The sequence below is a fragment of the Bacillus sp. JJ1474 genome (assembly GCF_036965225.1).
In the GTDB taxonomy this organism is placed as follows: Bacteria; Bacillota; Bacilli; order Bacillales; family Cytobacillaceae; genus Cytobacillus.
Map to the genome: position 1 here is coordinate 1 of NZ_JBALPC010000009.1, position 50500 is coordinate 50500.

General features: G+C 38.9%; 44 protein-coding genes, 1 tRNA gene, 1 riboswitch and 1 other annotated feature. Of the genes, 2 read left to right on the forward strand and 43 right to left on the reverse strand.

Going from position 1 to position 50500, the window contains the following annotated elements:
* Positions 1-94: 94 nt before the first annotated feature.
* The 6 genes from hemL to hemA form a co-directional block, all read right to left on the reverse strand.
* Positions 95-1384: a glutamate-1-semialdehyde 2,1-aminomutase gene (gene hemL / locus V7164_RS01600; protein WP_335347003.1), complete on the reverse strand. Its 1290-nt coding sequence runs from the start codon at positions 1382-1384 to the stop codon at positions 95-97.
* A gap of 512 nt (positions 1385-1896) precedes the next feature.
* The gene (gene hemB / locus V7164_RS01605; RefSeq protein ID WP_335347004.1) at positions 1897-2874 is read right to left on the reverse strand and encodes a porphobilinogen synthase; all 978 of its coding nucleotides are present in this window, start codon (positions 2872-2874) and stop codon (positions 1897-1899) included.
* A gap of 25 nt (positions 2875-2899) precedes the next feature.
* Entirely contained in the window at positions 2900-3694 is a 795-nt protein-coding gene (locus tag V7164_RS01610) for a uroporphyrinogen-III synthase (protein WP_335353297.1), read from the reverse strand.
* On the reverse strand, positions 3691-4623 hold the full coding sequence (gene hemC / locus V7164_RS01615; RefSeq protein ID WP_335353298.1) for a hydroxymethylbilane synthase: 933 nt from the start codon (positions 4621-4623) through the stop codon (positions 3691-3693). Before hemC ends, V7164_RS01610 begins: the two co-directional genes overlap by 4 nt.
* A gap of 14 nt (positions 4624-4637) precedes the next feature.
* The gene (locus V7164_RS01620) at positions 4638-5471 is read right to left on the reverse strand and encodes a cytochrome c biogenesis protein (protein WP_335344293.1); all 834 of its coding nucleotides are present in this window, start codon (positions 5469-5471) and stop codon (positions 4638-4640) included.
* A 12-nt stretch (positions 5472-5483) separates the two neighbouring features.
* Positions 5484-6830 (reverse strand): glutamyl-tRNA reductase, encoded by a 1347-nt coding sequence (gene hemA / locus V7164_RS01625; protein ID WP_335353299.1) that lies wholly within the window; start codon positions 6828-6830, stop codon positions 5484-5486.
* A 236-nt stretch (positions 6831-7066) separates the two neighbouring features.
* On the opposite strand from hemA, the gene V7164_RS01630 reads away from it, so the two are divergent.
* Positions 7067-7552: a LiaI-LiaF-like domain-containing protein gene (locus V7164_RS01630; RefSeq protein ID WP_335344291.1), complete on the forward strand. Its 486-nt coding sequence runs from the start codon at positions 7067-7069 to the stop codon at positions 7550-7552.
* 33 nt (positions 7553-7585) lie between these two features.
* Here the strand turns inward: V7164_RS01630 and V7164_RS01635 are convergent, their stop codons facing one another.
* The 29 genes from V7164_RS01635 to V7164_RS01775 form a co-directional block, all read right to left on the reverse strand.
* Positions 7586-8323, reverse strand: a complete 738-nt coding sequence (locus tag V7164_RS01635; RefSeq protein ID WP_335344290.1) for an amino acid ABC transporter ATP-binding protein — start codon at positions 8321-8323, stop codon at positions 7586-7588.
* 15 nt (positions 8324-8338) lie between these two features.
* The gene (locus V7164_RS01640) at positions 8339-8986 is read right to left on the reverse strand and encodes an amino acid ABC transporter permease (RefSeq protein ID WP_335344289.1); all 648 of its coding nucleotides are present in this window, start codon (positions 8984-8986) and stop codon (positions 8339-8341) included.
* A gap of 60 nt (positions 8987-9046) precedes the next feature.
* Positions 9047-9829 (reverse strand): transporter substrate-binding domain-containing protein, encoded by a 783-nt coding sequence (locus tag V7164_RS01645; RefSeq protein WP_335344288.1) that lies wholly within the window; start codon positions 9827-9829, stop codon positions 9047-9049.
* A gap of 218 nt (positions 9830-10047) precedes the next feature.
* Positions 10048-10629, reverse strand: coding sequence for a ribosome biogenesis GTP-binding protein YihA/YsxC (gene yihA, locus V7164_RS01650; protein WP_335344287.1), 582 nt, complete (start codon positions 10627-10629; stop codon positions 10048-10050).
* Positions 10626-12953 carry an endopeptidase La gene (lon, locus tag V7164_RS01655; RefSeq protein WP_335344286.1) on the reverse strand — a complete coding sequence of 776 codons (2328 nt, stop codon included), beginning with the start codon at positions 12951-12953 and terminating at the stop codon, positions 10626-10628. Before lon ends, yihA begins: the two co-directional genes overlap by 4 nt.
* A gap of 539 nt (positions 12954-13492) precedes the next feature.
* Complete coding sequence (gene lonB, locus V7164_RS01660; protein WP_335344284.1) at positions 13493-15160, reverse strand: ATP-dependent protease LonB; 1668 nt, start codon at positions 15158-15160, stop codon at positions 13493-13495.
* A gap of 217 nt (positions 15161-15377) precedes the next feature.
* Entirely contained in the window at positions 15378-16640 is a 1263-nt protein-coding gene (gene clpX / locus V7164_RS01665) for an ATP-dependent protease ATP-binding subunit ClpX (protein WP_335344283.1), read from the reverse strand.
* Between the two features lie 399 nt (positions 16641-17039).
* Positions 17040-18323, reverse strand: coding sequence for a trigger factor (tig, locus tag V7164_RS01670; protein ID WP_335344282.1), 1284 nt, complete (start codon positions 18321-18323; stop codon positions 17040-17042).
* Positions 18324-18484: 161 nt separating this feature from the next.
* Positions 18485-19513, reverse strand: a complete 1029-nt coding sequence (locus tag V7164_RS01675) for a tetratricopeptide repeat protein (RefSeq protein ID WP_335344281.1) — start codon at positions 19511-19513, stop codon at positions 18485-18487.
* A 92-nt stretch (positions 19514-19605) separates the two neighbouring features.
* Positions 19606-20199, reverse strand: a complete 594-nt coding sequence (leuD, locus tag V7164_RS01680) for a 3-isopropylmalate dehydratase small subunit (RefSeq protein WP_335353300.1) — start codon at positions 20197-20199, stop codon at positions 19606-19608.
* 25 nt (positions 20200-20224) lie between these two features.
* On the reverse strand, positions 20225-21637 hold the full coding sequence (leuC, locus tag V7164_RS01685) for a 3-isopropylmalate dehydratase large subunit (RefSeq protein WP_335344280.1): 1413 nt from the start codon (positions 21635-21637) through the stop codon (positions 20225-20227).
* A 76-nt stretch (positions 21638-21713) separates the two neighbouring features.
* Positions 21714-22826 carry a 3-isopropylmalate dehydrogenase gene (leuB, locus tag V7164_RS01690; RefSeq protein ID WP_335344279.1) on the reverse strand — a complete coding sequence of 371 codons (1113 nt, stop codon included), beginning with the start codon at positions 22824-22826 and terminating at the stop codon, positions 21714-21716.
* Between the two features lie 63 nt (positions 22827-22889).
* Positions 22890-24428: a 2-isopropylmalate synthase gene (locus V7164_RS01695; protein ID WP_335344278.1), complete on the reverse strand. Its 1539-nt coding sequence runs from the start codon at positions 24426-24428 to the stop codon at positions 22890-22892.
* Positions 24415-25437, reverse strand: a complete 1023-nt coding sequence (ilvC, locus tag V7164_RS01700; RefSeq protein ID WP_335344277.1) for a ketol-acid reductoisomerase — start codon at positions 25435-25437, stop codon at positions 24415-24417. The genes V7164_RS01695 and ilvC overlap by 14 nt, the downstream gene beginning before the upstream one ends.
* A 96-nt stretch (positions 25438-25533) precedes the next feature.
* A complete protein-coding gene (gene ilvN, locus V7164_RS01705) occupies positions 25534-26052 on the reverse strand; it encodes an acetolactate synthase small subunit (RefSeq protein ID WP_335344276.1) in 519 nt (172 codons plus the stop codon).
* Positions 26049-27770, reverse strand: coding sequence for an acetolactate synthase large subunit (ilvB, locus tag V7164_RS01710; RefSeq protein WP_335344275.1), 1722 nt, complete (start codon positions 27768-27770; stop codon positions 26049-26051). The genes ilvN and ilvB overlap by 4 nt, the downstream gene beginning before the upstream one ends.
* Before the next feature lie 82 nt (positions 27771-27852).
* Positions 27853-28107 (reverse strand) — a binding site (T-box leader).
* Between the two features lie 487 nt (positions 28108-28594).
* A tRNA-Arg gene (locus tag V7164_RS01715) sits at positions 28595-28671 on the reverse strand.
* 140 nt (positions 28672-28811) lie between these two features.
* Positions 28812-29321 (reverse strand): metallophosphoesterase family protein, encoded by a 510-nt coding sequence (locus V7164_RS01720; protein WP_335345215.1) that lies wholly within the window; start codon positions 29319-29321, stop codon positions 28812-28814.
* Between the two features lie 3 nt (positions 29322-29324).
* Entirely contained in the window at positions 29325-29930 is a 606-nt protein-coding gene (locus V7164_RS01725; protein ID WP_335345216.1) for an XTP/dITP diphosphatase, read from the reverse strand.
* 1 nt (position 29931) lies between these two features.
* Complete coding sequence (gene rph / locus V7164_RS01730) at positions 29932-30702, reverse strand: ribonuclease PH (RefSeq protein ID WP_335345217.1); 771 nt, start codon at positions 30700-30702, stop codon at positions 29932-29934.
* Between the two features lie 98 nt (positions 30703-30800).
* A complete protein-coding gene (locus tag V7164_RS01735) occupies positions 30801-31871 on the reverse strand; it encodes a GerMN domain-containing protein (protein ID WP_335345218.1) in 1071 nt (356 codons plus the stop codon).
* Positions 31872-32015: 144 nt separating this feature from the next.
* On the reverse strand, positions 32016-34151 hold the full coding sequence (recQ, locus tag V7164_RS01740; RefSeq protein WP_335345219.1) for a DNA helicase RecQ: 2136 nt from the start codon (positions 34149-34151) through the stop codon (positions 32016-32018).
* Between the two features lie 303 nt (positions 34152-34454).
* Positions 34455-35249 (reverse strand): glutamate racemase, encoded by a 795-nt coding sequence (racE, locus tag V7164_RS01745; RefSeq protein WP_335345220.1) that lies wholly within the window; start codon positions 35247-35249, stop codon positions 34455-34457.
* Between the two features lie 10 nt (positions 35250-35259).
* The gene (locus tag V7164_RS01750) at positions 35260-35718 is read right to left on the reverse strand and encodes a MarR family winged helix-turn-helix transcriptional regulator (RefSeq protein WP_335345221.1); all 459 of its coding nucleotides are present in this window, start codon (positions 35716-35718) and stop codon (positions 35260-35262) included.
* 186 nt (positions 35719-35904) lie between these two features.
* Positions 35905-36129, reverse strand: coding sequence for a helix-turn-helix domain-containing protein (locus tag V7164_RS01755; protein ID WP_057771856.1), 225 nt, complete (start codon positions 36127-36129; stop codon positions 35905-35907).
* Between the two features lie 142 nt (positions 36130-36271).
* Positions 36272-36739, reverse strand: coding sequence for an acyl-CoA thioesterase (locus V7164_RS01760; RefSeq protein ID WP_335345222.1), 468 nt, complete (start codon positions 36737-36739; stop codon positions 36272-36274).
* Between the two features lie 121 nt (positions 36740-36860).
* Complete coding sequence (gene sdhB / locus V7164_RS01765; protein ID WP_335345223.1) at positions 36861-37622, reverse strand: succinate dehydrogenase iron-sulfur subunit; 762 nt, start codon at positions 37620-37622, stop codon at positions 36861-36863.
* 19 nt (positions 37623-37641) lie between these two features.
* Entirely contained in the window at positions 37642-39393 is a 1752-nt protein-coding gene (sdhA, locus tag V7164_RS01770) for a succinate dehydrogenase flavoprotein subunit (RefSeq protein ID WP_335345224.1), read from the reverse strand.
* A gap of 67 nt (positions 39394-39460) precedes the next feature.
* On the reverse strand, positions 39461-40069 hold the full coding sequence (locus V7164_RS01775; RefSeq protein WP_335345225.1) for a succinate dehydrogenase cytochrome b558 subunit: 609 nt from the start codon (positions 40067-40069) through the stop codon (positions 39461-39463).
* A gap of 374 nt (positions 40070-40443) precedes the next feature.
* Here V7164_RS01775 and V7164_RS01780 point away from each other — a divergent pair, with 374 nt between their 5' ends.
* Positions 40444-40899 (forward strand): YslB family protein, encoded by a 456-nt coding sequence (locus tag V7164_RS01780; RefSeq protein ID WP_335345226.1) that lies wholly within the window; start codon positions 40444-40446, stop codon positions 40897-40899.
* Positions 40900-40949: 50 nt separating this feature from the next.
* Here the strand turns inward: V7164_RS01780 and V7164_RS01785 are convergent, their stop codons facing one another.
* The 8 genes from V7164_RS01785 to V7164_RS01820 form a co-directional block, all read right to left on the reverse strand.
* The gene (locus tag V7164_RS01785) at positions 40950-42179 is read right to left on the reverse strand and encodes an aspartate kinase (protein WP_335345227.1); all 1230 of its coding nucleotides are present in this window, start codon (positions 42177-42179) and stop codon (positions 40950-40952) included.
* Positions 42180-42347: 168 nt separating this feature from the next.
* A riboswitch (Lysine riboswitch) is annotated at positions 42348-42528 on the reverse strand.
* 64 nt (positions 42529-42592) lie between these two features.
* Entirely contained in the window at positions 42593-44365 is a 1773-nt protein-coding gene (gene uvrC, locus V7164_RS01790) for an excinuclease ABC subunit UvrC (protein ID WP_335345228.1), read from the reverse strand.
* A gap of 71 nt (positions 44366-44436) precedes the next feature.
* Entirely contained in the window at positions 44437-44751 is a 315-nt protein-coding gene (trxA, locus tag V7164_RS01795; protein WP_335345229.1) for a thioredoxin, read from the reverse strand.
* 193 nt (positions 44752-44944) lie between these two features.
* Positions 44945-45922, reverse strand: a complete 978-nt coding sequence (locus V7164_RS01800) for an electron transfer flavoprotein subunit alpha/FixB family protein (protein WP_335345230.1) — start codon at positions 45920-45922, stop codon at positions 44945-44947.
* Positions 45923-45962: 40 nt separating this feature from the next.
* Positions 45963-46736, reverse strand: coding sequence for an electron transfer flavoprotein subunit beta/FixA family protein (locus tag V7164_RS01805; RefSeq protein WP_335345231.1), 774 nt, complete (start codon positions 46734-46736; stop codon positions 45963-45965).
* Positions 46737-47036: 300 nt separating this feature from the next.
* Complete coding sequence (locus V7164_RS01810) at positions 47037-47810, reverse strand: enoyl-CoA hydratase (protein WP_335345232.1); 774 nt, start codon at positions 47808-47810, stop codon at positions 47037-47039.
* Positions 47811-47845: 35 nt separating this feature from the next.
* Positions 47846-48433 carry a TetR/AcrR family transcriptional regulator gene (locus V7164_RS01815; protein ID WP_335345233.1) on the reverse strand — a complete coding sequence of 196 codons (588 nt, stop codon included), beginning with the start codon at positions 48431-48433 and terminating at the stop codon, positions 47846-47848.
* A gap of 232 nt (positions 48434-48665) precedes the next feature.
* The gene (locus V7164_RS01820) at positions 48666-50369 is read right to left on the reverse strand and encodes an AMP-binding protein (protein ID WP_335345240.1); all 1704 of its coding nucleotides are present in this window, start codon (positions 50367-50369) and stop codon (positions 48666-48668) included.
* Between the last annotated feature and the right edge of the window lie 131 nt (positions 50370-50500).

Below are 50500 nucleotides of genomic sequence, written 5' to 3' on the forward strand. Positions count from 1 at the left end.
CGCCACGTCCTGTGGCAACGTCTGTGTGACCCACATCCTGTGGGCCGCAACTAACAATCAGTGGGATAATGCCCCCACTGATTGAAGTTTCACTTTATCCTTTGAGCTTTGAAAATGCAATTTCTGCTGCTTGGAGTGTTTTTTCGATATCTTCATCACTATGTTCAGTGGATAAGAAGAGACCTTCAAATTGGGAAGGAGGAAGGAATACTCCTTGATTAGCCATTTCCCGATAATAGGATGCAAAATAATCCAGGTTCGAGGATTTGGCTTTATCGTAGTTAATGACATCTTCATTTGTAAAGAAGAAACCAATCATCGAGCCAGCACGATTGAAAGTATGAGGGATTTCATATTTTTCTGCTGCAGCTTTTATACCAGCTTCTAATAAATCCCCTTTACGCTGGAATTCTTTATATGAATCTGGAGTAAGCTGACTCAATGTTTCATAGCCAGCCGTCATGGCTAATGGATTTCCAGACAAGGTTCCTGCCTGATAAATAGGACCGCTTGGTGCAATTTGCTCCATAATTTCAGCCTTTCCGCCATATGCGCCAACAGGAAGTCCCCCGCCGATTACTTTGCCTAAACAAGTGATATCTGGAGTAACATTGTAATAGCCTTGAGCACAATTGTAATCAACACGGAAGCCTGTCATAACCTCGTCAAAGATTAAAAGTGCGCCATATTGAGATGTAATTTCTCTTAAACCCTCTAGGAAGCCAGGAAGAGGCGGAACAACTCCCATGTTCCCAGCTACAGGCTCGGCGATAATACAGGCAATATCTTCTCCAAATTGTTCAAAAGCGTATTTAACACTTTCTAAATCGTTATAAGGAACAGTAATCGTATTTTTGGCTACACTTTCTGGTACACCTGGGCTATCTGGAAGTCCAAGTGTAGCGACTCCAGATCCTGCTTTAATAAGCAAGGAATCGCCATGTCCGTGATAGCAGCCTTCAAATTTCAAAATTTTGTTTCGGCCCGTATAGCCTCGTGCGAGCCTTAAAGCACTCATTGTTGCTTCTGTACCAGAGGAGACCATACGTACGACTTCAATAGAAGGTACTCTCTCCTGAACAAGCTTGGCCAGATCATTTTCTTGAACGGTTGGTGCACCGAAGCTAGTTCCCATTTCAGCTACCTTCTTTATTGCCTCAACAACACGATCATTCGAATGCCCTAGAATTAAAGGCCCCCATGATAAAACATAGTCAATATATTCATTGCCATCGATATCATAAATTTTGGAACCCTTTCCTCTTTCCATAAAAATCGGATCCATTTTAACTGATTTGAAGGCACGCACAGGTGAGTTAACCCCACCAGGCATCAATCTGCTTGCTTCTTTAAAAGCTTGAATAGATTTTTCGTAAGAGCGCATTTAATCCCTCTTCTCGTTTTAATGTTTTTCTAAAGACGGTTTAAGTATAACTTTTAAGGCTGAAGGGTGTTTTAAAGTCCCTTTAATTACCTTCTGAACTATTTTTCAATGCTGAAAGGCGTTATTAAATCCCTTTAACTACCTTCTGACCTGTTTTCTGGCACTGAAGGGGGTTATAAAGCCTCTTTAACTACCTTCAGATCTGTTTTCTGGCACTGAAGGGCGTTATAAAGCCTCTTTAACTACCTTCAGAACGTTTTCTGGCACTGAAAGACGTTATAAAGTCACTTTAACTACCATCTGAACTGATTTTCAGTGCTGAAGGGCGTTTAAAAGCACTTTTAACGACCTTCTAACCTATTTTCCTGCACTCAAGGGTGTTTAAAAGCACTTTTAACGCCCTTCTGACCTGTTTTCCTGCACTAAATGGCGTTTAAAAGCCCTCTTAACGCCCTTCTGACCTTTTTCCTGCACTGAAGGGCTTTATTAAGCCAGCTCATCAGGTTTTACAACTACTGGTTCCGCAGCCATCTAGCCGCGTCTTTAGCGTGATACGTAATAATTAAATCACAGCCGGCACGCTTCATTCCAACTAGCATTTCCATGACAATTCGCTCTTCATCAATCCAGCCATTTTGTGAGGCTGCTTTCACCATGGAATATTCCCCGCTCACATTATAAATAACGAGTGGAAGATTAATATTATTTTTCACATCTCGGACGATATCGAGATACGGCATTCCAGGCTTCACAATGATAAAATCGGCGCCTTCCATTAAATCAGATTCTGCTTCACGTAAAGCTTCCATACGGTTTGCCGGATCCATTTGGTAAGCTTTACGATCGCCAAACTGAGGTGTACTGTCAGCTGCATCACGGAACGGACCATAGAAGGCTGAAGCATATTTAACGGCATAAGACATAATAGGTATATTTTCAAAGCCAGCTTCATCCAAGCCTGCACGAATTGCAGCGACAAATCCATCCATCATATTAGATGGAGCAATTATATCGGCACCTGCTTTTGCCTGACTGACAGCCGTTTGTACTAATAGGTCAAGTGAAGGATCATTTAATACTTGTCCATTCTCAATCACACCGCAATGCCCATGGCTTGTGTACTCACAAAGACAAGTATCGGCAATAACAATGACATCCGGGAACTTATCCTTAATAAATCTAGTGGCTTCTTGAACAATCCCATGATCATGATACGCTTGGTTGCCGCATTCATCTTTTTCAATGGGAATCCCGAAAAGGAGGACGGATTTAATTCCTAATGATACAACCTCATTCATTTCTTCTTCAAGATGATCTAATGATAAATTATAAATTCCAGGCATAGAGGAAATTTCTCTTTTAATATCCTGTCCTTCAGCAACAAAAATCGGATAAATTAAATCATCAGTACTTAAATGGTTTTCACGGACTAAAGCTCTCATGTTTGGACTTTGGCGAAGTCTTCTATGTCTCGTAAATTGGATATCCATTAGGCTCACTCCTATTTTTGAAAAATTACTTTTTCATATTTAAATATTCAATAATACTTTCTAGCATATGATCAGTTGTATAGATTGCCGGCTCACAGTGGACATTTAGTCCGTATGATATAATTCTATCCTTTGTAATCGGGCCAATACAGCTAATTATACTATTTTCTAGCCGATGAAAAAGCTGGCTTTCCTTCATCACTCTCATAAAATGATCAACAGTTGAGGGACTTGTAAAGGCAAGGATATCTATTATTCCGTCCGAAAATGCCTCTACTATTTTCACTCTGCTTTCATCAGGAAAGAAAGTGTCATACATGATAATCTCGTCAACATTTGCGCCCTTTTCCGTTAAGGCCGTATAAATAATATTTCTAGCAAGTTTCCCTTTAGGGATTAAAATGTTCATCCCCGCCTTCACAAGCGGCAAGAAATCCTTAACAAACCCTTCCGCAACATACTCCCTTGGGATAAAATCCACCTTTATTCCCGCGTGCAGCAGGCAGGCTTCTGTTTTTTTTCCAATGGCTGCGATTTTGGGCAACTTCATTTTTTCAGGAGAGTCGATAAAAGAAAGAAAGGTCTCAACCGTGACATTGCTCGTAAAAACAATCCAATCATACGTATGTAACTGATGAAGAATCTTCATAATCTCATCAGAAATATCTACAGGCTTAAAGGCGATAAGAGGGATTTCAACAGGAATTCCTCCATAACCTTTAACTAAACTTGAAAAGGTTTTCGCCTGCTCCTTCCCTCTAGGAACGAGAACCGACATTCCCTTAAAAGGAAGGGCTATGCCCTCGCCTCCACCGGTCATTCGCGATCCAGCTCCTCTTTCACCTGATCGATTAAATCTTTAGCTCCCTGATTAATTAAGAGATTAGCCGCTTCAACTCCGACCTCCTCAGGGTCTAAGCCTTTCACTTGTTCTGTATAGATCACTTTTCCATCAGGAGAGCCGACTAGGCAGGTTAGCACAATTTCTTCTCCATTAAGCTCTGCAAAGCCAGCGATTGGCACCTGGCAGCCTCCCTCCATTTTGTGAAGGAATGCTCTCTCTGCTCGAACGGTTGCATCTGTTTTCTTGCATGTAAATTTATCTAATAAACCGCGAAGTTCTTCATCATCACTGCGGCATTCGATAGAAAGTGCCCCTTGCCCAATAGCAGGCAAACAAATATCTGGGTCTAACAATTCTGTCACGACATCACTTGCCCAACCTAGTCTCTTTAAACCCGCGGCAGCGAGAATAATCGCATCGTATTCATCTGTTTCTAGCTTGGCAAGTCTAGTATCAATATTTCCTCTAATCCATTTAATTTCTAAATCCGGACGGCGTGCAAGAAGCTGTGCCCCTCTGCGTAAACTGCTCGTTCCAATTACAGCCCCAGGTTTAAGATCTGAGAAACGTACATGGTCTTTTGAAATAAGCGCATCCCGGTGATCTTCTCTTTCAGGAATACTGCCGATTATTAGCCCTTCAGGCAGAACTGCCGGCATATCCTTCATACTGTGGACAGCCATATCAATTTCTTTATCCAGCATGGCCTGCTCGATTTCTTTCACAAACAAGCCCTTACCGCCGACCTTAGAAAGCGTCACATCTAATATGCGGTCGCCTTTTGTAACAATTTCCTTCACTTCGAAATCAAAGGATGGATCAATCGCCTTCAATTGATCGATTACCCAATTTGTTTGTGTTAATGCAAGTTTACTTCTGCGAGATCCTACGATAATTTTTCTCATGACAGCCTCCTAATTTACGAATACCAGAAATGGAAAGATGATAATGAACCGAATAGAAAGAAGTTAATTAAGACAATTAGAAAGGATGCAATATTCCATAATGCTAATTGCTTCCCGGCAAGCCCTTTGCCTACTTTTAAATAAAGATAAATACTGTATGCAGCGATAACTACAAAAGAACCGACCACTTTAGAATCGTACCAAATCATATCTGGTACCTTAATATAGGCCCACTGAATACCCAGGATTAAGCTTATCATCAACATGGGAACTCCAATTACATTTAATACATATGAGGTTTTGTCCAGCTTCGATAAATCTGCAACCCTTAATAGCCTTGGGCCCCATTTCTTTCTTTTCAACAGATCATACTGAATTAAATATAATACGGAAAATACAAAAGACAAGGAAAATGCCCCATATGACAAAATCGCAACAGTAATGTGTATAAATAGTAATTCAGAAATGAGCTTTTGAGCCATCACATTTGATTCATACTGAATAGGGGCAAATGTGTGAATGGCCATAATGATAAATCCAATTACATTTGTAAAAAAGACTATAAAGTCTACCCTAAGAAAACGGTTTAATGCTAATGACAAAGTAATGAGCACCCAGGCATAAAAATATAATCCTTCAAAAATTGTCAGTACGGGAAATCTGCCTGTTTTCATCATATATAAAAAGAGAAAGACCGTTTGCAAAAGCCAAACAAATGCAAGTAACCAGAAGGCAATTCGGTTTGCCTTCCGGTTATGATGTAAGAAATCAATAAAGTATAATAAGACACTCAAGGCATACAGAACGACAGTAGCTTCATGCAGCCGTGTCATATAAATATCGATCATACTCAAGTACTCCTACGATTGAAAGGAAGCCTGTGACATATGAGCGATAGAGTTTTGTGGTTCGGCTGTTTGTGTCATTTTCCGCTCAGAAACAAGTTCTTCTATATTGAAAATTTTCATAAATAAATCTAATGCCTTTTCAGCATCCTTACCTCCGGCCATTTCCTTCGCCTGTAAAATAGGATCCTTTAACAGCTGATTAATAATACTCTTTGTATGTTTATTCAGTACCTTTTTATCACGATCACTTAAATTCGGCATCTTTCTTTCAATACTTTCCATTGTTTCAGCCTGAATCGCTAATGCCTTTTCCCTTAAAGCAGAGATAACGGGAACGACACCAAGCAAATTCAGCCATTGTTTAAATTCAATAATTTCCTGCTCAATCATGAGCTGAATGGTTTCTGCTGCCTTCTTACGTTCCTGCAGATTTGCTTCAACAATTCCTTCAAGGTCATCTATATCATATAAGAAGACAGTATCTAATTCAGCGAGGGCAGGGTCCAAATCACGTGGCACAGCGATGTCTACCATGAATAATGGTTTTCCTTTTCGTAATTTTTCAACAGCTGTCATCATTTCCTTCGTGACAACGAATCCCTTTGCTCCAGTAGAACTAATAAGAATGTCCGCTTCAATTAAAGAGCATTGGAGCTCTTGAAGAGATTTCGCCTTGCCAGCATAACGGACTGCTATATCCTGCGCTTTTTCAAATGTACGATTGATAACGGTTACCTTGCTTGCACCGTTTGCATGCAGATTTTGGATAGCAAGCTCGCCCATTTTACCGGCTCCCAAAATAAGCACATGCTTATTCTCTAAAGAACCAAATATCTTTTTTGCCAACTCTACAGCAGCATAGCTAACTGAAACGGCATTAGCTCCGATTTCTGTTTCAGAATGAGCCCGTTTAGCTAACGTAACAGCTTGTTTAAATAATTGATTAAATACAGTTCCAATCGTATGATCATCCTGTGCCTGCAGAAAGCTTGTCCGAACCTGTCCTAAAATTTGGGTCTCTCCAAGAATCATGGAATTCAGCCCACAGGAGACATTGAATAAATGCTCGATAGCCCCTTCCTGCTCATAAATAAACAAATAAGGAGAAAATTCTTCTTTCTCTATCTTAAACCACTCTGATAAAAATTCTTTAATATAGTAACGGCCTGTGTGAATCTGATCAACAACCGCATAGATTTCAGTCCGATTACAAGTAGACACAATCACATTCTCAAGGATGCTTTTTTTATCCTTTAACGTTTTCATAGCATCTGGTAATTGAGAAGGGTTAAACGTCAATCTTTCCCGAATTTCAACAGGGGCCGTTTTATAATTTAGACCAACAACTACTATATGCATTTAAATTGACACCCCCAAATTAATTGCACAATAACTATTCTAATTGTAGCACTTATTTCCTTCATATTTATGCGAAAATGTGAACAGATCTTGAACTCCTATGGTAAAATATTCATTGAATTCAAATAGATCGTACACAAATTATGTTTATTTATTTTTTCGACAAAATACTCCCTTATGTACATTATCAAAAATTGGATATAGATTCAAGTGAACCTTATTGGAAGGGTGTAAATATGAAAAATCAGAGAATATTTCCTGGTATTATCCTAATTGGCTTTGGAGCATACTTCTTTCTTCAACAATCAAATATCACTTTTTTTCAGCCTTTTTTTACATGGCCTAGCCTTTTAATCATCATTGGGATCGCATTTTTATTTCAAGGCTATGGAGCGAAGGATTATCATGCCATCTTACCAGGTGTCATCCTGACAGGGTTTGGCTTGCATTTCCATGTCGTGAATCGTCTTGAAATTTGGCCGGATCATATCGGAACATTCATTTTAATTATTGCTTTAGGCTTTTTACTTCAGCACCAAAAAACTAGAACCGGGTTATTTCAAGGAATTTTATTTTTAGTTCTTGCTTCCTTGCTCCTATTTTACGACCGGATTATTCTATGGTTTGGTTTATTGGAAAACGGAGTTACAACCGCCTGGAAGTTTTGGCCAGCCATCTTTATTCTAGCGGGTATTTACTTTCTGTTTTTTAAAAAGAAATAGGAGGACAAGGTTATTATTCCCTGTCCTCCGTGTTTATAAAACCGAATCTAAGAAGTGTTTTGTACGGGTTTCCTTTGGATGAGAGAATAAGTCCTTCGGATGACCAACTTCGACAATACGGCCTTCATGCATATAGACGACCCAATCAGCAACCTCTCTAGCAAAGCCCATTTCGTGTGTGACGACCACCATTGTCATTCCCTCTTCAGCCAGCTCCTTCATTGTGGCAAGCACCTCGCCAACAAGCTCAGGATCTAAGGCAGATGTAGGCTCATCAAATAGCATGATTTCAGGTTTCATAGCTAATGCCCTTGCTATGGCTACCCGCTGCTTTTGTCCGCCAGACAGCTTGGATGGGTACACATTTTCCTTATCTGAAAGACCTACTTTTTTCAATAATGCCTTTCCTTCGGCCGTAGCTTGCTCTTTAGATAGCTTTTTTACATAAATGGGAGCCTCAATAACGTTTTCAAGTACTGTTTTATGCGGGAATAAATTAAAATGCTGAAATACCATCCCAACTCGTGCTCGGACCTTATTGAGATCATGTGTTTCTTTTTCAATTTGTTCGCCGTTAATTACGACTAACCCACTATCCTTAAATTCCAAAAAATTGATGCATCGAAGAAGTGTGCTTTTCCCTGAGCCGCTCGCGCCTATTAAACAAACCACTTCACTTTGCTTAACCGTCATATTAATATCCTTTAATACGTGCAAATCTCCAAATGATTTATTTAGCATGTCAACTTTTATCATGACCGTACCGCTCATATTATAACTCCTTTCTTAATCGCTGCTAGCCATTCTTTTTTCGATTAACCTGACAATAATGGAGAAGAATAGAACTAATACTAAGTAGTAAACAGCTACAATGAGTAAATAGCTCATATAGTCGTATTTAATTGAGCCTTGAGTAGTAGCTACATTAAATAGCTCGTACATTCCAATAAATGATGCAAGTGAGGAATCCTTTAGGGCAATAATAAATTGATTTCCTAGGGGCGGAAGTGCCCTGCGAATGGCTTGTGGAAGAATAATCCTTCTCATCGCTAAGGAAACCGTCATACCAAGAGAACGTCCTGCCTCCATTTGTCCATGATCGACTGACTGGATCGCCCCTCGGAAAATTTCAGCAATATAAGCACCGTTATGAAAGGCTAGTCCAAGAACAACAGCCCAGAAGTCTGGCATATTGATAGAGGTTAAACCAAAGTAGAAAATAAAGATTTGCACAACGAGCGGCGTTCCCCGTACGAGAAATATATAAGCATCCGCCACTAATTCTAATACCTTCACCTTTGAAATTTTTAAAAAGGCAAAAAAAAGGCCGATAAATATTGCGATAAAAATGGAAATAATCGTGAGTTGGAAGGTAAGTACCATTCCTTTTAAGAAAATGGGGTATGTTGCCATGAATTTTGTGAATAAATCCATAGGCTTTCCTCCTTTACTTTTATTAATAAATAGAGGATGACTAAGTCATCCTCTATTTGCTTATTCCTTCTCAGGGTCTTTCGTAATATCTTCACCGATGTACTTTTTACTGATTTCCGTCAATGTTCCGTTTTCATGTAATTTTTTCAACGCTTCATTAATTTTTTTCAGAAGCTCCTCGTTTTCTTTCGCAACAGCTATTGCTTGTTCACTTTTTCCTAGCAATTCTTTTCCAACAATATTCATTCCAGCACCAATTGCCTCTTTGCCCGTAATAAAATCAGTGATGACTGCATCATGCTTCCCTTTACTTAATGCTTCAAGCGCCACGACATCGCTATCGTAAAATTTAATATTATCTGTTACAGGCTGTGCGACATCTGCATAAGTAGTTCCTTTAGCTACAGCAATTTCTAATCCTTTTAAATCGTCAATTGTTTCAACTGTACTATCAGGACGGACATAGATTTGCGGTCCAGAATAGTAGTATGGAATCGAGAAATTTACGGCTTCTAACCGCTCTTCCGTGATTGTATGACTAGCAACCGCCGCATCAAAGCGGCCAGATTTAACCCCTTCAACGATGCCTCCGAACTTAAACTTTTTCTGTACAGGCTCTAACCCAAGTTCTTTTGCTACTGCTTCTCCTACCTCAATGTCAAAACCGCTCATCGTTCCATCCGCATTCGTCACACTAAATGGGTTAAATTCACCTGACGATGCATAAATAAACTTTCCTTTCTCGACAAGCTTAAAGCCCTCATTCTCTGCTTCCTTTGACCCACAGGCAGCAAGAACAATAATAGAAATGAATAAAAGTAATCCCTTTCCAAAATGCTTCACTATTAGAAAGTCCCCTTTCTTCTTCTCTCAAATTTTTTCTAATTACCTAAACATATGATACGAATTCTTTTAAGATTCATATTTTCTGCTAAATGTTTTCGTGATTGCTTCTAGCAGACTAAAAAATTAATACTTTTTCTATTACTATAATAAAGATTGATATATTTCATTCTTATAGCAAAAAAAATCCCGGTGCATTTCTGCATCGGGATTGAAGCTTATATATAGCTTAGAAGCACAGACCACGCTTCATCCTTCCCTTGTCCAGTTTCGGACGAAAAAAGGATTAAAGGATCATTCGGATCGAGGTCCAGTGTTTCTTTCGTTATTTTTATATGCTTTTGCCATTTCGATTTCGGAACTTTATCGGCCTTTGTAGCGATAATGACACATGGGATTTCGTAATGCTTTAGGAAATTATACATCATGATATCATCCTGACTTGGGGGATGACGCAAATCAACTATTTGCACAACAGCTTTTAGCTGCTCTCTTGATGTTAAATACGTTTCAATCATTTTGCCCCAGGCTTCTCGTTCTTTTTTAGAAACTTTAGCGTAGCCATAACCAGGTACATCGACAAAATGTAACATCTCATTAATCAGGAAAAAATTTAATGTTTGTGTTTTCCCAGGCTTTGATGAGGTTCTAGCTAACGCTTTTCTATTTAACATTTTGTTAATAAACGAAGATTTCCCAACATTTGACCTGCCTGCTAAAGCAAACTCGGGTAAAGCCTCACCCGGATATTGGTCAGGCTTTACCGCACTAATAACGATATCTGCTGAATTTACCTTCATGCTTCTGCACCCCCAGTCAATGCATGCATTAGCACTTCATCTACATGGGAGACTAGAACAAATTCCAACTCGTCTCGGACACTCTCAGGTATATCATCAATATCCTTTTCATTGTCCTTTGGAAGAATAATTTTCGTTAGACCCGCTCGATGAGCACTAAGTGTTTTTTCTTTAACGCCGCCTATTGGCAGGACACGCCCACGCAAAGTAATCTCCCCAGTCATACCAATTTCTTTGCGGATTCGCTTACCAGAAAGTGCAGACACTAAAGCAGTTGTAATCGTAATACCTGCAGATGGGCCATCCTTAGGGACGGCTCCCTCCGGAACGTGAATGTGAATATCATACTTTTCGTGAAAGTCCTCTTCAATCCCTAATTCACTTGCTTTAGAACGGACATAGCTAAAGGCCGCTTGAGCCGATTCCTTCATGACATCCCCAAGCTTCCCTGTGAGGACAAGCTTGCCTTTTCCTGGTGAAAGTGATACTTCAATTTGCAGTGTATCCCCGCCAACAGTTGTATAAGCAAGTCCTGTTGCCACACCCACTTGATCCTCAAGCTCAGCTTGCCCATATCGAAAAATCGGCTTTCCTAGGAAGTCTTCCACATTTTTTTCGGAAATAATAACCTTTTTCTTTTCACCTGAGACAATAATTTTCGCTGTTTTCCGGCATATCGTTGCCAGCTGTCTTTCAAGTCCTCGTACACCCGCTTCTCTTGTGTAATACCGAACGACCTTCTGAATTCCGTCCTCGCGGATTTGAAGCTGAGATTTTGTAAGACCATGCTCTTTTATTTGTTTCGGTAAAAGATGATCTTTTGCAATATGATTTTTCTCTAGTTCTGTATAGCCAGCAATTGTAATAATCTCCATCCGGTCTCTAAGCGGCCCAGGTATAGTCGCTAAATTATTCGCTGTTGCGATAAACATGACTTTAGAAAGATCGTATGTTTCCTCAATGTAATGATCACTAAAATTATTATTTTGTTCAGGGTCTAAAACTTCAAGCATAGCTGAAGACGGATCTCCCCGGAAGTCACTTGACATCTTATCAATTTCATCAAGTAAAAATACTGGATTAATCGTTCCAGCTTTCTTCATTCCCTGTATAATACGGCCTGGCATAGCACCTACATACGTTCTTCGATGGCCCCGAATTTCAGATTCATCGCGAACACCGCCAAGTGAAATACGGACAAAATTTCGGTTGAGTGATGTAGCAATGGAACGTGCTAGGCTTGTTTTCCCTACTCCAGGGGGTCCTGCTAGACAAAGTATTGGCCCTTTTAATGAATTCGTCAGCTTTTGAACAGCTAAGTATTCCAGCACACGTTCTTTCACCTTTTCAAGACCGTAATGGTCATTATTTAAGATGCGTTCTGCTTTATGAATATTTAAATCATCTTCTGTTGCCTTGCTCCATGGCAATGAAATTAGCCATTCAATATAATTTCGAATAACGCCGCTTTCCGCAGAACTTGAAGGGATTTTTTCATAACGATCAAGTTCCTTGAATGCGGTTGCTTGAACATTTTCTGGCATGCCGGCTTTTTCAATTTTTTCAGTAAGGTCGGCAACCTCGCCTGTCTTTCCTTCTTTATCTCCAAGCTCTTTCTGGATAGCCTTCATTTGTTCGCGCAAATAATATTCCTTCTGTGTGCGTTCCATTGATTTCTTTACGCGCTGGCCAATTTTCTTTTCTAAATTTAATACTTCTTTTTCATTATGAATGATTTCAATAACTTGATTCATCCGGTCTTTGACATCAAAGGTTTCTAATATTTCCTGCTTTTCCTTTAGCTTTAAAGGTAAATGGGATGCGATGATATCTGCCATGCGCCCAGGCTCTTCAATATCCGAAACAGCAGAATACGTTTCTGCTGATACTTTTTTCGATACCTTTATGTATTGTTCAAAGTAATCCAGCATAGTCCTCATTAGAGCTTGATCTTCTGTATCCTTTGTCGTTTCCTCTTCGAATACTTCTATTTTGACTGCGTAGTGGTTAGGGTCATCCTTAAATTCAAGAATTTGCGCCCTTTTTAACCCTTCTACTAAAACCCGGATTGTCCCATTAGGAAGTTTAAGCATTTGCTTGACACGTGTTAATGTTCCAATTTGGTATAAATCCTCTTCAGCGGGTTCATCTATCGATATTTCTTTTTGCGTAGACAAGAAAATTAAATGGTCATCTACCATCGCTTTTTCAAGGGCTTGCACCGACTTTTCACGGCCAACATCTAAGTGCAGGACCATAGTTGGATAAACAAGCAGACCCCTTAGCGGCAGGAGGGGGACGATAATTTCTTTCTTTTTCGCCATAACTTAGGAAGCACCTCCAAAATACATATCTTCATTAGCCTTAAATTGCTAATATTTTCTTTGTACAATTCTAACTTATTTATGTGTAAGTGTCTAATTTGAAAAGCGGTAGCACTGGTTCATAGAAATCTCGGACGGACTTTTCATGACTCAGCTTGGGTCAAAGTGTACGTCTGAAAGGGTTGGATGGACATTTCATGTGTCAACTTGGATCAAAGTGGCCGTCCAGCGGGGCTGGATGGACTTTTCACACGTCAGCTTGGGTCAAGGTGTCCGTCCAACTGGGCTGGATGGACTTTTCATGCGTCATCTTGGAGCAAAGTGGCCGTCCAACGGGGTTGGATGGACTTTTCACACGTCAGCTTGGGTCAAAGTGGCCGTCCAGCGGGGCTGGATGGACTTTTCACACGTCAGCTTGGATCAAAGTGGCCGTCCAGCGGGGCTGGATGGACATTTCACATCGTCAACCTATATCCGTCTTCTCGACATAAAGAAAACTTCGGCTTTCATGCTGGGAACAATTAGCCGAAGTTGACCATCTAGATGCTTTCTTTTTTTGCCAATTCGATTGAAGCAGTGATGGATTGTTCCAGGTGAAAGTTCTTCAATAAAGCTAGTTCAAAAACTTCATTCAAATGGCTTACTGGAACAATTTTGATTCCGGTTATTTCTTTTAATATGGATTGCATATTTTCTTTTGGAATAATAACGGTTTGGGCCCCAGCCTTTTTCGCTGCTTTTACCTTCGGATAAACACCGCCAACTGGTTTAACATGCCCATGAATACTTATTTCCCCTGTCATGGCAACTGTATGGTCAATAGGATACTTGTAAATGGCAGAATAAATCCCGGTGGCCATCGCAATACCTGCGGATGGGCCATCTATTGGAACACCGCCTGGAAAGTTAACATGGATATCATAGTCGCTTGCTGGAACTCCCATCGAGCGAAGAACGGTTATTACATTTTCAATGGATCCTCTTGCCATACTTTTTCTGCGAATGGATTTTCCTTGTCCGCCAATACTTTCCTCTTCAACAATACCTGTAATATTTATACTGCCCTTATCTTTAGCTGGAATAATGGTAACCTCAATTTCAAGAAGGGCGCCTGAGTTTGGGCCATATACAGCTAAACCATTCACTAATCCCACTTCAGAACGGGTGTTTATTTTTCTTTCCATTCTTGGTGTTAGCTGACTCGATTGAATGACCCATTCAATGTCTTCATCTTTTATGTAATTTCGATCTTCTGTAATGGCAAGCCCTGCTGCAATTTGGATCATATTGACTGCTTCACGGCCGTTCCGTGCGTAAGAAGCAAGAGTCATTAATCCATTTTCACTAATGGCCAGATTAACTTTTTCTGTTGCTCTTCTGCCGACATCAGCGATTTCCTCTTCAGCCAGCTCCCGGAAAAATACCTCCATACATCTGGACCGAATGGCCGGAGGAATTTCACTTGGGGTTCTTGTAGTCGCTCCAATTAATCGAAAATCAGCTGGAAGGCCATTTTTAAAAATATCATGAATATGGTTTGGAATTTGGGCATTCTCCTCATTATAATAGGCGCTTTCCAAGAATACTTTCCGATCCTCTAGCACTTTTAAAAGCTTATTCATTTGGATAGGATGAAGCTCCCCGATTTCATCAATAAACAAAACGCCACCATGTGCATTTGTAACAGCCCCTTGTTTCGGCTGAGGTATGCCAGCTTGTCCCATGGCTCCTGCACCTTGATAAATAGGGTCGTGAACCGACCCGATCAGCGGGTCTGCAATTCCTCTTTCATCAAATCGGGCTGTAGTGGCATCCAATTCGATAAAGACAGATGAATGTTTAAAAGGGGATTTTGCTGTCTTTTTCGCTTCTTCTAAAACTAATCTTGCTGCTGCTGTTTTTCCTACCCCTGGAGGTCCGTAGATGATCACATGCTGCGGGTTTGGGCTGCATAAGGCTGCTTTTAACGATTTTATTCCATCCTCTTGACCTACTATGTCTGCAAAGCTTGATGGGCGAACTTTTTCTGCTAAAGGCTCAGTTAAAGAGATGGATCTCATCTTTTTCAATTGGTCCATTTCTTTTCTTGATTCTCTATCAATTGATACTTTCTGTGTTCGTTGATTTTTAAGCAAATTCCAGAAATAAAGACCAATCACAATTCCAAAAAACAATTGAATAAATAAGGCGATCCCCGTCCAACTCATACTTTTCCCTCCTGCAATCTAGTTCTCGGTGATATATGCTAGTATCTCCCTGACTGAGTTGGAATAAACAAGATTTTGCTGTAAAAAGCTGGGGGGATTTTGTATTATACGGCTTGCAAATGTCCCTAATATCCAGGCAAAAAAGCCAAACCCTAAAGGGTTTGGCTTATAGTATTTGAAGAGAAAAGTTTACTCTTCTTGTATCCTCTGCTGCTTGTTATGCAGAAGTTCTTTCTTCTTTTACAATCGTTCCATCTTCAAGAATGAGTTTTGGTGATGTATTTTCTGTAATCGTTTCCTTTGTAATGATACATTTTTTAATATCATCACGAGAAGGAAGGTCAAACATAACATCCAGCATAATTCCTTCAATAATAGAACGAAGTCCGCGGGCTCCTGTTTTACGCTCAATTGCTTTCTTCGCAATTTCCACTAGTGCCTCATCTTCAAATTCAAGCTCTACATCGTCAAGCTCGAGCATCTTTTGATATTGCTTTACTAATGCATTTTTTGGTTTAGTCAGAATTTCAATTAATGCTTCTTCATCTAGCAAGCCAAGACTTGCAATGACTGGAAGACGGCCAATAAATTCTGGGATTAAACCAAATTTCAGAAGATCCTCTGGAAGAACTTTAGTTAGAAGTTCTTTTTGATCTACCTCGGTATCCTTTGTAGTAGAACCAAAGCCAATAACCTTTTGACCTAAACGGCGCTTAATAATTTGTTCGATGCCATCGAAGGCACCTCCACAAATAAATAAAACATTCGTTGTGTCAATTTGAATGAATTCCTGATGAGGGTGTTTACGTCCACCTTGAGGCGGAACGCTTGCTACAGTCCCCTCTAGAATTTTTAATAATGCTTGCTGAACCCCTTCACCAGAAACATCTCTAGTTATTGAAGGATTTTCTGATTTACGGGCTACCTTATCGATTTCATCAATATAAATAATGCCTTTTTCTGCTTTCTCCACATCATAGTCTGCTGATTGAATAAGCTTTAATAAAATATTTTCAACATCTTCACCTACATAGCCTGCTTCTGTTAGAGAAGTAGCATCTGCAATAGCAAACGGTACATTTAAAATGCGAGCTAACGTTTGTGCTAATAAGGTTTTTCCGCTTCCCGTTGGTCCAATCATACAAATGTTACTTTTGAAAAGCTCCACATCATCGATTTTACTATTGGAATTAATACGCTTGTAATGATTGTATACAGCTACTGATAATGATTTTTTCGCCTGATCCTGTCCAATTACGTATTCATCGAGAATGTCACGGATTTCAGCTGGTTTTGGGACATCTTTAAACTCAACTTCCTCTTCGGTTCCAAGCTCTTCTTCAACGATTTCGGTGCAGAGCTCTATACACTCATCACATATATATACACCTGGACCGGCAACAAGTTTTCGCACTTGATCCTGCGTTTTTCCACAGAAAGAACATTTTAATTGTCCTTTTTCATCACTAAATTTAAACAAATCCTTCACCCCTTAAAAAAACATCCATTCGTTATTATTTCCGCGAATCTTATGCAAACCGTTACGTTTTCTTTACAATCATTTTTTTGTTATGTATTGCATTGTAACATATTTTCACAATGGACAGGAAATGAAAACACTTATGAGTCAGATATGTTCTATTATGTATCTTTGTTTGCAAAGAGGATTCACATTTTACTGATGTTAAAATTATATTCCTAATAAACTAAGCTTAACCATTATTGATTAATTTAAATCGAAAGAATTTATCCAAATCCTTCATATGTAGGTAATAAAAAGACGTTATGTATGTTTATTATTTGTCCATTGTATAAAACAAGGCACGAATAAATCGCGCCTTGTTCATTATGTTTTCTTATTTGTAGTGTGTGCTTATAATTAAACAGTTTTGCTGCTTTCTACTAAGAACTCAACTGCTTTTTTAATTTGAAGGTCAGTCTTAAGACTTTCTAAACTTCCAAGAGCTTTTTCAATGCTTTCAACTGACATGTTGTACATTTCAGCCATTTTGCTAAGCTCAGCAGTTACTTCTTCGTCTGTTACTTCAATGTTCTCTGCTTTCGCAATTGCCTCAAGCGTTAAGTTTACACGTACGCGATTTTCTGCTTCTTCTTTCATTTGAGCGCTTAATGCATCTTTATCTTGACCAGAGAATTGGAAGTAAAGATCAAGGTTCATTCCTTGCATTTGAAGACGTTGTTCAAATTCATTCATCATGCGATCGATTTCTGTATCAACCATTACAGATGGAAGGTCGATTTCAGCATTTTTTGTAGCTTTTTCTACCACAGTATCTTGAACAAAGTGCTCAGCTTCATGCTTCTTGCTGTCTACTAAGCGTGTTTTTACTTTTTCTTTAAGAGCGTCTAAAGATTCAACTTCCTCATCTGCATCTTTAGCGAACTCATCATCTAAAGCAGGAAGTTCTTTTGTTTTGATTTCGTGAACAGTTACTTTAAACACAGCAGGCTTGCCAGCTAATTCAGCAGCATGGTACTCTTCAGGGAATGATACTTCAACATCCTTAGATTCGCCAGCTGCAGTGCCAACTAATTGATCTTCAAATCCAGGAATAAATTGACCTGAACCAAGCTCAAGAGAATAGTTTTCAGCTTTTCCGCCTTCAAATGCTTCTCCGTCAACAAATCCTTCGAAGTCCATTACAACTGTGTCGCCAGTTTCAGCTTTGCCTTCTTCTCTCACAACAAGCTCAGCTTGTCTTTCTTGCATAGATTTAAGCTCGTTATTTACGTCTTCTTCAGTTACTTCTGTATCGAATTTTTCTACTTCAAGCCCTTTATATTCGCCAAGCTTTACTTCAGGCTTTAAAGTTACTTTTGCTGTGAAAATTAAGCTCTTGCCTTTTTCGATTTGTTCTACATCGATTTCTGGGCGATCTACTGGCTCAATTCCAGTTTCTTCGATTGCACCTGCATATGCTTCAGGTAGAAGAAAATCAACTGCATCTTGGTAAAGTGATTCAACACCGAAACGCTTTTCAAACATTCCGCGCGGCATTTTTCCTTTACGGAAACCTGGTACATTAATTTGTTTAACGACTTTTTTAAATGCAGCGTCTAAACCTTCGTTTACCTTTTCTGCATCTACTTCAATTGTAAGAACTCCAACGTTCCCTTCTAGCTTTTCAAATTTAGCAGACATATAATTATTTCCCTCCAACAATCTATTATCATTTCATTCGTAACGAATTGGTATTGATACAGCTCGATTCCCAAGCATTATCATTTTTTTACATAATAAATACCATTTACATATACAACCATTATATTATAACATACAGACCCTAGCTTTCAACAATGAAGCTAATAATTTGGGGATGAAATTTCTTCTATTTTCTTTAAAAATGCCCCTGCTTGACCTATCTCTTTCTCCATAACTTTGTATCTTAAAGCGAGATCCTTTATAGAATAATGGAGTCCTTGATACTCCGCTGCAAGATGATGATAGGCAGCTCCCCAAACATTTTCACTAAAGGGCTTAAGAAGAAAAGGATATAGAATAAATAAATGGCGCTCTATCAAACTTTTGATATGTTCAAAGAGAATAGGGTCATCATGTTCAAGCTGTTCGGCTACGAGGTTTAGCAATTTATCCATCTGACTATTATGCTGAGCACCTTGGAGATTTGAAGGTTTTACTATCATCCATTCCCCGAGCTTTTGCACATTAACCTCTTTTTCATACTCATGTTCAATTAAAACATTTAATAGCATTGTTTTAAAGAATGGCTGTCCTTCACTTGACTCTAGATAAGCCTTTATTTGATTAATATAAGGCTTTAAGTTTCTATTTGTTAGCATTGTAGCCATTTGGATTTGCTCGTGCTGATCTTTTAATGAAAAAAGATCTATTTCCACATCCAAAGGTTCATCCAGAATAGGATCATCTGAATAAATATTGGGAGATGATTCAGCCATTCTTTTGCTAAAATGGAGCATACGTGTAAAATGCTCCATTTTATCTGCTGGTATTTCTTTTTCTTCTATTAATATTTCAATCGTCTTTACAATATCATCGTATTGATGTAATTGCACGAGAATCATTAAATAGAGGTCAATAATTTGAATATAATCTCCTATGCCCTTTTGGAGCATGCTATTTGCCAATTCCTTTGCTTTCGTCAATTGGCCGGACTCAAAATATGCAAGAACGAGCCCAATATGTATATCATTATTTTCCTGTTCTAAATTATTAGCCTCTTCAAGAAAATTAATCGCCTCACGGAACCTTTTTTGCTGAAGACTTTCAAGTCCTTTTTCCAAAAGTCTCTTTTCTAGACCAGGAAAAAGGAGAACTTTATCGTTTAGTTTTTTCCGATTCCGTTTTTTCATTTATGTCACGCCGCTTCGTTTTTGAAGTTAGTGTAGCATGATTATGATTAAAAAACAAAAGGATTCACAGAGAAAACTGTGAATCCTTTTGTTTACTTAACAGCTGTTAAAGTTTTTTCATATTCATCAATTTTATCATCGAGCTGAAGGGTAATTTCAATTTCATCCCAGCCGTTCATCAGCATCTTCTTCCAATAATCATTTATAGGGAAAGATGTGGAGAAGCCACTATCATCTGAGATCGTTTCCTGTTCTAAGTCAATTTTCAGCTTAAACGCTTGAGTTTTTCCTTTGGCTAATAAATAGGATACTTCATCCTCTTTGAGCTGAATTGGAAGTATTCCGTTCTTTAAGCAATTTTGATGAAAAATATCAGCAAATGAAGGGGCAATGACCGCTTTAAAGCCATAATCCAATAGCGCCCAAGGTGCATGCTCCCTTGATGAGCCGCATCCAAAATTTTCATTGGCAATTAAAATGGTTGCACCTGCGTTTTCGGGACGATTTAATTCGAAGTCTGGATTAGGCTCCCCATCCTTCAAAAAACGCCAATCATAAAATAAAAATTGGCCAAATCCTGTTTTTTCTATTCTTTTTAAAAATTGCTTCGGGATAATTTGATCTGTATCCACATTTGCTCGATCAAGAGCTGCCGCTTTTCCTTCTAAAACTTTAAAACCGCTCATTCTTATTCCCTCCTTTTTCCTATGATTAAACTGTCTCTGCCGTAATCAATGAGCTAACATCAACGAATCTTCCAAAGATCGCAGCTGCTGTAGCCATAGTTGGGCTGACTAAGTGTGTTCTTGCTCCAGAACCTTGTCTGCCTTCGAAATTTCGATTGGAGGTAGAAGCACAATGCTCTCCGCTAGGAACGATATCATTGTTCATACTTAAACACATGCTGCAGCCGGAATCACGCCATTCAAACCCAGCCTGTTTGAAGATGACATCTAACCCTTCTGATTCTGCTTGCTTCTTCACTTGCTGTGAACCTGGAACGACAAGTGCCCTAACATTCGGATGGACTTCCTTTCCTTTTGCAATGCTAGCAGCCTGGCGCAGATCCTCAATTCTTGAATTTGTACAAGAGCCAATAAAGACATGCTGAATCTCAATATCTTCAATTTTTTGACCTTCCTGCAATCCCATGTAGGCCAATGCCCGTTCAAGCGATTTCTTTTCAATTTCCGTTTTGCAATCATTCATAGTCGGGATTCGATCACTTATTTTTGCAGTCATCGATGGATTTGTCCCCCAGCTCACCATTGGAGCAATGTCATTTGCATCAATAGCGATGACACGATCATATTCGGCATCTGCGTCTGAAGCAAGCTCCTTCCACTTATCCACAGCCTGAGAGAAATCCTCGCCCTTTGGAGCATATCTTCTTCCTTGAATATAATTAAATGTCGTTTCATCTGGGCTTATAAGTCCAGCACGTGCTCCGCCCTCAATGGACATATTACAAATTGTCATTCTTTCTTCCATAGTCATTCTCTTGATCGTGTCTCCGCAATATTCAATTACATGACCTGTTCCGAAATCAATTCCATATTTCGCAATAACGTAAAGAATTACGTCCTTTGCAGACACGCCTTTTTTAAGCTCACCATTAATTTCTAGCTTTAATGTTTTTGGCTTTGCTCTCCAAATTGTTTGAGTCGCTAAAACGTGTTCTACCTCGCTAGTCCCAATTCCAAACGCAATGGATCCAAAAGCTCCATGTGTGGATGTATGACTATCACCGCAAACAATAGTCATTCCTGGCTGAGTTAAACCAAGCTCAGGTCCGATAACATGAACAATCCCTTGATCCGGGCTGTCAATGCCTGCTAGTTGAACGCCAAACTCTGTACAGTTCTTTTCTAAAGTCGACATTTGATTTAAAGCAACAGTATCCTTGATTTCATAACGATTATCTGTTGGGATGTTATGATCAACGGTTGCATAGGTTTTATCAGGTCTTCTTACGTTACGATTCTTCATTCTCAGTCCAGAAAACGCCTGTGGAGATGTAACTTCATGGACTAAATGCAGGTCAATATATAATAGGTCAGGGTTCCCCTCTTCCTGATGGACAATATGTTGTTCCCAAATTTTTTCAATAATTGACTTTCCCATTTTTTCCTCCCCCTCCAATTGTTATTTTTAAAATAAACACGACCAATTCTGGTCGTGTCCAATCGTTTCCGCTTTTCTATGCATAAGCACCCATGATGTTCAAAATAGCTTCATTATCAAGCAATGTTGCTTTTACTTCAGCAATCATTTCAGTAGTTGAAACTTGTTTCATTCCGGACGACATAATGTCTCCTGTGCGGTATCCGGCTTCAAGCACTTGATTTACTGCATGTTCAATGGCTTCTGCTTCCTCATTCATTCCAAATGAAAGTCTTAGCATCATGGCTGTTGAAAGAATCGTTGCTAGTGGATTAGCAAGATCTTTCCCGGCGATATCAGGAGCTGATCCATGGATTGGTTCATATAGATATGGCCCTTCCGCTGATAAACTTGCTGATGGCAGCATTCCTAATGAGCCAGTAAGAACTGAAGCTTCATCACTTAAGATGTCTCCAAACAAATTCTCAGTAACTACGACATCAAATTGTGTCGGCTTTCTAATAAGCTGCATTGCCGCATTGTCAACTAACATATGCTCGAGAACGACTTCAGGATAGTCCTTTGAAATGTCTTCGGCTACCTCTCTCCACATTCTGCTCGATTCCAATACATTAGCCTTGTCGACTGAAGTCACTTTCCCCTTACGTGCTTTTGCAAGCTCAAATGCAAGCTTAATGACTCTTTGCATTTCTTCTTTTTTATAAAACAATGTATCTACGACAGCATCTTCGCCATCTCTTGTTATACGTTCACTTGGCTTTCCAAAGTATAAGCCGCCCGTTAATTCCCTAACCATCAGCATATTTACGCCTTCAATAACTTCCTTTTTAAGAGAGGAAGAATCTGCAAGACTTTGATAATAGCTAGTTGGTCTTAAATTGGCATATAAATTTAAATCCTTACGAATTTTCAATAAACCGCGTTCGGGCCGGAGGTGGGGTGGCTGGCTCTCCCATTTAGGACCGCCAACTGCCCCTAGTAAAACCGCATCGCTTTGCTTGCATAGGTCAACTGTCTCATCGGGCAGCGGTGTTCCAACCGTATCAATTGCTTCCCCACCAATTTTTCCATATTCAAAATGAAACTGGTGACCGAAACGCTCTCCAACAGCCTGTAAAACTTCTATTGCTCCTTTTACCACCTCTTTGCCGATTCCATCTCCTGGTAGTACAGCGATACGCTTCTCCATTTTTATCCCTCCGTTTAATATTTATGTGATTTTCTAGATGATCCAAAGTAACCTTATTATTTACTAGGTTAAACTAAGTTCACGACCCATATTTTTCATATAAATGACTCTGTTAATGGCATTTAAATACGCTTTTCCTGAAGCCTCCAGCACATCCTGTGCAAGTCCGCGCCCGCTCGTCTCGATATCCAAGTATTTCATTTTTACATAAACTTCTGCTAAAGCATCCCTGCCTGCACCAACTGACTGGATTCGATAATCTAATAAATTAATGGATCCATCTACGCATTTTTCTAGCGTATTATAAAGCGCCTCGATGCTGCCAGCCCCAGTCCCAGCTTCCTGAATGACTTCCTTGTTAATACCCATCAATGTAACTGTTGCTGTCGGGATTTGATTTGTTCCATATTGAACCTGAATTTGATTTAATTCATAGAAGCTAACTTCTTTTGATAATTTTTCATCAAGTACAAGTGCAACTAAATCATAATCAGTCAATTCTTTTTTCCGGTCGGCCAATTCTTTAAAGGAAACAAATAATTTATTAAGCTCATCATCTGGAACATTTAAGCCTAGTTCATTTAAGCGATTTTTAAAGGCATGTCTTCCGGAATGCTTTCCAAGTACTAAAGAATTGGATTGTACACCAACTAATTCTGGAGAAATAATTTCGTAAGTTGTTTTTTCTTTTAGTACTCCATCCTGGTGAATACCAGATTCATGGGCAAATGCATTTTTGCCTACTACTGCTTTATTAGCTGGAACAACCATTCCGGTCAGTTTGCTCACGATACTGCTTGAGCGGCTAATCTCCTGAAGATTCAAGCGAGTTGAAGCTTGGTAGAAATCCTTCCGAATATGCAGGGCTACTGCAATTTCCTCAAGAGCTGCGTTCCCAGCTCTTTCGCCAATTCCGTTGATTGTTCCTTCAACCTGAGTTGCTCCGTTTTCAACCGCTGCCAATGAGTTAGCAATAGCCATCCCAAGATCATCGTGACAATGAGTTGATAAAGAAACCTTATCAATAGAAGGAACATGTTCTCTTAAGTATTTAAAAATCTTTCCGTATTCTTCCGGGGTCCCATATCCAACCGTATCTGGCAGGTTAATGACGTGAGCTCCAGCCTGGATTACCTTTTCAACAATCTCAGCTAAGAAAGGAAGTTCAGTTCTCGAAGCGTCCTCTGCAGACCATTGAATAATCGGGAACTTTTTAGCAGCATACTTAACAGATTCAACTGCCCTCTCAATTACTTCTTCCTTTGACATCTTCAATTTATATTGGCGATGAATTGGTGATGTCGCAAGAAATGTATGCAATCTAGGCTCTGCACCGTCTTTGAGCGCCTCCCAAGCAGCGTCAATATCGGAAATGACGCCGCGTGCAAGACCTGTTACAGAACAATTTTTAACCATTTGAGCAATTTTTTGAACAGATGAAAAATCACCTTTTGATGCTGCTGGAAAGCCAGCTTCAATGATATCGACGTTTAATCTTTCTAGTTGTCTCGCAATTTCAAGTTTCTCTGATAAGTTAAGATTGACACCGGCAGATTGTTCCCCATCTCTCAAAGTTGTATCGAATATTTTAATTTTTTGCACTGCCGACAACTTCTTTCTTTTTGCCTTGGTTAATGAACGGCATCATTGCTCTTAGTTCTCTACCTACTTTTTCAATTAAATGCTCGTTTTCTCTAGTCTTGATTGCCGTATAAACTGGACGGTTTGTTTGGTTTTCAATGATCCAGCCTTGTGCAAATTTGCCATCTTGAATATCTTTAAGAACAGCTTTCATTTCCTCTTTCACTCTAGCATCAACAATACGAGGACCTGTTACAAAATCTCCCCATTCTGCTGTATCAGATACTGAATAGCGCATTCCAGCCATTCCGCCTTCATACATTAGGTCAACAATTAGCTTTAGCTCGTGTAATGTTTCAAAATAAGCAAGTTCTGGCTGATATCCAGCTTCTACTAATGTTTCGAAACCAGCTTTTACAAGTGCAGTTAAACCACCGCAAAGTACTGCTTGCTCTCCGAAAAGATCTGTTTCTGTTTCCTCTTTGAATGTTGTTTCTAATGCGCCTGCACGCAACGATCCGATCGCTTTTGCATATGCTAAAGCAAGTTCTTTTGCTTCGCCTGTTACATCCTGGTGGATAGCGAATAATGCTGGAACACCTGCATCTTGTTCAAACGTTCTTCTAACAAGGTGGCCAGGGCCTTTAGGAGCAACTAGCAAAACATCACAATCTGCTGGAGGCACGATTTGGTTAAAGTGAACGTTGAAACCATGAGCGAACATGATGGCTTGATTTGTTAAGTTAGGCTTGATTTCTTCAATATATACTTTTGTTTGCTGCTCATCTGGCAATAGAATCATTACGATATCTGCCTGTGCAGTTGCTTCGCCTACAGGATATACTTGGAAGCCATCTTCCACTGCTTTATCCCATGACTTTCCTTGACGAAGACCAATGACAACTTCAACACCGCTGTCTCTCATATTTTGTGCATGTGCATGACCTTGTGAACCGTAACCAATTACTGCTACTTTCTTTCCATTTAAATATGCTGCATTTGCGTCTCCGTTATAGTACATTTTTGCCATTGTTATTCTCCCTTTCTTCGTCTAAAGTTTATTTTTTATTTTGAATTTTTTAGTTGTTATACTAGTTTAATGAGTTGAATGATTAGCACCATTCTCTTAAACAATTGAAATTGTCTTTAATTCTTTTGCTGATCTCTGTGTCCCTCTAGGGAAGGCCGTTGTTCCAGTTCTCGCTAATTCTTTAATACCGTATGGCTTAATTAGTTCAATAAAGGCTTCAATCTTTTCAAATTCACCCGTTATTTGAATAACTAAGCTGTCCTTGCCCACATCGATAACAGTTGCTCGAAATGGTTCAATAAGTGAATAAATTTCGCTTCTTGTTTGTGGAGTTGCAAGAACTTTTACTAAGGCTAATTCCCTTGCGACAATTGATTGATCACTTATATCTACTACCTTTAATACATCAATTTGCTTATTAAGCTGTTTCGTGATTTGTTCAGCTTCACGATCACTCTCTACATGGACAACACATGTGATTCGAGAAACGCCTTCATGTTCTGTCAGGCCAACTGAAATACTTTCAATGTTAAAATTCCGCTTAGAAAATAAGTTTGTTATTCTATTTAATACTCCTGGACGGTTTAGTACTGTCATGCTTATTGTTCTTTTCAAGGCTTAGCACCTACCATTTCATGCAATCCTTTTCCTGGTGCGATCATTGGATATACATTTTCATTTGGATCAATTCTGAAATCTAACAGAACAGGTTCACGATCATTTAATACTTCGTTTAAAATTTTCTCTGCTTCTTCCTCTGATCTAATCACATACCCTTTAATATCGTATGCTTCAGCCAGTTTCACGAAAGAGGGCTGAACCGAGATTTTACTATGTGAAAAACGCGATTCATAGAAGATTTCCTGCCATTGACGTACCATTCCTAAAGAGTGGTTGTTAAAAATACAAATCTTAATTGGAAGATTAAATTCCCTTATTACAGCAAGCTCTTGTGTGGACATTTGGAATCCGGCATCTCCTAGGACGGCAACTACACATGCGTCCGGATCTGCGAATTGGGCACCGATACTTGCTGGAAGACCGAATCCCATTGTTCCTAATCCCCCAGAAGTAACCCATCTATCTGCTTGGTTAAAACGATAATACTGCGCTGCCCACATTTGATGCTGACCAACGTCTGTAACAACAATTGCATTTCCGGCTGTTTTCTCGAATAGCATCTCCATTGTTTTCTGAGGCTTTAAATTGTCTTCAGTAGACACTCCGTAATAATACGGATATTCCTCATTCCATTTTTGGATCTGCTCACGCCACTCGGTATTGACTGGCGGCTTTCCATTTTGCTGAACCAATTGCTTTAATGCTTCCTTTGCATCAGCTACAATCGGAATAGCTGTCGGCACGTTTTTGCCAATTTCAGCTGGGTCAATATCGATGTGAGCTACTGTTGCTTTAGGTGCAAAGTGCTGTAAATTACCCGTTAATCTATCATCGAAGCGTGCTCCGATATTGATAAGTAAATCACATTCGCTTAGGCCCATATTTGCCGCATAGCAGCCATGCATCCCTGCAAGCCCTACGAAAAGTTTATTATCAGCAGGGAAACCGCCTAAGCCTAGCAATGTATGGATAACAGGAATCTGCTGCTGTTCGGCATATTCCTTTAATTCTTGAGAAGCTTTAGCATGAAGCACCCCTGCACCCGCTAGTATGACTGGTTTCTTTGCACTGCTTACAGCTTCAGTTAATTTACGAATTTGTAAATAGTTAGGCTGTAACGTTGGCTGATACCCAGGTAAATTAATTTCTTGTTCTTCCGGACGACTTGATACAGAAGCTGCAATATCCTTTGGAACATCTATTAGCACTGGACCAGGTCTTCCGCTAGATGCAATATAGAATGCCTCTTTCACGATCCTTGGAATATCCTCAATATTTCGAATTTGATAGTTATGCTTTGTTATTGGTGTTGTAATTCCCAGAATGTCCGCTTCCTGGAAAGCATCTGAACCGATGACACTTGTTGCTACCTGACCTGTAAATACGACAAGCGGCAAGGAGTCCATCATGGCATCTGTTAATCCTGTCACAATGTTCGTCGCTCCTGGTCCTGAAGTGGCGATCACTACCCCTGGCTTACCAGAAATCCTTGCGTAGCCTTCAGCGGCATGAATTCCGCCTTGTTCATGTCTAGGCAAAACATGGAGGATTTTTGAATGATAAATTTTGTCATAAATCGGTAGGACTGCTCCTCCTGGATATCCAAAAATTACTTCTACCTTTTCCTTTTCCAAGGCTTCTAATAACAGATCTGCACCCGTGACTGTTGTAGTCTCAGACTTTGATTCTGTATAGGCAGCTTCCTGCAACATTCTAATAAAACCTCCTCTTTGTTCCTTACATAATTTCAATAAAAAAAGCCCTTCCATCCCTCATAAACCTACTTATCGCAGGTAAAGGGATGAAAAGGCTTAATAACCTATTCCACGGTACCACCCTAAATTCACGCAAAAGCGTGCACTTATGAACAGATAATCCTGTTCGTTTTGATAACGGGTGGGCAACACCCGACCAACTCTACTAGAAAGATCTTTCAAGCTGGTGCTCTGAGGTGAGTTCATTTTACGTTGGAATTACCGGCTTTCAGCACCCGCCGGCTCTCTGCTAATCCCATAACATAAAACTACTTATCCTCTTCTTCGCTTTAATCAATATTACTTGATTTTTTACTGCTTTAAACCATTGAACTTTTAGGTTAAAAAAAACTGCTTCAAGAAATTAATTTATCAACTAAAGTGTATGCTTACCTTTTGTTGAGCTTTTTATTTTCTTATATTGAGGACTATCTTACGCTGATTTTATTAAACCGTCAACACCTTATTTGCAAATTATTTGATAATTTTAATTACTCTGTTTTGCTGTATCCGCTTTCATCGTTGATTTACAAATGTTCATACATATAATAAATTTTTTAACTTTTTTATGAACAAATTAAATTCAATCAATTTAAATTTAATTTGATGGACTTTCTTTAATTAGGTTCGGTGAAAAGTTTTTTAAAAAATATTTATGGTGAAATAGAAATTTATGTTAGTTCTTCTTTGAACATATCCATTTTCTCACAGAATTTTTTACACAAAAAAACCCACCTAAAAGGTGAGTTGGATTTGGTAAGATATGTAATTTGATGTAATAATGGCGTCCCAGGAGAGATTCGAACTCCCGACCGTACGCTTAGAAGGCGTATGCTCTATCCAGCTGAGCTACTGGGACATATTAAATATTTAAAGAATAACTTCAGCGACAAGTTTTATTATATTAGGCTAACAATGAAATGTCAACATAAAAAGTAAATATTTTTTTATTTAGGGGAAAGTGATCTTCCCCTAAATAATATATGCTTTAATTACATCTTACGTTAGTAAAAACTTTTGTGATAATCCATTAATTTCTCCAAGCTTTAAATCATAAACACTCAGACAAATTTCATCTTTTTCAATGTCCATAATAACATATGTTTTCTCTTTTCGTCCTCTTGGCTGCCGAATGCTTCCTGGATTGATATAAAGAATATCATCAATCATTTCTGCCCCTAGATTATGGGAGTGGCCAAAACAAACAATCTTGGCACCGACTTCCTTAGCACGCAGGCTTAGATTTAATAAGGTTGATTTTACAGCATAGCGATGGCCATGGGTAATGAAAACCTTATGACCACCTAAATCCTCTACAAGTTCCTCCGGAAATGAGTTATCAACATCACAATTTCCACGCACTACAGTAAAAGACTCTAAGCACGGGTGATCCGACTTTAATTCAGAATCCCCGCAATGTATCAGTTTATCTATTTCCATTGAATTCTCTTTTATTTCCGCTAATTCATCCGTCAAACCATGGCTATCACTGACAATCAAAATTCTCATGGATTACCTGCCTTCCGAGTGAAGGGTAGGGAGCTTGCTTTCTAATTTTCTTAAGGCCTGTGCCCTATGGCTAATTTCTGCCTTTTCTTCTGGTTTTAATTCTGCCATGGCTTTCTCCTTGTCCACTACAAAGAATATTGGATCATATCCAAAACCATTTGAGCCCCTTTTTTCTCGCAAGATCAATCCTTCACACGTACCGGAAACAGTAAATGTTTCAAGGCCTGGAACAGCAACAGCCAATGCACAGTAAAACCTAGCCTGTCGGTCTTTATCAGGTATATCATTTAATTCATCTAGCACTTTCGCCATATTGGCTTCATCGCTTTTTTCTTCTCCAGCATAACGAGCAGAGTAAATACCTGGCCGGCCGTTTAGCGCATCGATAGAGAGGCCGGAATCATCTGCAATCACGATTTTATTTAGTGCCTTTGAGACACTTTCTGCTTTTAAAATCGCGTTCTCTTCAAAGGTACTCCCAGTCTCTTCAATGTCATCTATCTCCGGATAGTCTATTAAGGTTTTAACTTTATAGCCAAGCGGCATGAACATGCGCTCAAACTCTTTTGCTTTTCCTGCATTCTTTGTAGCAATAATCACTTCTTGCATTCTACGCCTTCCCCTCTAAACTTTCTTTTCTTGGATTAATTTTACTCGTTATTGCTTCACCAAGTGCCTCTTTCTGTATTTCAAAAAGGGAGGCCATTCCGTTTTGGGCCGCTTTTAATAGCTCCTGGAGCTCGGTGTATGAAAAGGTAGCTTCTTCTCCTGTTCCTTGTAATTCGACAAAATCCCCATTCCCTATCATGACCACATTCATATCAACAAGAGCTTTAGAGTCTTCGATATAATTTAAATCTACGACAACTTGTTTATTTTCTAATATTCCTACACTTGTTGCAGCTAAAAAGTCTTTTATTGGATAGCTTGCTAGCTTTTTGCTTTTAGCTATTTTATCTAAAGCCAAAGCCATCGCAACGAAGGCCCCTGTTATAGAGGCAGTCCGCGTGCCTCCATCCGCTTGAATCACATCACAATCCAGCCAGATTGTTCTCTCTCCGATTGCCTCAAGATCAACAACAGCACGAAGAGCACGTCCAATTAATCTCTGAATTTCCATTGTTCGTCCAGAAATTTTCCCCTTCGCCGCTTCACGAATATTCCGTTGTTCGGTTGCTCTAGGAAGCATGGAATATTCAGCTGTAATCCACCCTTTTCCTTCTCCCCTCATAAAATGCGGAACCCGTTCATCTATACTGGCAGTACAAATAACTTTTGTATCTCCAACGCTTATTAACACAGATCCTTCAGGATGCTTTAAATAATTCGTTTCAATATGTATAGGTCTTAATTGCTGTTGTTCCCTTCCGTCAGCACGCATAAGTTAAATTCCTCCCTTATTCCAAAAACAATAAAGAAGAGGGGGCGTCCATTGCCTCCTCTTTCATTGTCTTTATATAGTATATCAAAAAACTTTTTTTAAAAACTACCTGTGTTTACTTTTTGCGGACGTGTAACAGGCTCTGCCATTTTTTCTCCTTCTTCATTGACAAAATCTGACTTGCCATTAACAGTGATCGCAACACTTTCTATTCCTTTTTGTTCAGTTAATGAAAGAACAAGCGCTTCTAATAAATGCTTGGAAACAATTTTCTCTTCAAAACTGCTGTATACAGACTCATTAAAATTAAGGGTCACTTTTCCATTTTCAATTTTTGGATCATCCAAAAGCTTAACATCTGCTAAGAAGTCACTTTCAAGGTTTGAGGAAATGCCAGGACCTTTAACTAACTCGTTTACAACAGCTCGCAAATTGTTAGGCTCAGTATTCGTTACTCTCTTAGTTACTGGAACATAATAGTAAGAGTCTGCCTCTCCACCAATATAGTAGACAGTAACAGGCTTCGTATTGCGAATATCAAGGATATCTGAAGTATCGAGATTAATACCATTTGATCTGCTATATGCTTCACCGATAGGAGTGCCATTTACAGGCATTTCATTAAGCTCATGACCGTTTAATTTAAACTTTACTTTATCGATCGACTCAAATTGAGTTAATGTCCATGTGATAGATTGAAGGATATTCAATTCCTCCTCAGCCTGATATTCCCTAAATTCTTTAGAGAAGTTGACTGTTGCCACCTTATCTTTAATATCAACAGATAATTTCGTATCAACAGGCAGAACAGCCATGAAGCCATTAGGCAGCATTTCTGTTACTGGACCATCCTTTACTAAATGTTCCAAAGCTTGAGTTGCGACTGATTCTGTTTTCGGCAGATTTAAAGTTTGAGGGACTACTAATCCATCTTTATTAATTAAATAAAGCTCCGTTTGCACAGTGTTTGTAACAGCTTCATCATTTCCTGCAGTTTCCATTCCCGCATCCTCTTGACCTTCAACAGCCGTTTGATCTTCTTCGTAGGCAACTGATTTCGGCGGATCAATTTGTTCTTTTCCGCTCCCACCAAATAACCCGCAACCTGATAAAAACACCGATGACGCAAAGACAGCCGAAACGATCGTTGTTTTTTTATTTATAGACATATAATCCCTCCAAAGAACAGTTTGTACTAACATGTATACGAGACTGTTTGTAATTTAGACCGGCTAGATGAAAAAAAATTCGGCTTTTTTTGTAGAACTGTCTTTGGATGGGCCATACGAATTTGTTTATTGGCAATTAACTACTTAAGTGTATTCATTTTTCGCTAAGACTGCTTTAATAGTAAAATAATCAATATTAGTGTCGAGTTCATCTTTAATTGGTTTCAGTTTTTCCCTTCCTACTCTTTTTACAGCCTCCATAATGATTTGTTCTGTCTCTTCATTAAAAATATCAGACCATTGCAACGCATTTCCTTCTTGAACAGCACGAATGATATGGTTCTGAATGGTAATCGCTGAAAATTTACGCTTTTTGGCAATTTCATCGATCGTTATCCCTTCCGAATAATATTGGTAGGATAATAAATAGCTAGGCGCATCGTTTATCTCCTTATCGTCTGAACGTGGTTCTACCTGCTGAATAGCAACAGAGTTAATATTGTGATCATTGATGAATTTCTTAATTTCTTCAATGAATAATTCACCATATCTATCATACTTTACTTGCCCTACACCCTTTATTCTTAGCATTGCCTCCCGATCAATCGGAAAATACTGGCTCATTTCTTTTAGAGTAGTATCTGCAAAGACCACATAAGGAGGAACCTTTTCCTGATCCGCAATCGATTTTCGCAAAGTCCGCAGTTCTGAAAATAAATCACTATTTTCTTCTGCTTCCTTTATAGGGGCTTGAATTGTCTTTTTCATATAAACATTTTCTTGTTTCTTTATTACTGGTACGACCCTCTCAGCAAGTCTGACTACCGGAAATTTACTATCTGTTAATGTTAAATATCCTTCAGCCAGTAAATAATTGATGATGTCCGAAATTTCTTTTTCCTTATAATTTTGAAGCAAACCATATGTGGTTAATTTATCAAACTGAAATTCGCGAATCCTTTTGTTTTGGGAGCCTTTTAATACTTGTGCAGTTAAGGTGACACCAAATCGTTCTCCCATTCTTTTAATACAGGAGAATATCATGAGCGCCTCCTCCGTTATTTCGATCTGCTCCCGCTTATCCAAACAATTACTGCATTTTCCACAGCCTGCATTCTCATATTGCGAATCAAAATATTCGATAATATAAGCTTGCAGACATTTTTCAGTATGACAGTAGTGGATCATTTGTTTTAATTTATTATATTCTTGCTCTCTTTTCTGGAAATCAAGGTTGGATTCCTCAATAAGAAACTTTTGCAGCTGAATATCCTGCGGTGAAAATAATAAATAACAAGAGCTTTCGTCTCCATCCCTTCCTGCTCGGCCAGCTTCCTGATAATAAGCTTCGATATTACGCGGGAGGTTATAATGGATAACAAAACGAACATTGGATTTATCAATTCCCATTCCAAATGCATTAGTCGCGATCATAATATCAGCTTCATCAAAAACAAACTGGTTTTGTGACTCCTTACGTGCATCCTCCCCCATTCCTGCATGATACTTAGCAACAGAATGGTTCTTTTCCTTTAAGTAGCTGTATAGCTGATCAGTTTCTTTCCGGCTTGATGTATAGATAATCCCTGATTCTCTAGGATGATTCTTCAAATATTGTGTAATAAATTCTCTTTTGTTAACACCCTTCATCACGTTAAAAGCAAGATTTTCCCTTGCAAAACCCGTAATGAAGCTATCAGATTCGTGAATATGTAAGAGATTCCGAATATCATCCGCAACATCCTTTGTGGCTGTTGCTGTTAATGCTGCAACTACGGGTTCTTGATTAAGTCTGCCCAAATGATTAATGATGGAACGATAGCTTGGTCTGAAATCATGGCCCCATTGGGAAATACAATGGGCCTCATCAAATACAATCATAGATATTTGCAGAGAATTGAGCATTTCTATAAAGCTGTCTGATTCAAAACGTTCTGGAGCAACATAAATTAATTTATACTTCCCGGCAAGGATATCAGCCATTCTTTTTTTATATTCCTGCATATTAAGGGAGCTATTAATAAATGTGGCTCGAATTTCTGCAGTGATTAATGAATCAACTTGATCTTTCATTAAGGAAATTAATGGAGAGATGACAATGGCTGTTCCTGGGAGAATGAGTGCGGGAATCTGAAAGCAGAGGGATTTGCCTCCTCCAGTTGGAAGGATGCCGAGCGTATTTTTATGCTGCAGCAAATTGTGGATAATTTCCTTTTGCCCGGAACGAAATGTGGAATATCCAAAGTATTGCTTTAAATAAGTTTCTGCCTGTGCGTACAAAATATATCACCTTATTCTATTATATTTGATATAATCTTATCATTTTTCTCATAGACTTGGAAATGAATTGCTAATGCGGACACAAAAGCCATTATTAGCATAAAACAACGGTTATTTAGGATCTAATCGGACACAGAATACGTTATATACGAAAATAAGCATAAAAATCACTGTTTTTTTACATAATGAAGGAACCAATGTCCGCAAGCATAAAAAATCAACCCATTTTGCATCAAATAACGGAACTGGTGACCGCTATGCTCAGATAATCCTATCCAATACAAAAACCTCCCTAAAGGAGGTCTATAACTTAACTTTTTTTACATTTTGAACTGGTACAGCCAACCATTCGGAAGCAATTTTTGTGAAAATATCTGTCGATCCTGTTGTGTAAAAATGATGTTTTGGCTCGTCCTGACAGCTATTTAATAAGCCTTGATGATAAAGAATCGTACTAACCTCTCTTGCTGTTTCGTCTCCTGAACTAATAACGCCGACTTGTTTCCCTACTGCCTTTTGTATTAACGGCTCAAGCAATGGATAATGTGTACAACCTAATATTAGTGTATCCATTCCTTTATTTCTTAATGGCTGCAACGTTTCAGTTACGATCCTCTCAGCTAAAAGACCCTCAAATTCCCCACTTTCCACGAGGGGGACAAATTTAGGACAGGCTAGGCTATGAATCACTACCCGGCTATTAATTTGCCTTAAGGCCATTTCATATGCGCCGCTCTTTATCGTTCCTTCTGTGCCTATGACACCAATCGTTTTATTTTTTGTTTTCTTTATCGCTGCTCTTGCTCCTGGAGATATCACTCCAATTACCGGTATAGGCAGCGAACTTCTGATTTCATCTAGTGCAACGGCTGTTGCAGTGTTACAGGCAATAATTAGCATTTTGATTTGTTTGTTTAAAAGAAACCTCGTTATTTCCCAAGTAAATGCTTTAACTTCTTCACCTGGCCTTGGTCCATATGGACATCGTGCCGTATCCCCCAAATATATAATTTCCTCATTTGGGAGCTGCCTCATTACTTCCTTCACTACAGTCAAGCCTCCGACACCTGAATCAATAATACCTATCGGATTTTCCAATCGAACCGCCTCATTCTTCGCGCATATCTTGATGTAATCTTGTTAAGTTATTTTTTAGGAGCTGAACCTCTTCATCGGTGAAATTAACGAGTACCTCTTTTAAATATAATTGCCGCTTTTTAATACACTCGTCAATAATCCTTTCCCCTTCTTCCAAAAGATGGATTCGAACAACTCTTCGGTCATTAGGGTCTTTAACCCGTTTAACAAGGTTGTTTTTTTCCATACGATCAACAAGATCTGTCGTTGTGCTAAAGGCAAGATACATTTTATTCGACAGCTCTCCAATTGTCATATCTCCCTCTTCAAAAAGCCATTGGAGGGCAACAAATTGGGGTGGAGTAATTTTGTAATTGCTTAATATTTCACGGCCCTTTTGCTTAATAATGCCTGATATATAGCGCAGCTCTTTTTCTATCATAGCTACTGTATCTATTTCATCAACTGCTTTCACATCTTCTAAATCCATTACATACAACTCCTATATTGCTATTTCTATTCCAACAAGTGATATAATCCACAAGCTCTATTGCATTTATTTTCACCTTTTTTCAGCTAAATTTCAAGGCTGAATTAAATATAGAAGCGTATATTAAATATAATTTACTTATTAAATAATATAAACCGGCATCCAATAATGGATGGCCGGTCTTAATTAAAGTTCTAGCTCTCCCATTCGAAGGAGCTCTACAACAGCTTGTGATCGCCCCTTAACACCAAGCTTTTGCATGGCATTCGAAATGTGGTTCCGAACCGTCTTTTCGCTTATAAACAATTCACCAGCGATTTCTCTAGTTGTTTTATCCTGTACTAACAGTTCGAATACTTCTCTTTCTCGTTTGGTGAGTAACGGCTTATGAGTAAATTCGTTCTCCTTCAAGTATTGTAACCCTCCTTGCCTTTCGCCAGCTATGAACCGCGGGATGGGTATATATTTAGTCACAATATCTTATGTAAGGCAGAGGACTTGAGTGACACCAATTCCTTAGTGGAGAAGATTTTATTTAAAAAAGTTATTAAAATTAATTAGTAAGCTTCGTGACATGATTTTGAAGCAAAGTTTTCATTTCTTCAGTCCATGGATAGCCTTTTCCTGTTTTCTTCGAAATTTGAACCATTGTCCCTCTGCCCGTAAAGCAGACGGATCCATCCTCTTTTTTCCCCATATAGTGAAGATCTACTGAAGTTGTACCGATCGTTGCTGCCTTCACATATATTTTTAAACGTTCATCAAAGAAAACCTGCTTTAAAAAATCGCATTGCAAATCAGCTACAACGGGAATGGTTTCATTTTTTGGATTTACCCAATTCTGCATAAAGCCGATGCTTTTGAAAAATTCAATTCTTGCTACTTCAAAATAAGTAAAGGGAACTGTATTATTTAAATGACCGAACATATCTGTTTCTGAAAAACGGACCTTAACAGGATGAAAAAATTCAAAACCTTCTTCCCAAGCAGAAAAATCATTTATATAGCCTATTCTGTTCATGTAATCTCCCCCACTCTAATCAAAAGTGAATAATCATTCATTTATTCTACAATTATATAACTATTAGAATAAATTGAAAACAAAAAACCCCTCTTCCAAGTGGAAGAAGGGCTTTCGTTTATTAAACTTGATCGCTTCCAAAGAAGTTTTTGAAAGATTGTAATGTAGCTGCACGGTTTACAGCAGCGATTGATGTTGTAATAGGAATTCCTTTTGGACATGATTGCACACAGTTTTGTGAATTTCCACAGCCTGTCATTCCGCCATCTTCCATAAACGCATTTAAACGCTCAGCTTTATTCATTTCCCCAGTTGGATGGGCATTAAATAAGCGAACTTGGTTAAAGACAGCCGGTCCCATAAAGTTTGTTTTGCTATTTACATTCGGACAAGCTTCTAAACATACACCACATGTCATACATTTAGATAACTCGTATGCCCATTGACGTTTTGGTTCCGGCATACGTGGTCCTGGACCAAGATCATACGTACCGTCAATTGGAATCCACGCTTTAACCTTTTTCAATGAATCAAACATCCGGCTTCTATCTACTTGTAAGTCTCTTACAACAGGGAACGTACGCATAGGAGCTAAACGGATTGGCTGCTCTAATTGGTCAACTAGCGCCGAACAAGATTGGCGTGGTTTTCCATTAATAATCATTGAACAGGCACCGCAAACTTCCTCAAGACAGTTCATATCCCATGCTATTGGTGTTGTTTTGTCACCTTTCACATTAACAGGGTTACGGCGTATTTCCATGAGTGCTGAAATAACGTTTAAGTTCGGACGGTACTCCACTTCAAACTCTTCATCATAAGGTGCAGAATCTGGACTGTCTTGACGAGTTATAATAAAGCGAATTGTTTTTTTGTCACTCATCACTTACTCTCCCCTTCTCTTAATGTTTTTTTGTATAGTCACGTTTACGTGGTTCAATTAATGAAATATCAACTTCCTCGTAATGGAAGGCAGGAGCAGTATCTTCTCCAGTGTATTTTGCCATTGTTGTCTTTAAGAATTCTTCATCATTACGATTAGGGAATTCTGGCTTGTAATGAGCCCCACGGCTTTCATTACGGTTATATGCACCAATTGTAATAACACGAGATAAGTGAAGCATATTTTTTAGTTGACGAGTAAATGCAGCCCCTTGGTTGCTCCATTTTGCTGTATCGTTAATATTAATGTTTTTGAAACGTTCCATTAACTCTACAATTTTCTCATCCGTTTTCAATAGCTTGCTGTTTTCACGAACAACTGTCACGTTATCAGTCATCCACTCACCAAGTTCTTTATGAAGAACATAAGCGTTTTCAGTTCCATCTAAAGACAAGATGCCATTCCATTTTGCTTCCTCTTCTTTAACATGACGATCAAATACAGAAGAAGAAATAGAATCAACGCTTTTCTCAAGACCATCAATATATTTAACCGCATTTGGTCCAGCAACCATCCCACCGTAAATAGCTGAAAGTAAGGAGTTTGCACCTAAACGGTTTGCACCGTGCTGTGAATAATCACACTCACCTGCTGCAAATAAGCCAGGAATGCTCGTTTGCTGTTCATAGTCCACCCATAGTCCACCCATTGAATAGTGAACGGCAGGGAAGATCTTCATTGGAACTTTGCGTGGATCATCACCCATAAACTTCTCGTAAATTTCGATGATTCCGCCAAGTTTAATATCAAGCTCATGCGCATCTTTATGAGAAAGATCCAGATATACCATGTTTTCTCCATTAATACCTAGTTTTTGATTGACACATACATCAAAAATTTCACGTGTTGCAATATCACGCGGTACTAGGTTCCCATATGCAGGATATTTCTCTTCAAGGAAATACCAAGGCTTACCATCCTTATAAGTCCAAACACGTCCGCCTTCACCACGTGCAGATTCACTCATAAGACGAAGCTTATCGTCTCCAGGGATTGCAGTTGGATGAATTTGAATAAATTCACCATTCGCATAATAAGCCCCTTGCTGATAAACAATAGAAGCAGCTGATCCTGTATTGATCACTGAGTTTGTTGATTTACCAAAAATAATTCCAGGGCCGCCTGTAGCCATAATAACGGCATCTGCAGCAAATGTTTGGATTTCACCAGAAGTTAAATTCTGTGCTGAAATTCCACGGCAAACTCCATCATCATCAATAACGGCACCTAAGAATTCCCAGCCTTCGTATTTCGTAACAAGTCCTACAACCTCTTGTCGGCGTACTTGTTCATCTAAGGCATATAAAAGCTGCTGACCTGTTGTAGCTCCAGCAAATGCAGTACGGTGATGCTGTGTTCCACCAAAGCGACGGAAATCGAGTAAACCTTCAGGTGTACGATTAAACATAACACCCATACGGTCGAATAAATGGATAATTCCAGGTGCTGCTTCACACATTGCTTTAACTGGCGGCTGGTTTGCTAAAAAGTCTCCGCCGTAAATAGTGTCATCAAAGTGGATATATGGTGAATCTCCTTCACCCTTTGTATTAACAGCTCCGTTAATGCCGCCTTGGGCACAAACAGAGTGAGAACGTTTAACCGGTACTAAGGAAAATAACTCAACCGGAGTCCCTGATTCTGCAACTTTAATTGTTGCCATTAAGCCGGCTAGACCGCCGCCGACAACGATTACCTTACCTTTAGCCATAGTGACTCACTCCCTATTACATAGTAAAACTAAAGCAAAATTTCATCCGAACATTTTCTACTGCTTATTAAACAAATGCTGTAATCGCACGAATACCGACAATTGATAATAAAATAAAGATAACAATTGTAACGTATGTTGTTATTAATTGTGAACGAGGTGAAATTGTAATCCCCCAGCTTACACAGAAAGACCATAATCCATTAGAGAAGTGGAAGATTGTTGAAATAACGCCTACTATATAAAACCAGAACATAAATGGATTCGAAAGAATATTCTCCATCATTTGGAAATTAACATCTGCGCCAAATGCAGCTTGTACACGAGTCTCCCATACATGCCATGCAATGAAAATAAGTGTAATAACACCAGACACACGTTGCAGCATGAACATCCAGTTACGGAAGAATCCATATTTGCTTACATTGTTTTTTGCTGTAAAAGCAATATAAAGCCCATAGATGGCATGAAATAATAAAGGCAAGAAAATAATAAAGGTTTCTAAAATAATTCTAAACGGCAGATTTTCCATAAAACCTGCTGCCTTATTAAAAGACTCCTCTCCCCCTGTTGCAAAATGATTGACTACTAGATGCTGAACTAAAAATAGTCCTACTGGTATAACACCTAGCAATGAATGCAATCTGCGATTTAAAAATTCTCGATTACCCGCCATGATTTACCCCCCTATTTTTTTGCAAGATGTAAGGTGTTGTTACTTCGTATGTAAGAATTTCACCAAAACATCAATTCGAAAATGGCATATCATTTTCTTACAATTATGTGACATGTCCATTTTACTCCCAACATCCTAGAGCGTCAAGGAAACGATTACATAAAATGTTGTAAATATCAAAATCATAAAAATATATTAATATTACGTATTTTGACCTATTTAACCATATTTATTAAGTGATAACCCGTTTGGTTTAATATATTAAAAAAGTATTAATCTTCCACTGCAAAACAGCCAGCTTTTTCATCATTCTATAACTAAATTCCTTCTCATTTGTATATAATAGAAGAATAATAGAAAGAGGGGATCTTAGCTTGAACGAAACAGCTTCAGAATTAATTCCAATTGAACAAAAAGCCGAATCCATTTCTGTCTTTGGATACGAATTGATAAGGGAAGTTCTTTTACACGACATATTAGGCGATGATGCGCCTGAAATATTATATTGGGCTGGAAAAACCCTTGCACGTAAATATCCTCAAAAGACAGTGTCCGAAATAATTGATTTCTTCGAGCAAGCTTCATGGGGAAACCTAGTCCTTAAGAAAGAATCAAAAAATGAGATGGAATTTGAACTTTCAAGTTCTTTCATACAAGAGCGCTGTAAAAATAATAATCGATGCACTTTTCAGCTTGAGGCAGGGTTTATTGCTCAGCAAATTGAACTGCAATCTGAAGTAATTTGCGAATCGTATGAACATCCTAATAAAAGAAAAGGAAAAATTCAGTTTACAGTTAAATGGGATAAAAAGGACAAAATCGAATATTAACTTCTGACGAAAAAGAGGCTTTCGGTACAAAGAAAGCCTCTTTCTTAATATTAAGAATTAATCGATATACCTGATAAATGAAAGGCTTCGTGAAGGGCCTCAACAGCCTGTACCATTTTTTCTTGTCCAATAACCGTTGAAACCTTAATTTCTGATGTACTCACCATCTTTACTTCGATATCATTGGAGGCCAGCACTTCAAACATCTCAGCTGCTACCCCTGGATTTGAAACCATTCCTGAACCAATAATCGAAACTTTGGCAAGACCCGTCTCAGATTCAATACGGCTATAGTTTAATTTATTCTTACAGTTTTCTAGAACCTTTATGGTGTCATCAAGATCTTCATTTTTAATCGAGAAGGATAGATTAGCTGATTGTTCTGCTAATGTACTTTGAATAATAATATCAACATTAATATGATTTTTTGCTAATTCAGAGAAGACTGTGGATAACCCAATTAAGGAGTTCGGCAACCCAATAACAGTGACTCTTGTGATTTCGTTTTCAAATGCTATTCCCCGGACAACTAAATTCTCTTCCATGTTTACTTCCTCCTCGATTATAGTCCCTGATTCACTTTCACTGCTTGAACGCACTTCAATTGGGATTTGATAGTTTTTTGCAAATTCTACTGCTCTAGGATGCAATACGCCAGCACCTAAATGAGCAAGCTCAAGCATTTCATCATAGGAAACCGCTAATAATTTTCTTGCGTCTTTAACATAGCGCGGATCTGTTGTATACACTCCTGTCACGTCTGTATAAATATCACATTTATCCGCTTTTAAAGCAGCGGCTATTGCGACTGCCGTCGTATCTGAGCCCCCACGACCCAATGTTGAAATGGATCCGTCTTCCGTTATGCCTTGGAACCCCGCAACAATTACAATCCTCCCTTCGTTAAGCTCACTTTTCAGCTTAGAAGTATCTATATCCAATATTCTTGCATTTCCGTGTACTGATTCTGTTTTTATTCCTGCCTGCCAGCCTGTTAAGGATACGGCTGGAAATCCCTTTTCTGTTAAGGCCATTGCTAATAAAGAAATCGTCACCTGTTCACCTGTAGTTAAAAGCATGTCCATTTCTCTTTTGCTTGGAGAGGAGGAAATTTCCTTTGCCAGACTGACAAGTTGATCGGTAGATTTCCCCATTGCAGAAACAACCACAACGACATCATTGCCCTTATTCTTTTCTTCGATTACCCGATTGGCAACATTTCGAATTTTTTCTACATTAGCAACAGATGTTCCACCAAACTTTTGAATGATAAGTCCCATGTTTTTCCCTCTTTCTTAATGTGAAAATTGTTGATTGGAAGCCGTCTCTTAAATTGCTTTATAAAATATGCCGGAAATACCCGATTGATTGGATTTCTGCATAAAAAAAAGCAATGAGATTCTATCCCATTGCTGTGTTTATAAACGTATAAAAAAATACGATTCACACAGTGAGATAGCTCTCCAAGACGTTTTTTGTCTTGACAATCTTACATTTATTAAATGCAAGACCAGCGAAAAAAGTTATGAGACTTTATCCACTTCGGCAAACATTCCCTTTCAAAGCTTTTCATTGAAGCTCATACTTCTCCAAGCTTTTACTATTGAAGTTCGCACCTCTACCTTCACTTTAATACTATAAAGTGATATTGAATTTTCAGTAATTATAGCATGCTCTTTTTCTTCTAACAATACTATTCCGTTAATTTTCTTTTTAATTCTTCCGCAATATTTGCGGGAATACCAATTTTTCTAAATTCCTCTATGCTAGCCTCTTTCATCTTTTTGACAGACCCAAAGGATTTTAGGAGCTGCTTCTTGCGCTTTTCCCCAATACCAGGAATTTCATCCAGCACTGACTGAAAAGCATTTTTCCCTCTAAGCTGGCGATGGAACGTTATGGCGAAACGGTGGACTTCATCTTGAATTCTTTGCAGCAGATAGAACTCCTGACTGTTTCTCCCAAGTGGAATAATTTCTAATGGATTCCCGTACAAGAGCTGTGAAGTTCTATGCTTCTCATCTTTTACCAAACCTGAGATAGGGATATCAAGGCCCAATTCATTTTCCAATACATCTCTTACTGCCTCAACATGCCCCTTTCCTCCATCAATGATGATCAAATCTGGAAGAGGCAGGTTTTCTTTTAATACCCGAGAATACCTTCTACGTACGACCTCTCGCATAGAATCATAATCATCCGGTCCCTGCACAGATTTTATTTTATATTTACGATATTCTCTTTTCTCGGGCTTGCCATCAATAAAAACAACCATGGCTGATACGGGATCTGTTCCTTGAATGTTCGAGTTATCGAAAGCCTCAATTCGATGAGGGGTATAAATACCTAGTTGGTTCCCCAAATTTTCAATCGCTTTAATGGTTCTTTCTTCATCCTTCTCAATAAGGGAGAACTTTTCTTGAAGGGCGATTTTTGCATTTTTAGAAGCTAATTGGACTAATTCTTTTTTCTGGCCTCGTTGAGGTTGAAATGTTTTTACTTCTAAAAGCTCTTCAGCCATATCTGAATTAACCGTATTAGGCAGCAATATTTCTTTTGGCTTAAAGTGATTGGCCTTTAAATAAAATTGACCTAGGTATGTTAACATTTCTTCGTCAGGCTCGTTATAAATTGGAAACATTGAAACATCCCGTTCAATTAGTTTCCCCTGTCTGATAAAGAATACCTGAACACACATCCAGCCTTTATCGACAGCAAAGCCGAATACATCTCGATCTGTAAAGTCTGTTGTTGTGATCTTTTGCTTTTCCATTGTTGCTTCAATATGAGCGATCCTATCACGGAACTCCTTTGCCTTTTCAAAGTCAAGTTCTTCAGCAGCGGCTGTCATTTTTTCTGTTAATTCTTTTTTTATTTCCTTATAGCCTCCATTTAAGAAACGGGTAATCTCATCAACCATTAATTTATATTCCTGCTCACTTACTTCTTTCACACAAGGAGCTAAACATTGTCCTAAATGATAGTAAAGGCAGACACGGTCAGGCAAGGTTGTACATTTTCTTAATGGATAAATTCGGTCAAGCAGCTTCTTTGTTTCATTTGCAGCATGGACATTTGGATAAGGCCCAAAATATTTCCCCTTATCTTTTTTAACCTTTCGGGTAGTAATGAGGCGGGGGTGTCGCTCGGCAGTTAGTTTAATAAATGGATAGGTTTTATCGTCCTTGAGCATAACATTATATTTGGGATCGTACTTTTTAATTAGGTTCATCTCAAGAATTAAAGCTTCCATATTAGAGGATGTCACAATATATTCGAGGTCTTCTATTTCATTGACTAATCTTTGTGTTTTTCCGTCATGTGAACCAGTAAAATAGGATCTGACACGATTTTTTAAAACCTTTGCCTTTCCTACGTAGATGATAGTTCCTTGACGGTCCTTCATTAGATAGCAGCCTGGCTGATCAGGCAATAGCATTAATTTATTTTTAATAATTTCATTCATTTGATCACTTCCGGAATAGAAATACTTAAGGGGTCAGACTACAAGTCAGACCCCTTACAAATCTAATCTTATTATGCATGTTTTGAAAGAAGTTCTGCAAGAGCTTCTTTCGGCTGGAAGCCAACTACTTTATCTACAACTTCTCCGTCTTTAAAAACGATTAAAGTCGGGATGCTCATAACACCATATTTTCCTGCAGTTTCTTGGTTCTCGTCTACGTCTAGCTTGACGATTTTTACTTTATCGCCCATTTCTGTATCTAGCTCTTCAAGTACTGGAGCGATCATTTTACAAGGTCCGCACCATGGTGCCCAAAAATCTGCAAGGACAACTCCTGAACCAGTTTCAGTAGAAAAAGATTGATCTGTAGCGTTTATAATAGCCATCGAAATGCCTCCTATTTTTAAGTGAATAATAAATATAACGACAGTATACCATTGTTTATTCCCACATGCTAACGATTTGCTTCGACCGTAATTTCCCCTATATTTTCAATAACTATTCATATTGAATTTTTGGTTTGAAATCATTCCTATATAGAAAACAAGCGGCATATAGCCGCTCGTTTATATAGTTAGCTTATGCATTTATTAACAGCTTCTTAAACTCTTCTGTAAGCATCGGAACTACCTCAAACAGGTCTCCGACAATCCCATAATCTGCAACCTTAAAAATATTTGCCTCAGGGTCTTTATTAATCGCTACAATAACTTTGGAGTTTGACATACCGGCAAGATGCTGAATCGCTCCTGAAATTCCGCACGCGATATAAAGGTCAGGTGTAACAACCTTTCCTGTTTGCCCAATCTGCAATGAATAGTCGCAATAATCTGCGTCACAGGCGCCACGAGAAGCCCCAACCGCACCATTTAGAACTTTTGCAAGCTCTTTTAATGGACCAAAGCCTTCCTCACTCTTGACTCCGCGCCCTCCAGCAATTACAACCTTCGCTTCAGAAAGATCGACTCCTTCGCTTGCCTTGCGGACAACCTCTTTAATAATGGTGCGGAGATCTTTAATATCAACTGATAGAGAAGAAACGTCTCCTGTTCTAGATTCGTCCTTTTCAAGCGGGCTAATATTATTCGGGCGGATCGTAGCGAAAATTAAACCATCAGTAACAATTTTCTTTTCGAATGCTTTTCCTGAATAAATAGGACGAGTGAAAACTAAGTTGCCTCCTGTTATTTCTAAGGCAGTTACATCGGATATCAATCCTGAGCTTAATTTAGCTGCAATTTTTGGAGCTAGATCCTTGCCTAAAGCTGTATGGCCAAAAATCAGTCCATCCGGCTTTTCTGCATCAATGACAGCCATAACAGCCTGTGAGTAGCCATCTGATGTATATTGCTTAAGTTTTTCATTTTCAATGGTTACAACACGGTCCGCACCATATTGGATTAATTCTCCGCCTAAAGCGCTTACAGAATCGCCAATTAATATTCCTACAACTTCTCCGCCTTCTGCTGCGGTTTTTGCTGCAGCCACTGCTTCAAAGGATACATTACGCAATGATCCGTCACGGACTTCACCTAAAACTAATACTTTTCTAGCCATTATGCTTTACCCCCTGCGTTCATATTCTTGTATATTCCGATCAGACTACTTTTGCTTCAGTATGAAGAAGTTGTACAAGCTCTTTTACTTGATCTGCAAGCTCGCCTTCGAGGATTTTCCCTGCCTCTTTTTTAGGGGGAAGATAGATTTCAATTGTTTTTGTCTTTGCCTCAACATCGTCTTCCTCAAGGTCAAGATCATCAAGCTCAAGCTCATCAAGCGGTTTTTTCTTTGCTTTCATAATCCCTGGCAATGATGGGTAGCGTGGTTCATTTAATCCTTGCTGAGCTGTTACTAATAAAGGCAGGCTTGTCTCAATTATTTCGGAATCCCCTTCAACATCACGAACAACAGTTACATTACTGCCCGCAATATCGAGCTTTGTAATCGTTGTGACATAAGGAATATTTAGAAGTTCAGCTACCCGAGGTCCAACTTGGCCCGAACCGCCGTCAATCGCAACGTTTCCAGCAATGATTAAGTCAGCATTCTTGTCTTTTAAATATTCGGAAAGAATTTTTGCAGTTGTAAATTGATCACCGTATTCTAAGTCATCTTCAGTATTAATTAATACAGCTTTATCAGCACCCATAGCAAGGGCAGTACGAAGCTGTTTCTCAGTTTCTTCATTTCCGACAGAGACAACCGTTACTTCTCCGCCATTTTCATCACGAACTTGAATAGCTTCCTCGATTGCATATTCATCATAAGGGTTAATGATAAATTCTGCTCCATCTTCGTTTATTTGACCGCCTGAAATCGTAATTTTCTCTTCTGTATCAAAGGTTCTTTTCATTAAAACATAGATGTTCATGATATCCCTCCTAATAGTAAAAGCGTTAGTGCCTCGCCCAGGGGCTTATGACCTCCGACGTACAGGACGTACTAGTGCAGATGAAGACATTAGGCCGTGCCGTTTTTAGTCGGCGAGCCCCTAGGCACTGCAGCTAGATAAAAAAAAGCTAATGACTGAAAAATGAAGGTTAAACGTGTAGCGAAAAATTTCATCACTTCTAAAGATTAAGAAAATTCATTTCGTACGGGCCGTATACCCCGTACATGATAATTATAATAGATTGCTAGAAAAATTGTTATCGAAAAAAAATAATTATTTCTATTTTCCTGTAAATTTCGGTTCTCTTTTCTCGATAAATGAAGAAATTCCTTCTTTTCCATCCTCTGAGACAAATACATCTCCGAACAGTTGTGCTTCCATCTTTACCCCTTCAAAGTATTCTTTAGGCTTTGAATAGTTTAAAAGATCGATAGCAGCCTTAATGGAAACTGGACTCTTCTTGGCAATTTTCTTTGCTATGTTATAGGCATTTTCTAAAAGCTCGCTTTCAGGGTAAGCATGGTTGGCAAGACCATATTGTACTGCCTCTAATCCTGTTATCGGATCACTTGTAAAAAGCATTTCGGCAGCCTTAGCTGTACCAACGAGCCTCGGAAGACGCTGTGTTCCTGCAAACCCGGGGATTAATCCAAGCTGCAGCTCAGGCAGCCCAAGCTTAGAATTCTCGGCGACTAATCGAAAATGACATCCCATAGCAAGCTCTAACCCACCGCCAAGTGCGGCACCATGAATGGCAGCTATGATAGGCTTAGGGAATGTTTCCATTCGTTCAAATAATTCTTGGCCATAGGTTGAAAGTTTAGAGAAATCATCTCCAGTTTTGATTGTTGTAAATTCTTTAATGTCTGCTCCTGCTGAAAAGAAACGCCCTTCTCCGTGTATTAAGATGACCCTGATTTCGTCATTGGCTTCAATTTCATCTAATAAAGCCGATAACTCCTTCAATAATCCTGAAGAAAGAGCATTTGCCGGAGGGCGTTCAATCGTAATAGTAGCTACCATATCCTGATTTGACCATTTTAAATACTCCATATTTCATCCCCTTTTCTTTCAAAAAAATTCAATGGTTATTGACGCGCGGCACAGCCATTGAGAAGCAGTTGATGCACGGGTCCTGCTAACGAGGTTAAATCATACTTTTGCTCATTCATCACCCAAGTTGTGACTGTCTCATCCATCGTGCCAAAAATCATTTGGCGTGCTAATCGGGTATCTAAAGCGGCAGAAAACTCACCGTTTTCTTTTCCTTCTACTAGTATTTTTTCAACTAAAGAAAGAACTCCTTTTAGAACTTCATTAATTTTATGACGGATCTCCTTATTGGACTGTCTGAGTTCCAATTGAGTCACGATGGCAAGATGACGATCCTCAGAAAGCATATTAAAATGTGTTTCAACCAATACTAATAATTTCTCTGCGGCTGTTTCTTTTCCTGCAATTTTCTCTTCATATTTCTCAACAAAGTATCCCATTTTTTCTTGAAAGAGAGAGATAAGGATATCTTCTTTATTCTTAAAATATAAGTAAATCGTTCCGTCAGCAACGCCAGCCTGCTTGGCAATTTTGGAAACCTGTGCCTGATGATACCCGTTCTCTGCAATGGCTATGACTGCGGCATCAATGATTTGACGATATTTAGGTTTGTTCTTTTTCATCGTGTCCCTCCTTCCAAGAAAGTGTAGGCTTTTATCTGTATAAAGGGCGAATGATTGCTAATCATAATGAATGAATCGTCATTCATATTTTTATAATAGTTCTACAATTCCGTTCTGTCAAGAAACTGTTGTGCAATTTTTGATGGACGGATCTATTATGTCATTTATTAAAAAATGGTACAAGCCTAATTCTTCAAAAATAAAGAGCCGAAGTAGAAGCTCGGACTCAAAATTAAGCCTGCTTTTCCTGATCATCATTTAGTCTCTTTTTTTCTTCATCTATCAGGGCTCTTCTCAATATTTTTCCAACAGCTGTTTTCGGAAGCGCATCCCGGAATTCGTAAAGTCGTGGAACCTTATAAGCTGCTAGGTATTTTCGGGCAAACTCATTTAATTCTTCTTTATTTGCGTTTGTCCCTTCTTTTAAGACAATATAAGCTTTTACCGTTTCTCCACGATATGGATCAGGTACTCCAGCTGCTACAACCTCCTGTACGGCAGGGTGTTCATAAAGGACTTCTTCAATTTCACGCGGATAAATATTATAGCCGCCAGCGATAATCATATCCTTCTTACGGTCAACAACATAGAAATAGCCTTGTTCATCCATATACCCGAGGTCACCCGTTAAAAGCCAGCCATCCTTTAAGGATTCAGCTGTTTCCTCTGGACGATTCCAATATCCCTTCATGACTTGCGGACCCTTAACGACAATTTCTCCAATCTCACCGGACGGAAGAAAATCTCCAGTTTCTAATGACAGAATTGCTGCATCTGTATCTGGCCATGGTACACCAATACTTCCCTTTACACGCGGACGATCCCAGAGAAAATTAGCATGGGTTACCGGTGAAGATTCTGTTAAACCATAGCCTTCAACAAGCTTGCCGCCTGTTACCTCTTCAAACTTTTGCTGTACCTCTACAGGTAGAGCTGCTGAACCGCTTATACACGAATCAATAGAGGAAAGATCATATTTCCCCAAATCCGGATGATTTAATAGTCCAATATAGATGGTTGGAGCCCCTGGGAACAGAGTCGGTCTTTGTTTTTGAATCGTCTTCAATGTTGTCTCTACATCGAATTTTGGCAGCAAAACCATTTTGTGCGCTTCCATAACCGATAAAATTAACACCGTTGTCATTCCGTACACATGGAAAAATGGCAATAAGCCTAGAACAACCTCTTGCCCACGTTTACATTTATAAAGCCAAGCCTTACACATGGACGCATTTGCGACAAGATTCCGATGTGTCAGCATAACCCCTTTCGGAAATCCAGTCGTTCCACCTGTATATTGTAATAGCGCTAAATCTTCTTCGAAATCAAATTCATATTCCTTCAGTTTTTTCGCTGGCTGCTTTAGAATTTCAGTTAATAAATGGTTGCTTCCTTCATGCCTGACGTTTACAACGATTCCATATTGCTTCTTTTGCAGAAAAGGATAAACTAAGTTTTTCGGAAAAGGAAGGAAGTCTTTGATAGCGGTTACAATTATATGCTGTAAATCAGTTTGCGGCTTAACCTTCGTTGTCTTTGGAAACAATATATCCATCGTAATGATCGCCTTCGCCGCTGAATCCTTCATTTGGTATTCAAGCTCCCGCTCCGTATAAAGAGGGTTCGTTTGTACGACAATTCCTCCAGCTATTAGGATGCCAAAATAACTAATAACAGCAGGCGGAATATTCGGCAGCATAATAGCTACCCGATCACCTTTCCCAATTCCAAGTTCCTGAAGATAGGAAGCAAGCTTTAAAGAGGATTCATAAATGGTTCGATAAGTAAATTCCTTTCCCATGAAATGAATGGCAATTTTCTCTGGATGATCATCAGCCGCTTTTTTTAAATAGTCTTGAACAGGCTGATTTGGATATGTCAAAGATGAGGGTATTTCTTCCGGATACGTTTGAAGCCAAGGCTTATTAGGTAACAACATATTCCCTCCTTCTAAAGTATTAAATATTTAGAACATTCCAATTGTTCGTTCTTATTATAATATAATGAAGTTTACATGACAATTGGAATAATAGGTTTTTGTATATTTTTAACATGTCCAAATAATCA

Coding starts and splice junctions, on each gene's coding strand:
- V7164_RS01785 (WP_335345227.1), bottom strand. CDS start 42,179: ATGGGACTTATCATTCAAAAGTTTGGTGGAACATCTGTTGCTAATGTA.
- V7164_RS01800 (WP_335345230.1), bottom strand. CDS start 45,922: ATGGCTAGAAAAGTATTAGTTTTAGGTGAAGTCCGTGACGGATCATTG.
- V7164_RS01725 (WP_335345216.1), bottom strand. CDS start 29,930: ATGCAAGAAGTGATTATTGCTACAAAGAATGCAGGAAAAGCAAAAGAG.
- V7164_RS01640 (WP_335344289.1), bottom strand. CDS start 8,986: ATGGATTTATTCACAAAATTCATGGCAACATACCCCATTTTCTTAAAA.
- hemB (WP_335347004.1), bottom strand. CDS start 2,874: ATGGATATCCAATTTACGAGACATAGAAGACTTCGCCAAAGTCCAAAC.
- V7164_RS01610 (WP_335353297.1), bottom strand. CDS start 3,694: ATGACCGGTGGAGGCGAGGGCATAGCCCTTCCTTTTAAGGGAATGTCG.
- V7164_RS01815 (WP_335345233.1), bottom strand. CDS start 48,433: ATGAAAAAGAACAAACCTAAATATCGTCAAATCATTGATGCCGCAGTC.
- V7164_RS01720 (WP_335345215.1), bottom strand. CDS start 29,321: ATGAGAATTTTGATTGTCAGTGATAGCCATGGTTTGACGGATGAATTA.
- yihA (WP_335344287.1), bottom strand. CDS start 10,629: ATGAAGGTAAATTCAGCAGATATCGTTATTAGTGCGGTAAAGCCTGAC.
- tig (WP_335344282.1), bottom strand. CDS start 18,323: ATGTCTGCTAAATTTGAAAAGCTAGAAGGGAACGTTGGAGTTCTTACA.
- lon (WP_335344286.1), bottom strand. CDS start 12,953: ATGGCGAAAAAGAAAGAAATTATCGTCCCCCTCCTGCCGCTAAGGGGT.
- V7164_RS01735 (WP_335345218.1), bottom strand. CDS start 31,871: ATGTCTATAAATAAAAAAACAACGATCGTTTCGGCTGTCTTTGCGTCA.
- uvrC (WP_335345228.1), bottom strand. CDS start 44,365: ATGAATGAAATTATTAAAAATAAATTAATGCTATTGCCTGATCAGCCA.
- V7164_RS01630 (WP_335344291.1), top strand. CDS start 7,067: ATGAAAAATCAGAGAATATTTCCTGGTATTATCCTAATTGGCTTTGGA.
- rph (WP_335345217.1), bottom strand. CDS start 30,702: ATGCGTGCTGACGGAAGGGAACAACAGCAATTAAGACCTATACATATT.
- V7164_RS01775 (WP_335345225.1), bottom strand. CDS start 40,069: ATGGCGGGTAATCGAGAATTTTTAAATCGCAGATTGCATTCATTGCTA.
- ilvB (WP_335344275.1), bottom strand. CDS start 27,770: ATGTTGCAGGAAGCTGCCTATACAGAATCAAAGTCTGAGACTACAACA.
- ilvC (WP_335344277.1), bottom strand. CDS start 25,437: ATGGCAAAAATGTACTATAACGGAGACGCAAATGCAGCATATTTAAAT.
- V7164_RS01810 (WP_335345232.1), bottom strand. CDS start 47,810: ATGGAGTATTTAAAATGGTCAAATCAGGATATGGTAGCTACTATTACG.
- leuD (WP_335353300.1), bottom strand. CDS start 20,199: ATGAGCGGTTTTAAAGTTTTAGAAGGAAAAGCGGCAGCTCTTGATCGA.
- V7164_RS01760 (WP_335345222.1), bottom strand. CDS start 36,739: ATGAACAGAATAGGCTATATAAATGATTTTTCTGCTTGGGAAGAAGGT.
- hemC (WP_335353298.1), bottom strand. CDS start 4,623: ATGAGAAAAATTATCGTAGGATCTCGCAGAAGTAAACTTGCATTAACA.
- V7164_RS01635 (WP_335344290.1), bottom strand. CDS start 8,323: ATGAGCGGTACGGTCATGATAAAAGTTGACATGCTAAATAAATCATTT.
- V7164_RS01750 (WP_335345221.1), bottom strand. CDS start 35,718: ATGGATTTAGAAGATGTGAAAGCAGTTGATGAAATAGATACAGTAGCT.
- hemA (WP_335353299.1), bottom strand. CDS start 6,830: ATGCATATAGTAGTTGTTGGTCTAAATTATAAAACGGCCCCTGTTGAA.
- leuC (WP_335344280.1), bottom strand. CDS start 21,637: ATGGGAAAGTCAATTATTGAAAAAATTTGGGAACAACATATTGTCCAT.
- sdhB (WP_335345223.1), bottom strand. CDS start 37,622: ATGAGTGACAAAAAAACAATTCGCTTTATTATAACTCGTCAAGACAGT.
- V7164_RS01805 (WP_335345231.1), bottom strand. CDS start 46,736: ATGAACATCTATGTTTTAATGAAAAGAACCTTTGATACAGAAGAGAAA.
- hemL (WP_335347003.1), bottom strand. CDS start 1,384: ATGCGCTCTTACGAAAAATCTATTCAAGCTTTTAAAGAAGCAAGCAGA.
- V7164_RS01620 (WP_335344293.1), bottom strand. CDS start 5,471: ATGATCGATATTTATATGACACGGCTGCATGAAGCTACTGTCGTTCTG.
- lonB (WP_335344284.1), bottom strand. CDS start 15,160: ATGAGTTGGACGGGGATCGCCTTATTTATTCAATTGTTTTTTGGAATT.
- trxA (WP_335345229.1), bottom strand. CDS start 44,751: ATGGCTATTATAAACGCTACAGATCAATCTTTTTCTACTGAAACTGGT.
- leuB (WP_335344279.1), bottom strand. CDS start 22,826: ATGGAGAAGCGTATCGCTGTACTACCAGGAGATGGAATCGGCAAAGAG.
- V7164_RS01675 (WP_335344281.1), bottom strand. CDS start 19,513: ATGAAAAAACGGAATCGGAAAAAACTAAACGATAAAGTTCTCCTTTTT.
- sdhA (WP_335345224.1), bottom strand. CDS start 39,393: ATGGCTAAAGGTAAGGTAATCGTTGTCGGCGGCGGTCTAGCCGGCTTA.